The organism is Mesorhizobium sp. WSM4836 (assembly GCF_055811815.1).
In genome coordinates, this window is the sequence record NZ_JBVVQF010000032.1 from 1 (window position 1) to 57,282 (window position 57,282).

32 protein-coding genes and 11 pseudogenes are annotated in these 57,282 nt (G+C 57.4%); 27 read left to right on the forward strand and 16 right to left on the reverse strand.

The window, feature by feature from the left end:
- Window positions 1-102: 102 nt before the first annotated feature.
- The 3 genes and pseudogenes from AC0L2P_RS28340 to ectB all read right to left on the reverse strand — a co-directional run.
- A pseudogene (locus AC0L2P_RS28340) lies at window positions 103-333 on the reverse strand (IS5/IS1182 family transposase); the annotation flags it as partial.
- A gap of 245 nt (window positions 334-578) precedes the next feature.
- Entirely contained in the window at window positions 579-1,736 is a 1,158-nt protein-coding gene (locus AC0L2P_RS28345) for an amino acid kinase family protein (RefSeq protein WP_473506116.1), read from the reverse strand.
- Between the two features lie 150 nt (window positions 1,737-1,886).
- Window positions 1,887-3,203: a diaminobutyrate--2-oxoglutarate transaminase gene (gene ectB, locus AC0L2P_RS28350; protein ID WP_473506062.1), complete on the reverse strand. Its 1,317-nt coding sequence runs from the start codon at window positions 3,201-3,203 to the stop codon at window positions 1,887-1,889.
- A 613-nt stretch (window positions 3,204-3,816) separates the two neighbouring features.
- On the opposite strand from ectB, the pseudogene AC0L2P_RS28355 reads away from it, so the two are divergent.
- The 4 genes and pseudogenes from AC0L2P_RS28355 to AC0L2P_RS28370 all read left to right on the forward strand — a co-directional run.
- Window positions 3,817-3,918 (forward strand): annotated as a pseudogene (locus tag AC0L2P_RS28355) (IS630 family transposase); the annotation flags it as partial.
- Window positions 3,919-4,440: 522 nt separating this feature from the next.
- Entirely contained in the window at window positions 4,441-5,844 is a 1,404-nt protein-coding gene (locus AC0L2P_RS28360) for an aminotransferase (RefSeq protein ID WP_473506118.1), read from the forward strand.
- A 165-nt stretch (window positions 5,845-6,009) separates the two neighbouring features.
- A complete protein-coding gene (locus AC0L2P_RS28365) occupies window positions 6,010-7,419 on the forward strand; it encodes an aldehyde dehydrogenase family protein (RefSeq protein WP_473506064.1) in 1,410 nt (469 codons plus the stop codon).
- Between the two features lie 120 nt (window positions 7,420-7,539).
- On the forward strand, window positions 7,540-8,841 hold the full coding sequence (locus AC0L2P_RS28370) for an aspartate ammonia-lyase (RefSeq protein WP_473506066.1): 1,302 nt from the start codon (window positions 7,540-7,542) through the stop codon (window positions 8,839-8,841).
- A gap of 789 nt (window positions 8,842-9,630) precedes the next feature.
- Here AC0L2P_RS28370 and AC0L2P_RS28375 read toward each other — a convergent pair.
- The 3 genes and pseudogenes from AC0L2P_RS28375 to AC0L2P_RS28385 all read right to left on the reverse strand — a co-directional run.
- A pseudogene (locus tag AC0L2P_RS28375) lies at window positions 9,631-10,431 on the reverse strand (IS110 family RNA-guided transposase); the annotation flags it as partial.
- 172 nt (window positions 10,432-10,603) lie between these two features.
- Window positions 10,604-11,041, reverse strand: a complete 438-nt coding sequence (tnpB, locus tag AC0L2P_RS28380; RefSeq protein WP_473506120.1) for an IS66 family insertion sequence element accessory protein TnpB — start codon at window positions 11,039-11,041, stop codon at window positions 10,604-10,606.
- A 272-nt stretch (window positions 11,042-11,313) separates the two neighbouring features.
- Complete coding sequence (locus AC0L2P_RS28385; RefSeq protein ID WP_473506068.1) at window positions 11,314-11,583, reverse strand: transposase; 270 nt, start codon at window positions 11,581-11,583, stop codon at window positions 11,314-11,316.
- Between the two features lie 683 nt (window positions 11,584-12,266).
- On the opposite strand from AC0L2P_RS28385, the gene AC0L2P_RS28390 reads away from it, so the two are divergent.
- Together AC0L2P_RS28390 and AC0L2P_RS28395 are read left to right on the forward strand one after the other, a co-directional pair.
- Entirely contained in the window at window positions 12,267-13,295 is a 1,029-nt protein-coding gene (locus tag AC0L2P_RS28390) for a D-alanine--D-alanine ligase family protein (protein ID WP_473506070.1), read from the forward strand.
- A 346-nt stretch (window positions 13,296-13,641) separates the two neighbouring features.
- Window positions 13,642-13,827, forward strand: a pseudogene (locus AC0L2P_RS28395) (prephenate/arogenate dehydrogenase family protein); the annotation flags it as partial.
- A 41-nt stretch (window positions 13,828-13,868) separates the two neighbouring features.
- Here the strand turns inward: AC0L2P_RS28395 and AC0L2P_RS28400 are convergent.
- The 5 genes from AC0L2P_RS28400 to AC0L2P_RS28420 form a co-directional block, all read right to left on the reverse strand.
- On the reverse strand, window positions 13,869-14,165 hold the full coding sequence (locus AC0L2P_RS28400) for a hypothetical protein (protein WP_473506072.1): 297 nt from the start codon (window positions 14,163-14,165) through the stop codon (window positions 13,869-13,871).
- Window positions 14,165-15,786 (reverse strand): IS66 family transposase gene (gene tnpC, locus AC0L2P_RS28405; RefSeq protein WP_473506074.1). Its coding sequence is split into 2 segments (ribosomal slippage): window positions 14,165-14,373 and window positions 14,373-15,786, totalling 1,623 coding nucleotides; the frame shifts between segments, so codons are not numbered across the junction. Before tnpC ends, AC0L2P_RS28400 begins: the two co-directional genes overlap by 1 nt.
- 62 nt (window positions 15,787-15,848) lie before the next feature.
- Window positions 15,849-16,190 carry an IS66 family insertion sequence element accessory protein TnpB gene (gene tnpB, locus AC0L2P_RS28410; RefSeq protein WP_473506076.1) on the reverse strand — a complete coding sequence of 114 codons (342 nt, stop codon included), beginning with the start codon at window positions 16,188-16,190 and terminating at the stop codon, window positions 15,849-15,851.
- Window positions 16,187-16,558 carry a transposase gene (locus AC0L2P_RS28415; RefSeq protein WP_473506078.1) on the reverse strand — a complete coding sequence of 124 codons (372 nt, stop codon included), beginning with the start codon at window positions 16,556-16,558 and terminating at the stop codon, window positions 16,187-16,189. The genes tnpB (AC0L2P_RS28410) and AC0L2P_RS28415 overlap by 4 nt, the downstream gene beginning before the upstream one ends.
- A 609-nt stretch (window positions 16,559-17,167) precedes the next feature.
- Complete coding sequence (locus AC0L2P_RS28420) at window positions 17,168-18,553, reverse strand: M20/M25/M40 family metallo-hydrolase (RefSeq protein WP_473506080.1); 1,386 nt, start codon at window positions 18,551-18,553, stop codon at window positions 17,168-17,170.
- Between the two features lie 1,802 nt (window positions 18,554-20,355).
- Between AC0L2P_RS28420 and AC0L2P_RS28425 the strand changes: the two genes are divergently transcribed.
- Entirely contained in the window at window positions 20,356-21,498 is a 1,143-nt protein-coding gene (locus tag AC0L2P_RS28425; RefSeq protein ID WP_473506082.1) for a hypothetical protein, read from the forward strand.
- Window positions 21,499-21,998: 500 nt separating this feature from the next.
- Window positions 21,999-22,262 (forward strand): annotated as a pseudogene (locus AC0L2P_RS28430) (transposase); the annotation flags it as partial.
- A gap of 238 nt (window positions 22,263-22,500) precedes the next feature.
- Here the strand turns inward: AC0L2P_RS28430 and AC0L2P_RS28435 are convergent.
- Window positions 22,501-23,546, reverse strand: a pseudogene (locus AC0L2P_RS28435) (IS110 family RNA-guided transposase).
- Between the two features lie 64 nt (window positions 23,547-23,610).
- On the opposite strand from AC0L2P_RS28435, the pseudogene AC0L2P_RS28440 reads away from it, so the two are divergent.
- Window positions 23,611-24,156: pseudogene (locus AC0L2P_RS28440) on the forward strand (IS3 family transposase); the annotation flags it as partial.
- Between the two features lie 355 nt (window positions 24,157-24,511).
- Here AC0L2P_RS28440 and AC0L2P_RS28445 read toward each other — a convergent pair.
- Together AC0L2P_RS28445 and AC0L2P_RS28450 are read right to left on the reverse strand one after the other, a co-directional pair.
- Window positions 24,512-25,744, reverse strand: coding sequence for a hydantoinase/carbamoylase family amidase (locus AC0L2P_RS28445; RefSeq protein ID WP_473506084.1), 1,233 nt, complete (start codon window positions 25,742-25,744; stop codon window positions 24,512-24,514).
- A gap of 374 nt (window positions 25,745-26,118) precedes the next feature.
- Window positions 26,119-27,552, reverse strand: coding sequence for a CapA family protein (locus tag AC0L2P_RS28450; protein ID WP_473506086.1), 1,434 nt, complete (start codon window positions 27,550-27,552; stop codon window positions 26,119-26,121).
- 1,466 nt (window positions 27,553-29,018) lie between these two features.
- Between AC0L2P_RS28450 and AC0L2P_RS28455 the strand changes: the two genes are divergently transcribed.
- The 8 genes and pseudogenes from AC0L2P_RS28455 to AC0L2P_RS28490 all read left to right on the forward strand — a co-directional run bounded on the left by AC0L2P_RS28455 (window position 29,019) and on the right by AC0L2P_RS28490 (window position 37,988).
- Window positions 29,019-30,599 (forward strand): ABC transporter substrate-binding protein, encoded by a 1,581-nt coding sequence (locus AC0L2P_RS28455; protein ID WP_473506088.1) that lies wholly within the window; start codon window positions 29,019-29,021, stop codon window positions 30,597-30,599.
- Window positions 30,600-30,606: 7 nt separating this feature from the next.
- Window positions 30,607-31,551, forward strand: coding sequence for an ABC transporter permease (locus AC0L2P_RS28460; RefSeq protein ID WP_473506090.1), 945 nt, complete (start codon window positions 30,607-30,609; stop codon window positions 31,549-31,551).
- Window position 31,552: 1 nt separating this feature from the next.
- On the forward strand, window positions 31,553-32,446 hold the full coding sequence (locus AC0L2P_RS28465; RefSeq protein ID WP_473506092.1) for an ABC transporter permease: 894 nt from the start codon (window positions 31,553-31,555) through the stop codon (window positions 32,444-32,446).
- Window positions 32,443-33,441: an ABC transporter ATP-binding protein gene (locus tag AC0L2P_RS28470; RefSeq protein ID WP_473506094.1), complete on the forward strand. Its 999-nt coding sequence runs from the start codon at window positions 32,443-32,445 to the stop codon at window positions 33,439-33,441. The genes AC0L2P_RS28465 and AC0L2P_RS28470 overlap by 4 nt, the downstream gene beginning before the upstream one ends.
- Complete coding sequence (locus tag AC0L2P_RS28475) at window positions 33,438-34,514, forward strand: ABC transporter ATP-binding protein (protein ID WP_473506096.1); 1,077 nt, start codon at window positions 33,438-33,440, stop codon at window positions 34,512-34,514. Before AC0L2P_RS28470 ends, AC0L2P_RS28475 begins: the two co-directional genes overlap by 4 nt.
- 564 nt (window positions 34,515-35,078) lie before the next feature.
- The gene (locus AC0L2P_RS28480) at window positions 35,079-36,215 is read left to right on the forward strand and encodes a serine hydrolase domain-containing protein (protein ID WP_473506098.1); all 1,137 of its coding nucleotides are present in this window, start codon (window positions 35,079-35,081) and stop codon (window positions 36,213-36,215) included.
- 660 nt (window positions 36,216-36,875) lie between these two features.
- A pseudogene (locus tag AC0L2P_RS28485) lies at window positions 36,876-37,280 on the forward strand (hypothetical protein); the annotation flags it as partial.
- A pseudogene (locus AC0L2P_RS28490) lies at window positions 37,280-37,988 on the forward strand (ATP-binding protein). The pseudogenes AC0L2P_RS28485 and AC0L2P_RS28490, both read left to right, overlap by 1 nt.
- 250 nt (window positions 37,989-38,238) lie before the next feature.
- Here AC0L2P_RS28490 and AC0L2P_RS28495 read toward each other — a convergent pair.
- Window positions 38,239-38,576 (reverse strand): annotated as a pseudogene (locus AC0L2P_RS28495) (transposase family protein); the annotation flags it as partial.
- Window positions 38,577-38,934: 358 nt separating this feature from the next.
- Between AC0L2P_RS28495 and AC0L2P_RS28500 the strand changes: the two are divergent.
- The 3 genes from AC0L2P_RS28500 (at window position 38,935) to AC0L2P_RS28510 (ending at window position 48,467) form a co-directional block, all read left to right on the forward strand.
- Complete coding sequence (locus tag AC0L2P_RS28500; protein ID WP_473506100.1) at window positions 38,935-40,227, forward strand: ATP-grasp domain-containing protein; 1,293 nt, start codon at window positions 38,935-38,937, stop codon at window positions 40,225-40,227.
- 270 nt (window positions 40,228-40,497) lie between these two features.
- Window positions 40,498-47,769: an SDR family NAD(P)-dependent oxidoreductase gene (locus tag AC0L2P_RS28505; RefSeq protein ID WP_473506101.1), complete on the forward strand. Its 7,272-nt coding sequence runs from the start codon at window positions 40,498-40,500 to the stop codon at window positions 47,767-47,769.
- A 200-nt stretch (window positions 47,770-47,969) separates the two neighbouring features.
- Entirely contained in the window at window positions 47,970-48,467 is a 498-nt protein-coding gene (locus AC0L2P_RS28510; RefSeq protein ID WP_473506122.1) for a 4'-phosphopantetheinyl transferase superfamily protein, read from the forward strand.
- A 550-nt stretch (window positions 48,468-49,017) separates the two neighbouring features.
- Here AC0L2P_RS28510 and AC0L2P_RS28515 read toward each other — a convergent pair.
- Complete coding sequence (locus AC0L2P_RS28515; protein ID WP_473506103.1) at window positions 49,018-49,671, reverse strand: TetR/AcrR family transcriptional regulator; 654 nt, start codon at window positions 49,669-49,671, stop codon at window positions 49,018-49,020.
- A 1,059-nt stretch (window positions 49,672-50,730) separates the two neighbouring features.
- Here AC0L2P_RS28515 and AC0L2P_RS28520 point away from each other — a divergent pair.
- The 7 genes and pseudogenes from AC0L2P_RS28520 to AC0L2P_RS28550 all read left to right on the forward strand — a co-directional run bounded on the left by AC0L2P_RS28520 (window position 50,731) and on the right by AC0L2P_RS28550 (window position 56,925).
- The gene (locus AC0L2P_RS28520) at window positions 50,731-51,066 is read left to right on the forward strand and encodes a LysR family transcriptional regulator (RefSeq protein ID WP_473506105.1); all 336 of its coding nucleotides are present in this window, start codon (window positions 50,731-50,733) and stop codon (window positions 51,064-51,066) included.
- A 316-nt stretch (window positions 51,067-51,382) separates the two neighbouring features.
- Window positions 51,383-52,591: a hypothetical protein gene (locus AC0L2P_RS28525; protein ID WP_473506107.1), complete on the forward strand. Its 1,209-nt coding sequence runs from the start codon at window positions 51,383-51,385 to the stop codon at window positions 52,589-52,591.
- A gap of 476 nt (window positions 52,592-53,067) precedes the next feature.
- Window positions 53,068-53,555, forward strand: a pseudogene (locus tag AC0L2P_RS28530) (transposase); the annotation flags it as partial.
- Window positions 53,556-53,942: 387 nt separating this feature from the next.
- Window positions 53,943-54,653, forward strand: a complete 711-nt coding sequence (locus AC0L2P_RS28535; RefSeq protein WP_473506109.1) for a class I SAM-dependent DNA methyltransferase — start codon at window positions 53,943-53,945, stop codon at window positions 54,651-54,653.
- Window positions 54,650-54,913: a hypothetical protein gene (locus AC0L2P_RS28540; RefSeq protein WP_473506111.1), complete on the forward strand. Its 264-nt coding sequence runs from the start codon at window positions 54,650-54,652 to the stop codon at window positions 54,911-54,913. The genes AC0L2P_RS28535 and AC0L2P_RS28540 overlap by 4 nt, the downstream gene beginning before the upstream one ends.
- On the forward strand, window positions 54,904-55,917 hold the full coding sequence (locus tag AC0L2P_RS28545; protein ID WP_473506112.1) for a thiamine pyrophosphate-dependent dehydrogenase E1 component subunit alpha: 1,014 nt from the start codon (window positions 54,904-54,906) through the stop codon (window positions 55,915-55,917). Before AC0L2P_RS28540 ends, AC0L2P_RS28545 begins: the two co-directional genes overlap by 10 nt.
- 6 nt (window positions 55,918-55,923) lie before the next feature.
- Complete coding sequence (locus tag AC0L2P_RS28550) at window positions 55,924-56,925, forward strand: alpha-ketoacid dehydrogenase subunit beta (RefSeq protein ID WP_473506114.1); 1,002 nt, start codon at window positions 55,924-55,926, stop codon at window positions 56,923-56,925.
- Window positions 56,926-57,282 lie beyond the last annotated feature (357 nt).

The window sequence follows — 57,282 nt, forward strand, 5'->3', positions numbered from 1 at the left end:
CCTTCACACATCGCCATCATAGAGCCCGCCGCGCGCACGCGCGTGTGCCAATCATGCGGCCTTCGTCGTATGCGTACCCTTGCTCAGCGCTGGCGGATAGTCGAGGCCGTAGCCGGCAAACCAGAAGATTCCGTATCAGCCGGCCGTCATGCACAATTCCAAGCAGGAAACCGGCGAGCATCAGTCCGATCGCAAAGTTCGGATCAATGCACGGGGGGCATGGTCGGTACAGTCGAGGTTCGCCACCACGCAGCAAGGGGAAAGATCCAGCACACGATCGACCCGCGCGAGAACATCATCCTCAGGAGCGACCTGGGCAGGAGGAGACTTCAACGCCCCAGTTAGAGCGCTGCCATGTGGCGCCGAGCACCTGCTGACGCGGCCGTCAGGCCCTAGGCTTATCGGAGACGACGAGTTTGCCGCACAATCAACTTGTGCAAGAAATCTGTCCAAATCAGCTCGTGCTGGTCTTCTTGCCTGGCTTCGCTCACCGGCCGTCCGCGTTGACGCCGATCACAATGATTACGACAATCAGACGATGCGCCCGTAAAATCGGGCAGTGGAGTTGGCCCGAAAGGCTACCGCAGATTTCCCGGCCCTCTGTTTGCGGGAGCGAGTAACGAATTATAGGCGGGCTGTCCAGCCATTCTGGGCCGAAATGGTGCGCTAACGGCTGCAGGATACATTCGTTTGTGGATTTGGCGCGCTAGCGAAATGGCGCGGTCATAATCGCCCTCTAAGTGGACTCGCAACACTGAACAATCGAGCTCCGTCACCGCGGCTCGTGTTTCGATCGCCACAGGCCGATTGCCTGCCAGGGCGACAAGCTGCATCGCAAAATCAACGTCAGTCATAACACACATGGTCGCCGCGTCGCCCACAGAGATGGCGCTAATATCGTGCCGCTCAAAAAATGCGCGGAGGTTGTCACGTTCTGCGAAGTTGGCGCATGAGATCACTAGTGCGTCGCGAGCCACTGTAACGGAACGGGCGTCCCCAAAGCCAGTTACAATAGTGCCCGTTTCGACTCCATCGCCGGTGAGCGATTTGCAAACGATGGTGACCCCGTGCTTTTCGGCGTATTCAACTGCCCTATAGTGCAACACCTTTGCGCCATGTCGCGACATCCGAGCGATCGTTTTATGGGCAAGCTCTGGTATCAGTTCTGCTCCTGGGACAAGATAAGGGTCCGCCGTATAGACGCCAGGAACATCTGAGTAGATTTCGCAAGCGTGCCCTCCTAATGTGGACGCAATTACGATGGCTGTCAGGTCGGAGCTATTGTTGCCCAGAAACGTCAATCTGCCGGACTGATTAATTGCCTGGGCGCCTGCGGCAATGACAACGTCATGCTCCTCCAATGCTGCCTTCATTGGCTCAGCATCTACGCCTTCTATCGATGCGCGCCCGAAGTCTGAGTTCGTGCGTATTCCGAGCGAATAGCCGTTCAAAGACGATACGGAAATCCCCAGCCGGCTGGTGGCGGCCTCCAAAAGGCAGGCACTCAGCATCTCTCCCGTTGCAAGGGCCGCATCCAGGTTCGATGGTGATGCTCGCTTGTTGACGTCGAGCATCAGTGCTTTCAGGTTACCAGTCGTGCCCGACATCGCGCTGACCACTGCAACGATCTTGCTTTCGCCAGCCGCCAGTCGGTGAGCTATATGCCCAGCAACTCGCCGGTAGTCCTCAGGATTCAGAAAAGAAGAGCCCCCGAATTTCAGAACCGTCACATTCATGTTCCACCAATCACGCCTCTGCATGTGCAAACTGTCCGATGAGAGATGAGCTCAGTAACTGGGCCGGCCCCGAACTTTATCGGGAACGCCTCGAGAGACTCAGACGGTCGCCTCGCACCGTGATCCTGTAGCATCTCCTTGCGGCAGCCATTATCCTGATGACGGTGCCCATGCACCGCAGTCTCGATCTGCTTGCACGCTTGTGAGCACGGAACGCTCTAAAATGTCGAGACCGCGTTGAAGGGTCCGCCCGTCAATAGTCAAAGGAGGAAGAAGCTTAATGACCTCTTCATTGGCGCCGCATCGCTCTACCACCAGTCCATCTTCAAAGGCCCTGCGGACGATTTTCCCGGCTAGTTCGCCCGTTTTACAATCGAGCCCGAGCATCATGCCCCTTCCGCGAACGGAAAGATTATGATCTGCGCTGCTTTGCGCAACCTGCTGCAGGTACTCGCTCGCGATGCGCCCTGCTTCCGCAACGTCGTTGGATAGACGTTTATTTAACCAATACTTCCTCAATGCAGATGTGGCAGTTACAAACGCAAGGTTATTGCCTCTAAACGTGCCACTGTGCTCTCCTGGTTGCCAAACATCTAGTCCGGGCTTCATTAACAAAAGCGATAGCGGCAGTCCGCAGCCACTCAGGGACTTAGATAACAGGATGATGTCTGGCGATAGGTCAGCAAATTCAAAACTGAAAAAGTCGCCCGTTCGTCCGCAACCTGCCTGTATGTCATCAACAATCAGGAGGATGCCATGCTTTCTGCAAATCCGCTCAACCGATTGTAGCCATCGCTTGCTCGCCGGCCTGATCCCTCCCTCAGATTGAACGGTCTCTAGGATGATGGCTGCCGGCAGGTCGACACCACTACTACCATCCGCAAGCACCTGTTCCAGATACTCCGAGGTATCCCGATCGGCTCCCCAATACCCGTCATAAGGCATAAACACTGCACCCGCTGATGGCAGACCTGCTGCATCTCGATAGAATCGGTTCCCCGTTACCGCAAGTGCCCCCAAGCTCACCCCATGGTACCCGTTGGTAAATGAAATTATGTTGTGCCGACCTGTGACCTTGCGCGCGAGCTTCAAACCGGCTTCGACGGCGTTGGCGCCGGTGGGGCCGGGAAACTGAAATTTATATTTCAGGCCACGTCTGCGCAAAATAGTTTCATCAAAACACTGCATGAACTCTCTTTTTGCAGGAGTGGCCATGTCCAGTCCCTGGATGATGCCGCCTAGCTCCAGGTATTGCTTTGCATCATTTAGGAAATCGATATCGTTATGCCCATAGTTGAGTACGCTCGCTCCGGACAGGAAATCGATAAACTCTTTGCCACTCTCGTCCTCGAGAATGGCTCCCGCGGCCTTCCTGAACACAGCAGGAAACGTTCTGGAATACGACCGCACGTTCGATTCGAGGGTTTGAAAGACAAATAGGGAATTGCAGGTACTGTCTTGATCCATAATCTTTCCTTATCCAAACGATGGCGCCGAGGACGTCGAACTGGAGTTCTGACTTTGTCGCATGCTTAGGCCACAACCTCGGCCTCTGCGACTACCTGAGATGGTAGTATCGCAGCAGCTAGGACGAGAGGTATCGGGGTCGCGGGTATAAGTAACCGCGAGCTCGGGGCGACCTTTCAGAAATGCGAGCCCTCTGTGAGCATCCGATTCTGGCCGGAATGGGCGATCGGCTTATGCCCGAGCGCAAGCAGGGGCGTTTTGAGCTGATGAACGGCACAAGTCGACGCGTTGGTTGAAGGGTGACAGGCAGGACAGTCCCTCTTCGTGCTCCCAGTAACGAGAGGCCGGGGCCCATCCAACCCAAGTAGAAGGCCGCCCGCGACGCCACTGGATCGAGCTCGGATTCTACGGCATCGCCATGCGTGCCGGCCGGTGCCACCCAGCACCGAGAGCTCAGGTGGGATTAGCGACTGAATGTAGAGCGGTTCCGTGTTTGACAGAACCAGAAGGGCATTCCGCTTAAGGCGGTTTTGTGATTCAAGATGCTGGCTGAGATTGGAGGCCAGCATCCGAAGACAGCACCTGTTCCAATGAGCTTGGCCGTCGGCTGTGAGGTCGCGCGCGATCGGCGCGATCCAGGCAGACCGGCTTCGACTCGAGACGGTTAGTCTTCATCAACGAGACTTGGATCACGACCAATATGGCGCCGCAGCGGCAGGGGGCCGGCCAAACCCTGCGCGTATGCGAAAATTCGTCGAACGATTCACCAGCTCTATGTTTCGCAACCTTTTATCGCAGATTTGATCGGCTTGGTGCTCGATTGCCATCTGCGAACAACAGACTTAGGGGATCGATAAAGCCATACCGCATCTGCCGGCCGCAACCAGCGAAGGTCCCGCTAGATCATTTAGAACGCATTCCTGCGTGGGGTTATGAACTTTCGCAGGAAACATGCATCTATTGGCGCATTCGGCGGCAAACAAGCCGCTGGCCCAGGATATCCTCGTAGCCGGGCGGAGCTGCCAGCAAGACGAAGCCCCGCCGAGCCTGTCTATGTATGAGTGATCCGTTGAGCAGCCCGACGATCCCCTCTCAACCGAAGATCCTGGCGGTTGCTGAAGATGCGCTCTAGCGCAACAGCGGCCGACCGGCTCTGTAAACGGCTTTGACGATCTCGCCGCATCTTGGGCGAAGCCGTTTGGGGTCGGAAATGACCGCAAGCCTGAAAGGAAGAATGGTGATGATCAACATCCAGGACATTAGCGAAAAGGACCGCAATACGGTCCTGCATCCTTTCACACAGCTCAAGGACTTTGCTACTGGCAAGCTTGGAGATCCGACGATCGTCGAGACAGGAAAGGGCATTCGCATCCAGGATGCGCATGGCAACCAGTTGATCGACGGCTTTGCCGGCCTCTACTGCGTCAATGTCGGCTATGGCCGCACCGAAGTCGCTGAGGCGATTTCACGCCAAGCTAATCGCCTTGCCTACTATCACTCCTATGCGGCACACACGACGATCGAGCTTGCAATGCTGTCCGATCGTCTGGTGAAAATGTCGCCGGGCAAGATGAGCAAGGTATTCTACGGCACGTCCGGCTCGGACGCTAACGAGACCCATGCCAAGCTCGTCTGGTACTATAATAACCTGCGCGGTAAGCCGACCAAGAAGAAGATCATTTCGCGGGAACGCGGCTACCACGGCTGCAGCGTGGTCTCCGGCTCGATGACCGGCATGAGCTTCTACCACGAGCACATGGACCTGCCGCTGCCGCAGATCGTCCACACCGGCGTGCCGCACCATTACTGGGGCGCTAGCCCCGGCGAGACCGAGCGCGAATTCTCCGTCCGTCGTGCTGCCGAGCTCGATCTGCTGATCGAGCGCCTCGGGCCTGAAAATGTCGGCGCCTTCATCGCTGAGCCGGTGCTGGGTACCGGGGGCATCACGCCGCCGCCGGACGGGTATTGGGAGGCAATCCAGGTGGTGCTCAAGAAGCACGACGTACTGCTAATTGCCGACGAAGTGATTACCGGCTTCGGTCGCACGGGATCAATGTTTGGCTGCCAGCACTATGACATCGAACCTGATTTGATCACAGTCGCCAAGGGCCTGACCTCAGCTTACTTTCCGCTTTCAGCTTCGATCGTAGGTGAGAAGGTCTATCAAGTACTGGCGGATGGGGCCCAGAAAGTCGGTGCGTTCTCGCATGGCTATACCTATTCTGGCCACCCGATCGGCGCCGCCGCAGCGAACGCGGTTCTTGATATTGTCGAGAAGGAAGACCTCCCCGGAAATGCCCGTGATGTCGGCGCGTTTTTCCAAGCGCAGCTGAAGGACAAGTTCGCACAGCTGCCGATCGTCGGCGAGGTGCGTGGCGTCGGCCTTATGGGCGCAATCGAGTTCGTGGCCGATCGCAACAATAGAAAGCGTTTTGATCCGATGCTCAAAATTGGTGCGCGAGTTTCCAAAGCGGCTCGTGATCGTGGCCTGATCGCACGGGCTATGCCGCACGGCGACATTCTGGGGTTTGCCCCGGCACTCGTAACAACCAAGTCTGAAGTCGAAGAAATCCTTGCAATCGCGGAAAGCGCTGTGCGCTCCGTCATGGACGAACTCGTTCGTGATGGTCAGAAAATCTGAACGACGACGGCCGGAGAGGTCGGGGGCCATGGCAAAACAGTCAGGTACTAATTATCAGCTGCATGAAATGCGAGGAGAGGACGTGAATCCTAGCACGTTTGACCTGACCAACAAACTTAAGAGCCGCGAATGCCGGCGCTTTGTCTGGGAAGAGGAAGCTTGTCTATGACCGCTGCTCAACTCCACATCACAACCGGCTTGGCGCCTATATCTGTGCACAGCCCCTACAATGGGGCTCTCGTGGGATCGGTCGACGCGACACATGCAAGCGAAATCGGTGAAATTCTCGCGCGGGCTCGGCGTGGAACCGAGCTTTCGCGTAGTCTGCCAAGACATCGTCGTGCGAGTATTCTTGAAGGCGCCGCCCAAATTGTTGAGCGCCGTCGCGATGCTTTCGCCGAAACCATCGTTCGCGAGGCGGGGAAAACCATTGTTCAGGCACGAAAGGAAGTGCTTCGCTGCGTCAATACGCTGAAACTCTCGGCTGAGGAGGCAAAGCGCAACGCCGGTGAGATTATTGCCTTTGATGCCTACACGGGATCAGAACAGCGCCAAGGCTGGTTCACGCGCGAGCCGCTCGGCATCATCACCGCCATTACCCCCTATAACGACCCGCTAAACCTGGTGGCTCACAAACTCGGTCCAGCAATTGCGGGGGGTAACGCGGTTCTCCTGAAGCCCTCAAACTTAACGCCGTTTTCCGCGATTCATCTCATGGAAATATTGTTGGAAGCGGGCCTACCTCAGGAAGTCATCACCATCGTTCACGGTGGCAGGGAGCTGGTCACTGCTTTGATTTCTGCCCGGGATGTCCGCATGGTGTCGTTTACTGGCGGATTTGCGACTGGTGAGGCGATCAGCCGATCAGCAGGGCTCAAGAAGCTGGCGATGGAACTCGGCGGTAACGCCCCCGTCATCGTTATGAACGATTGCGAGTTCGACAAGGCCGTCGAAGGCTCCGTATCCGGGTCTTTCTGGGCTGCCGGACAGAATTGCATAGGCGCGCAGCGCATCCTGGTTCAAGCTGGGGTTTATGAGCGGTTTCGCGATGCCTTCGTCGCGGCAACCAGAAAGCTCAAAACGGGCGATCCGTCACACGAAGACACTGATGTCGGGCCAATGATCTCGCAACAGTCTGCCGAGCGGACCGAAGCAGCCGTCGATGGCGCCATCGCCGCTGGAGCAAAACTGCTGTGCGGGCACTACCGCGAGCGATCTCTTTATCATCCGACGGTGCTCGAAGGCACGCCCGCTAGCTGCCGGCTGTGGCAGGAGGAGGTGTTCGCCCCAGTGGTCATGCTCGCTCGCTTCGACACACTCGACGAAGCCATCAAGATGGCCAACGATCCTGAATATAGCCTGCATGCGGGTATCTTCACCAACAATCTGTCTGTCGCGCTCGAAGCAGCAGGCAGGATCGATGCTGGCGGGGTGATGATAAACGACTCATCAGACTACAGGATCGATGCCATGCCATTCGGCGGCTTCAAATACGGAAGCATGGGAAGGGAAGGGGTCAGGTTCGCCTACGAAGAGATGACCCAGCCCAAGGTGATCTGCATTAATCGCCGGTGAGTTAGCACTTCGAACCGGTGCCGCGCTGCTCTCGAACGACACCCGAAGGGTTCTCGTGTCGTCTACAAATCGTAACGTCCGGCGGATCTTTAGGCGAAGAAAAACCTGATCGAGGAAACGATGTCCATCTATAAACGCATTGAACACGATTTTTTGGGCTCGATGGACGTGCCGATGAATCGGTACTATGGCGCGCAAACCGCCAGAGCGATCGAAAATTTCCCACTCTCGGGCATCCCGATCAAATGTATGCCAGTCCTCATTCAAGCTTTGGCCCGCGTAAAAGTGGCAGCTGCTCAGGCAAACTGCGAGGAATCCTACCTTTCGGCCGAGAAACGGGACGCAATTGTGCAAGCTTGCCGGGAGGTTCTGGCCGGAAAACACGACGACGAATTCCTCGTCGACGTCTTTCAGGGAGGGGCGGGTACTTCGACCAACATGAACATGAACGAGGTACTCGCCAACCGCGCGAGTGAACTGATGGGCGGCGTACGCGGCCAAGGGCGTCTTGTCCATCCGAACGACGACGTCAATCGGTCCCAGTCTACCAACGATGCCTACGCCACCGCTGTTCGTCTATCAATCATTCCGGCAAGTCGCCGTTTGCGCGATGCGCTCGTGGTTGTTGCCTCAGCGCTCAATAACAAAGCGGAAGCATTCTCCGCTATCCGCAAGCTCGGTCGAACACAACTGCAGGACGCGGTTCCCATGACGCTGGGCCAAGAATTTGCGGCATTTGCAACGACAATCCTGGAAGATTGCGATCGGTTGGAAGAAACTGAGCGTCTCTTCCTCGAGGTTAATCTTGGCGGGACCGCAATTGGAACAGGGGTAGCAGCCACCCCTTCCTACAGGAAGCGGGCGCTTGAGCACCTGTCCCGCGAAACACAACTGCCGGTGGTCGGCTCTAAAGACCTGGTGGAGGCAAGCTGGGACATGGGCGCGTTCATGCTCCACATGGGTCTCCTAAAGAGAATTGCAGCCAAACTTTCGAAGATCGCAAACGACTTTCGATTGTTGTCAAGCGGTCCTCGCGGAGGAATCGGGGAGATTGTCCTTCCTGCATTACAGCCTGGCTCATCCCTTATGCCCGGAAAGGTGAATCCGGTTGCCGCCGAGGCTCTCAATCAGGTCTGCTTTTATGTTTACGGCATGGACACCACTGTCGGCATGGCGGCGGAGGCCGGGCAGCTTCAGCTTAACGCGATGGAGCCGGTGATAATCTTCAGCATTCATAATGCGATGGCGCTTCTCCGCAACGCGGTGCTGACGTTTACGAGGACCTGCGTTGAGGGTGTCCAAGCCAATATGGTCAAATGCGAAGCCAATCTGATGAACAGTACTGCATTTGCTACGGAACTAGTGACGACCGTGGGCTATGAGGCTGCGGCCGAAGTTGTGAAGGAGAGGCTAGCGAGTTGACCTGCCTCGCTGCTTTGGCGCGATTAGAGAGAAGAACATCAGTTATGGTGTTTAGCCAGCGTCCCTGCGCCACTTTGCGCAATGCAATTTTGGTCGAGGAGCGATGAAGTCGTGCGCAGAGGTTATGTTGATGTGTGGCTCCCTCCGCTTCGCTTCATCAGGGAGATCGCCGCGACTATGGGAGCCAAGCGAGATCGGCGCGTTGATGAAGCCTCTTCTTCAAGACGGCGACCGCGCCAACTACCTGAGCTTTCAAACAGATTGTCTGTCCGATCCTCCGAGAATCGCTGAAGCTTCGACAACCTCAGTCTTCTCGGCCCGGATCGGATGGACAACGCATTGAAAGCTCCCCACCAGTTTCCTTTAAGTTGGCGGAGTCCAAAACAGCGCAGCGGTATGCCTCTCAAGATGTTCTCACCTTTTCCTCGCAGCTGCTGACGCGCGCCGGTCTGCCTCAAGTGCGCGCTCACGTAGATGTTTGATCCCAGGCTCACATGACGATGCTGGGGTCAAGAGGGGCGTTAGAGCGGCATCGTGTTCCTCCAATTGGTCGCGGAATCCAGAGCTGGGCCCGATTGCGTGACACGGCTCGGTCAATCGAGCCTGGTCAAACTCACATACGGTCGCCGCTTGAGACGGCTGCACCAATATCCCGCTTGCGGCGGCAAGGGCCCAGAAGGCGAGACCCGTCTTTGATACGGCATTCCAGCCAGCTGGGATCTCGGTTCGCCTCCTGGATCCGCCGAGGCTGATCAGGCCTCGAGGGATGAGTGTGTCGGTGTGGTCTCGTCAGACAGCCTTCATGACGGCACCTTCGATGACGACGCCCGCGGTCACGTATTTCCACAGCGCCACGAGCAGCTTCCTTGCAAGGGCGACGATGGTTGTCTTTTTGAGGCGTCCCTGATTGCGCATCACGCGTTCGTGGAACCAGCGGGTAAGCGCTGAACTCGGTTGATTGCGCAGCCATAGCCAGGCCAACTCGATCATCGTCGTTCGCAGCCGGGGGTTGCCGGCCTTCGAGACGCCTTGCTCGTGCTGGACCAATCCGCTCTGCCAACGCGTCGGCGCGAGCCCGGCATAGGCGGCGACCTGCCGGCGATTATCGAAGTGCCGGAACAGGCCTTCCGAGTAGAGGATGGCGGCACACTCGGGGCCGATACCCTTGAGATCGAGCAATGTCGCTGCTGGAGTTCGGCGACTTCGATTGCCAGCAGAGCGTCGCGCTCGGCCTGCACCTGTTTGATTTGGGCTATCACCAGTTCGAGTCGGTCGAGCTCGCGACGGATTTGCCCCTTCAGATGTTCTGGCAGTGCGCGGCCGTCGCCGGTCTGCAGTTCCTCAAGCCGCTGTCGCCGGTCACGTCCCAGCGGCTCGTAGCCGGTGATGCCCTGAGCAAACAGCAGGCCCTTGCTCCGGTTGACATGGCAGGTCCGCTCACCAACCAGAGCCTTGCCGATGGTCCTCCTCCTCGACGCTCGGTACCCTAACCATCGCGCACACGCGCGGCTCGCCTCGTTTGTAGGCGAGCAGCGCACGCACCAACGCCTCACCATCGATCTTGTCGGTCTTGGCACGACGCCGCCGGCGCGGTGGCTCGGCCGTGCCGCTAATCAAGGAGGCAATGGCAAACGGCGAGCTGTTTCGGGCGCACGCCTTCGAATACACCTGCGCCAGCAACGACATCGACCACCGCACGACCAGGGTCAGGCACCCATGGACCACTGATGTGATCGACAAGAGCCTTTTTGATAAATCGGCGCTATTCTCCTGTCCCACATGGACGACCGCGTGGCGAAGAGCAGGGCCCGAGGTGAGAGCCCTGCCGCGCAGCTTCTATCGTCGCACCTCGTTTGTTGCATCCGTGCGCGCCTTTCTCGGGCCTCGCGGGTTCCAACCGGCGACGAAGCATGCATAGGCGCCCTCGGCCTGCTCCAACCCAGCAGCGCTCTTCTTCCCGGTGGCTCTTGATGTTGTAGGCGTGCGCGGCTCCCTTTTGGCCGCGCACAGCCTTGCTCCCGGCCTTGAGTTCCACATCGCGCAGCTTCTTGGCGTGCAGGGAGGGTCGAGCCCACGCGTAACTCTCCAGCCGCTTGGCGAACAAGCATACGCCCGTGCCGTCGAAGTAGACGAGCTTGATGCGGTCGGCCCGCTTGGCCCGGAACACGTAGGCCGCGCCCGAGAACGGATCGGCGCCCATCGCCTCGCGCACGGAGCGCTGCCAGACCTTCCGCTCCCTTGCGGAAGTCGACTGGCTTCGTCGCCACCATGACCTTGACCGCTCCCATTGGCCCGATCACGAGGTTGCCCTCAGCGCACGGATCACCGCTGCAACTGTCTTCGAATCCGCCCCACGACCCACCCGCATTGCGATGCCGTCGATCTCGAGCTCGATCACACCAGCGTCTCGAGCCGGCTCCCGCTTCCTTGGCTGTGGCCGATGCTTCGCCGCAGGCTTCGGAGGCGCTACCGTCACCACCGCCGGCACGAACATGGATTCCGATATCGCTGCCTCCCCCATCGGCCGGCGAGCAGCCCGACGCCAGGTGAACAATTGCTGCGGGGAAACCCATACCGGCGTGCTACAGCACAAACCGTCTCGCCCGCCTCATAGCTCTCCGCCACTATGCGGGCCTTTTCCTCCGGCGGCCACTCACGCCGCCGACCCGAACCAGTGAAGATCTCCAGCCGACGGACCGGCTCCTCGTCCCTGGACTTAAGCGTAAACTCTGAAATCGTCATATGTCGAAGCCCTCAAAGGCCTCGAACATCGTCCCTTACATCCACGCGCGAAAGGTGCCGCCGGGACAGCGCTTACGACCGATGAACCAGGCCCGGTGCGAGAATGGTCCGCATACGCGAACTCCAGATACAGCTCACTTGTAACCTTTCGGAGAACCCAACAGTATCCGTACCCCGGTCGGAACAAGATGAGTGTACACACCACATGGATCGGCGGGTTTGCAATCCGGCGTCGGTGAAGGCTGAGATCGCTTCGGCGATGCGCCAATACTCATAGGATTCTTCAGTTGGCCGCGGATTTCGTGCAAGCTCGTGCCCCTGCAAACACGAGTTGGGCGTCGAAGGAAGAAGGACGCGGCGGTGACACCTGGTGATCATCCTAGGGTCGAGTCGCCCGCTCGGTCTCGTTGGACCCCGGGCGTCATCTTCGAGTTGGTTTGCTGTAGCACGCTCGTGTTCGGCTGTGCCCAGTTGAAGACATTTTGGAGGGAACCCAACACCGAGGCGAAGGTATTCCGCCGGCGCAGGGCAAACACTTGTTCGCTTGTTCACCCAATTTCTTCGTGGCACGCCCGTTGCGGGACTCCGTATGAGCCTGCGGGCGGCAGGACGTGCAAATCGTCGTTGGGAACTGAGCCGAGGGAAATGATCCTATAGGCTGGCAAACATCAAAGGAGTAGCCCATGCGGGTAGCCATCGTGAGGAACTTTGATTTCACGGGCGTGATTAACCGCTTCGGCCAGCCTTATCCCCAGCCGCCACAGGCTTGGCCCCACGGCGGCGCGACAGCCCGAAGTGTGGCGGGAGCACTGCAAGAGGGCGGCCATGAGACCCTGCTATGTGAAGGGGACAAAGGATTGCTTGCTACCCTCGAGCGCTTCATACCATCCGATCAGCAAGGCCGACCTTCGGGGTTCGTCTTCAATTTGGCGGAAGGAATTCAGGGCGAGTACCGTTTCACTCACGTTCCGGCCATGCTCGAAATGGCAGGCGTTCCCTACACCGGATCGAGTCCGCTCGGGCATGGCCTGATGGACGATAAGGTCATCAGCAAGACGCTTATTCAGAATAGCGGCGTGCCAACGCCGAACTTTCGCGTCATGCGCCGCGGCACCGAAAATACCGGCGACCTGCGATTCCCAGTGGTAGTGAAGCCACGTCACGAAGACAACAGCTTCGGTCTGCAACTCGTACATGAGCCCGCTCAGCTGAGGCAGGCGGTGGAAGTGATCGTTACGCAGTATGGGCAGGACGCGCTCGTCGAAGAATACATCGAGGGGCGAGAAGTCTGCGTCGCGCTGCTTGGAAACGAAGAACTCGAGGTATTTCCGCCGGTTGAGATTGACCTAGGCGAAACGGGTCTGTTGACTTGGGAGGCGAAGTACCTGGAGGCCGCAATGCGGCCGCAGATTTGCCCGGCTCCAATCGGCAGCAGCGTTGGGTCTTTGCTGCAGGAGATTTCGGTTGCGTCCTTCCGTGCCTGCCAGTGCCGTGACTATGCGCGCGTCGACATCCGGATTGATCGCTCCGGCCAGCCGTTCGTCCTAGAGATCAACTCGATGCCGGGGCTCAGTATGCACTCCCCGTATATCACAGCCGCGTTGGCTGCCGGACACAGCTACCCGAGCTTGGTCCAGCGTATCCTCGACGTCGCGCACACGCGGTCCTTCGGAGTCGGCAGCTCGAAGACCGCAGGGGTTTCGACGGTTTGATATTGTTCTTAAGAACGCTGATCTGGTTAGCGCTCAATGGGCGGATGCAGGCCTTAATCGGGGGCAAATTAATGCGGACAAAAGGTATGGATCGCCTGCCGACGGCTGGTCCTTTGTTTCAAAGGATGAAAACCAGAGTGACCGCTCGGTTTTATTTTGGGCCGTCGCTATCGGCCAAGGCGCAGCGGCTGATTTGTCTACAACCTAGAAGGCGGGTGGGTGCTTGCTCTGACTTGGAACTGCCGATAACCCGTGACCTGTCCCAATGCGCCGCGTATGGCGGCCGGAACTCGAAGAAGCCAATCGCCGCGTATCTCCATGCGCTATGAAGTCCTGAAAAGTACTCATGCCTAAGTCCCTGTTCGAAAAGATTCCTTTGATTGGGATCGGCCTGAACGGCTCTTCCTTGGCCCGTGTTAGCCGCGAGGGGCTGGCCGGCAATATCGCAATTACAGCTCGTAGCGCCGAGATCCTGAAGCGCACCGAGGAGCCGAAGCTCGGTCCTCGCTGCAGCGGGCGATCCGCTGGGGCGACGGCGAAAAGCTGTTCGACTTGTTCGTGACCGGCCGGTTGTTACCGCGGCGATTTCGCTTTGATGCGAGCGATGAGTTCTTGGCCATCGACGAAGGCTTCGAGGAAGTCATTCCATTCGTCAGCGGTGCGGCGCGCATGGGCAAGCATTTGCTCCAGCTCTTCCATTCCGTCGCGGGTAAGCGAAGTTATTGCCTCGTCCTGTCCGGTGTAGACGCTGATGATGCGGCCGTAGCTCAGGTTGTCATCGTTGCTGACGATCGCCTGAAGGAGTTCGGCATCTTCATCGAGCAATTTGGCGACGTAGTCGATGCTGAACACATGGGTCACCGTTGCCATCAGGCAGCCTCGGCGGAGATGGCGGTGACAGGTGACCAATTCCAGGGAAGCAGCTCGTCGAGGCGATTGATCTTGTGATCGTGGATGCGGTCGAGCACGTCTGCGAGATATGCCTGCGGATCGATGCCGTTCATCTTGGCCGTCTCGATGATTGTCATGGCGCGAGCCAGGGTCTCCGCGCCGGTGTCGGCGCCGGCAAATAGCCAGTTTTTCTTCCGATTCCAATCGGGCGCAGGCCTCGCTCGGCGGCATTGTTGTCCATGGCGACGCGGCCGTCTTCGAGGAACAGGCAGAATGATGGCCAGCGGCTCAGGCCATAACGGAAGGCTTTTGCCAAATCGCTCTTGCCCGGAATGCGGGTCAGTTGCGTTTCGATCCAGACACGGAATGCTCCGATCTTTGGTTTGCTATGCTTCTGACGTGCGGCAAGGCGCGCATCGGCCGGCTGACCCGCAATGCCGTGCTCGATATCATAAAGCGCACCGATACGGTCGAGAGCCTCGCGTGCGATCTCGGATTTGTTCGAGGTCCAGATATCATGGAAGTCGCGTCGCCAATGCGCCCAGTATGCCGCTTCTCGGAAGCGGGATGTTCCATCGGCCCCAGGCTCATAAAGCTTGCCATAGCCTTTGTAGCCGTCAGCTTGGAGGATGCCGCTTGTCTGCCTGAGGTGGCGGAGGACGTGGTCTTCCTTCCAGTCCGGAGCAAAGTAGTAGACCGCGCCAAGCGGAGCGCCGCCCGCCCATGGGCGTTGATCGGGGACATATGTCCAGATCCTGCCTTTCTTTACGCCTTTCCCCAGCCCTTTGTCCTGCATGGAGCGATCCAGCACCCGGATCGGGGTATCGTCGGCATGGAGAAGGTCGCTGGCCATGATCACGGTTCCGATCCGCTCGATCAGGGGCTGAAGCACCTGCATTGTGCGACCGCACCAATCGACCAGCGTACTGTCGGGGATGTCGGCACCCATGCGGGCGAAGATTTCGTTCAGGCGATATAATGGCAGGTGATCGTCGAACTTCGAGACCAGGATGTAAGCCAGAAGGCCGGCGCCAGCCATGCTGCCTGGTATCGGACGGCTGGGCGCGGGCAACTGCACCATCTTTTCGCAGCAGCGACAGGATTTCTTGAACCGGGCGATCTCGATGACCTTCATCTGGGCGGCAATCAGGTCGAGGATTTCGCTTGTGTCTTCGCCCACAAGACGCAGTTCACCGCCACAGGCGGGGCAGCAGGCGCCGGGATTGAGCTCCCTGCGCTCGCGAACTGCCTTGTGCGATACGCGCGGACGACGGCGCGTGATCCTTTCGGGCGCGTTCGTCATGGGCGCGACAGACGCTGCCTCGTCGGCCTCATTGATTGGCCTTGCATTGCTCTCCGCCGCGGCGATCAAAAGATCCTCCAGGGCCAGTTCCAGCTGCTGGATTTCCCGCTCGATCTTTTCCGAAGACTTGCCGAAGACCTGCTTCTTCAGCCGGGCAATGCGCAGCCGCAAGGCCTGGATCAACTGGTCATGCGCCTGCAACGTCGCCGCCATCTTCGCATTTTCCGCCTGCAAGGCGGCGATCATCGCCTTCAGAAAGGCAGGATCGTCTGGAAGATTTTCGGCGACGTTCGACATGCACCTGACTACCATAAGTCAGGGCAATTAGCCATAAAAACCATTAGATTCAGAGAGATAAATCATCCGACACGCGCCGGGGGCGCACCCCAATTGGGGCGTCGCCAGTCAATTCCTTCCCATAACATCGGCGCTGAGGTCAGCCTGGCCGTCCCGTCGGCCGCCGACGGCCACGGAAAGCGACCCTTCTGCAAGACCTTGTAATAAAGACAGAACCCCTGGCCATCAAAATAAAGAAGCTTCAAACGGTCGCCACGCCTTCCCCGAAAGGCGAAGACCGCGCCTCCCGTCGGCTTCTGGCGCAACACATCCTGCATCAGTGCAGCCAAACCCTCGATCCCTTTGCGCATGTCCGTGAACAGACAGGCAAGGTACACCCGAACCCCAGTTCCCGGTCCGATCATGCTGCCTCAACCGCCTGGATAAGCCGGGTCAGAGTGGCGGTATCGATCTCTCTGTCAAAGCGCAGGTTCCGCCCACAGCATAGTTGCAACTCAACCAGCGCTGACAATCTGTCAGTGCCTTTGCCCATACGGATTCGCACTGCGCCACGGGCATGTCCACGGGAAGGAACATGGGACCCGCCGACGGCAACAGGACCCCCTTCCTCCAGCTCTCGCCGCCAGGTGTAAATCTGCTGCCGCGTCACATCATGCCGTTCGGCAACCTCAGTCACGGTCGCCCCCTCAATTCCAACCGACATGACGATGTCGAGCTTCTTCTTATCACCCCATCGACGACGCCGTTCAGCACCAAGAATCTCGACACGCATCGCAAACCTCGCACAAGACACGTCGCAAACGATGTCGTTAAACACGTGTCAGAGGCCATCACGGCGATGTCAGGCAGGCGGTGACAATCGGGCGGTTACACTTGTTCACCCGCACCCGCGCCATCCCGGCATGCAATTATCGTGGCGGGGCAGGATGTGGATGTGCCTCATTTGGGCAGCAAAGGTTGCGCCGCCTGCGGTAACCCAAGATAAGTTTATGCCACGGCTCGGTACAACAGGGAAAACATCTGCCGCAAATTGCTTTGGAGCAGAGACTATGAAACGAAGTGTAGGTGGAGGCGGTGCCTCAATTTTCAAGGGATGAACAGCCAGAGCGCCCGACCAGTTTATTCGATCTGTGCATTTCCGGCTCGTATGATCGCTAGCCTGACGCGAATTGCCCTCGTGGCACAGACGAAACAATCTAATGATTGCAGTTTTCTAAAGCGCGAAGCTCGGATAAGCCCGATCCGGGTCTAGGCCAGTCGGCCAAATGAACAGTAGGATGAGCATGCACGGTCGCATTCTACGGTCTACCGAGACGTGACCTGACGACCGCAGCGACCTTCTCGACATCACCGCGAACTGACCTGCATATGGCTATGTCGATTAATGACATATTGGAGATTGCCGGAGGCGACCAAGCTCGTATAACAACGCTGCGCCTGTGCGTATCCCGCTGTAAAAGCAGTTGAGTGACAGGTTTTCATTCGGCGCATGGTTCGCCTCATCAGGATTCGCGTATGGCGTTTGGAAAGCAGGTATGCCGAGTATCTTGGTGAACACATAGCAAGGCAGGCTGCCGAAGCCCGCGGGGATCAGCAAAGGTTCCTCCCCTTGCGCAGCGACGAAAGCACGGCGCAGCGGCGCGGTGAAAGAGGAGGAAATGGGTGTCTTCGAAGGCCACATAGTTCCCTGCGCAACCAACTCCACATTGGGCCCGTATTTTGCCACATGGGCAGCTATCTTGCGAACGATGTCTTGAGGATCCTGGGCTTCCACGAGCCGGATATCGCATTTCACGAAAGCTTCGCTGGGCAAGATTGACTTAGTACCTGGCCCGCCATAGCCGCCATGAAAGCCGTTGATTGTTAGGGTCGGGCGGAAGCAAAGACGGTCGTAAAATGGCCTTTCCTTTGGCGCATCAAGTCGCGCAAGGTCGAGACTCCGCATCACCGCCTCGATATCGAGTGGCAAGCGCTCGACCGCAGCCACTTCCTCTTCCGTCGGCGGCTCAATATCATCGTGGAATCCGTCAATAGTGATTTCACCTTCAGCATTCTTCATAGTGCCAAGCAGGTGCACTAACGTCCAGATCGGGTTCGGTACCACGCCCCCAAAGTTTCCGGAATGCAAGTCGCCGTTAGCATGGCGACAATGTAGCTCGAAGGACACTTCGCCACGCGAGCCGAACTTGATCACAGGCACGCCGCTTGCATGACGCGGGCCATCGGCAGTGACGGCCAGATCAGCTTTCAGGATATCCTTGTTGGCATGCACGAAATCGGCAATGTGCGGGCTGCCAATCTCCTCTTCGCCTTCGAGCAACAAGATGATGTTGCACGGCAATGCGCCATGTGTCTCTAAGTAAGACTCAATTGCCAATATCTGTGCAAAATGCTGGCCCTTGTTATCGCCAACACCACGGGCAAAAAGCCGACCATCGCGCAGTGTAGGTTCAAAGGGTGGCGACAGCCATTTCTCGACCGGATCAGGCGGCTGTACGTCGTAGTGTCCGTAGAGCAATACCGTGATCTTGTCCGGGGCTTTTTCCCAGCGCGCTACAACCATCGGATGCCCCGCTGTCGGGATCAAACTGGTTTCAAGCCCAACGTCCGTTAGCATCTTCGTGAGAAGGGCGCCCACTTCATCGATACCTATGTTCTCTGCACTGATGCTTGGGTGGCGGAGATATTCCATCAGGCGTTCAAGAAATCCGGTGCGATTATTATTGATATGTTCGAAAACAGTGTTCAACAAGTCAGAAGAAGTCATTTCTTTGCCTGCTAAAAAAGGAGAAGCCAGAAGTACACAGAGTTGGAGCTTTACCTAACGTCTCGCCGGCAGGATCCGCCGCGCGAGACAGCAGTGTGAACGGTGGAGAAACGAGCCGCGCCGGGTTGGGATCGAGCATTTGTCTCGTCTCTCCAATGCCTTCAGCCTCCAGTCAAGCGTACGGCTTGTGGCTCGGCTGACGGTGTTGAATCCGATCGCCTGCAAATCAGGTGCGACCTCGGTTTGTCTGACGTTGAAACGCACCGCTATACTCTGCATCCATATTCTGGGGGAAGCGACGAGGAACGCGGGGGATGGCGCCGACCCCGTCGACGATGCGGAATGGTGTCCCGTTATCGCCGATTTGTCAAGTTTTTGCTGAGAGTGGCTCACGAGCGTTCGATTAGTTTAGTGAAATGTTTTGGAAGACAGCGGCTGCGCAGGTTCATCATTGGTCGGTCACCGATGGTCGCCTTCAATCAGGTTTGTGTCAGCAACCCGACCTTACCGGCGAACTGTCGATGAGCACCGCAAAGTCGCTCGCTCGCTATGCACCGTTGAGGGCCGTTCGCGAGAGGCTTCGCTACCCGAGTACACCACCTGTGAGACTGCGCCATTGGGATCTCTGATCCCAAAATTCGATGTCGCACTTTCTCGCTAGAGGTGCCTAACTCCAATCGGGAGATCCAGGTTCAGTGCCCGGCGGGCAGTACCGGATGGCTAAGTCTGGGTAGTACTTTCGCGAGTCCGTAAGCCGTCAGGGAACCCGCCCCGAGCTTCGAGCTGAAGCTCCTGCAGCGCCGTTCAGCCTCGATCCTGGATAAAAGTGCCAGCATCGTGGCTGCCGACGCCGAACCTGGGATGAACGGCGGCCGGATTTTTGCAAGCAGGTATGCCATTCAGTTCGTAAGCCTCCTAGCGATCGCAAGTCTGGGAGAGTAAGATGTTCCCGCGCAGGATATGAGGGATCAGCACTCTCAGCTTCTCGATGGATTATCGATCCTCGCCTAGCAGTAGCTAGCGTTAATATACCAGAACCGCACTTGTCCCCGAATTCACGCCTTCCGAGCAATCCCACGTGGACTGAACCAAAATGCGTTGGCGAATGCCAGGTTTTTCGACTTCAAGATTGCGGCCGAGAGATTAGGTGTGTTTCGTCTCTGAGTCGAGCTTCTGCGCGCATGGTGCCTGGGTAACTTCCGCATGTTGGGGGGACTTACGGGGTTCTACATCGGCAAAGAGAGCCCGATCTTTCTCGACGTCTCCCTCGAGAATTGCAGTAGCGTAGTCCGCAGCGAGTTGGCGAGCGGTCCGATGCGGTGGTGTCGTTGCAGCGTCAAGCCACCAGATTCGGCCGTTCCTGGAAAGCCTCAACACTCTTATATTCGACCAATGCGGCCCGGCGACGAGACGCTCCACGAAAGATGAGATTTGCTGCGCTCAGGCGGCCTGCTGACTGCCTGACCAGATCAATCCCTGAGTTAGACTCGCTGTCCTAGGAATCTGTCCGGGCGCGCAAGCTCCAACCCAGTAAGGCTACTACTTAGGAGCTGCCCATGAAAACTCAGAACGGATTGGGACCCACGGAGATTGCCATCAGTAAGGCGGACGAACTAGTTGAACGCCGACTCTGCGAACTCGCGAATAGCAATTCAGCCTCGATCTGGGAAGGTCAAGACGAACTGTCTAGCGCGATTGCAGAGGCGGGTATGCACTTTGAGGGAAGGGCGTACCCCGTATGTCTTCGGCCCCTCGTAATAGACTGCGATCTGTCAGATCACCTAAGAGTTGTGGCTGAGGGCTTGGTCAAACTTCTTGATGTCGCCGCTGAGCTGTATTGCTGCAATGAAGAGGTACAAGACCTGTTTCCAGCCTATAAACATTTGCGGCATTGGACAACTTGTCTTCCAAAACACCGACCGATAGTAAGAATATGTCGACTGGATGGTCTGCTCGGCAGCGATGGATATTACAAGATACTCGAAACGAATTGCGAAGGGCCCGGCGGCGTTATTCAGAACGGCCTCGCCGCAAAAGTCTGGAGCCGTATACCCAACCTACTGGCAAACGGTCTGTCACTTGACGTGAATAAGCAGCCCTTCGTGAAAGATCCGAACTGCTTCGTCCAGGAGCTGGTATCCGCCTATCGCGCTGCAACTGGCTGCGAACTCAGAACCGCCGCCGTAGTCAACTTTCGGGGTCGTTTTACAAACGAAGTAGATTTGATTGTGAACTGTCTAATAGACTCAGGCGTCAAAGCAGCGTTGCTGGACCTTAGAGAAATTAAACGGACGCATCGTGGAATAGTCGGACCGGACGGCGAATTAATCGAACTTGTGTACAATAAGCTAGATGTCAGAGACACCATTGAAGACACTGAGTCTAGATACTACTTTGACGCCTGTTCGGCTCAGGAGGTTGTTTCGATAAATCCATGGATATCCCAGTGGATATTGTCTGACAAGGCAATCCTTGCTGTACTCAGCGATGACCGATTCAGCTCGAGCTTTACGGTCGAGCAGATCGAGCTTATTGCACGCCACATTCCATGGACACGTCTTGTTAGAGCAGGAGTGACAACCAACGCCGAACGGCGTCGGATCGAACTCATCGGTTACATCCGGGAGAACAAGGCCAATCTTGTTCTGAAGCCCTCTAATGCGACGCGTGGCGAACATGTCTTGGTTGGGCGCCTTACATCCCCGGAAGTGTGGGAGGAACACATTGAACGAGCTAGCCGAAACCCATACGTTGTTCAAGAGTACGTCAGGCCCGAAGAGGTGACCGCTCTGCACCCGCCGAGCCGCTCGATCAAGAAAATGGCGTATGGGATTGACTGTTATGTATTCGGTGGCCGCTTGGCAGGTTTTCAGTCGCGCGCAAGCTTCGATGCTGTGATGAATGTTGGGCGAAGCGGAATTCTGCTACCGGTTGCCGTCGGCTGAACTTATACTTCTTCGTGCAATTCCGTAAATGGTTTTAGTGGCGACGTTGAGGTACGAATCTACGCGGGTGAGGCACCCACCTGTGATGTTTCTTTTTACTAATAATGGCCGATCTCAAAGAGGGTCGGTGTCTCTACCACCGTTCTGGGTAGTGGCGTCTGGATCATGGCATTTTGACTGCTGCCTGTAGACATTGACTTTGGGTGAGCAGCAAGGCGCGTTTTTTCTTAGGGCAGGCACTGGTCGTCTGGAGACGGAGGCGGTGGTGCCGGCCAGAACATGGCGAATCCCAACGTCGAGTGGCGTATGGTCGGTGCGATCGGGCGACAGCATGGAGCGGGTGGACTGTCTCTGAGCGAGCCTAACTTTTCCCGCGCATATCGGCCGGCGGGGTGTCCGGGTTGTCCCCGCATCCTTCCCATGGCTCGTGTTCACCTAACCTTGCCCTTCTGATCTAATCCGGTTTGAAGTTCGTTCTGGCCCATCGAGAGGGCCAGGACATGAAACCTAGCCGCTTCGCTGAAGAGCAGATCATCGGAATTTGAAGGAACATGAGGCCGGGGCGTCGGTTGCCGATCTGCGTCGCGAGCACGGGGTCAGCGACGCCTCGATCTACAAGTGGAAGACCCGCTTCGGCGCGATGGATGTCTCCGAGGCTCGGCGAATGAAGGCTCAGGAGGGACGAGAACACGCGGCTGAAGCGGCTTCTGGCCGACGCCATGCTCGACAATGCCGCGTTGAAGGATCTTGTGGGAAAGAATGTATGGTCCGCCCCGTCCGTGCAAGGGTTCGCGACATCGCCGATGACGATTCCAGTTGCATAAATGTATCCGGCCTCTCGCGAGTGGACTGCTGTTGCAGCCAGGCCATGATGAGATCCGCGCACGCCGTTCCCAATAAATGGTTCGGGCACAAAGCCCGCTTTTTTGCACAGGGCTTACGGCATGCTGATCCACTGTTTCGTCATCACTATTCCCGAGCCTTGCAATCGAGCCGGAAGCGTCAAGCGAATGCAGGATCCCTGCGTTCGTAGAGCGCTCCCGGCTTGGTCAGGACAACCCAGACGATGCGCGCCATCTTGGCGGCGAGTGCGACAACGGCCTTGTTCGGGTGCATTCGGCTCTGCAGCCTATCGAGCCAGCTTCCAAGGCGATCCCGGGTTCGATACAGATGTCGGAAGCAGGATCGCGCGCCATGAACGAGGAGCTTGCGGACGTAACGGTTCCCACGCTTGCTGATGCCGAGGAGCTTCTGCTTGCCCCCGGTCGAGTGTTCCCGCGGAACAAGGCCCAGCATGCAGCCAGATCGCGGGCCTTCTGGCGTCCGTTGCCGACGGCCGCAAGAAGAGCGGTGGCGCCCAGTGCTCCGATCCCGGGGATCGTCAAGAGCCCTCGGGCAACATCTTCTCGATCTGCAATCGCAGCGATCTCCCTCGTCACGTCGTCGATGCGCAGCTCCAGCCGGCGCAGGTCGGCGAACAAATCCGTGAGCAATTTGCGCATCGCCGGCGAGAGGTCGTTCGACGCTTCGTCGAGAACCAACGGCAATTCGAGCTTGAACAGGCCCGCTCCCTGTCTCAACGCAATACCGTATTCCAGGCAGAATGCCCGCATCTGGTTGATCAGGCGCGTTCGCGTGCCGATCATCTGATCGCGAACCCGATGCAAAGCCTGGAGGTCAGCCTGTTCTTCACTCTTGATCGCAGCGAACCGCATTGTCGGTCGCGTGGCCGCTTCTGCGATGGCCTCCGCATCAATGATGTCGCTCTTGTTCGACTTCACGTAGGGCTTCACAAACTGAGCTGGGATCAGGCGAACCTTGTGCCCCAGCGCCTGCATGCTCCTGGCGATCCATGGGGATCCTGCGCACGATTCCATCCCGACGATCGCCGGCGCTGCTCGTTCAAAGAATTGCAGCAGCGTGTCGCGTCGGAAGCGAACTCGCTGGACGGGCTCGCCGCCGCTATCCACGCCGATGACGTGGAAGATGTTCTTGCTGATATCTACTCCATAGACTGCCGCAGAGCGCGGCGCATTGCGTGGGGACATTGCAACCTCCTTTGGTGTGACTCTCAGATGATGCTGCGGGAGGACGGGGCGGACCATCCCATTAATGGTGACGCCCGCGGCCAAGCGGAAAGCTGTCGCTCGCCTGAAGGAAGGTCTCGGGATGAGCGAACGGCGGGCGTGTAAAGCCATCGGCTGTTGTCGCATGACGGTTCGGTACGAGACCAGCAGGCCGGACGACCGCGAGGTTCGCGAGCGGATGAAGGCGATCGCGCAGGAGCGACGCCGGTTCGGCTACCGGCGTCTTCTCGTGATGCTGAGGCGGGAGGGCCTGGTCGTGAACCACAAGAAGCTGTTCCGGCTCTATCGGGAGGAGAAGCTCGCCGTTCGCCGCCGTGGCGGCCGCAAGCGGGCGATCGGGACCAGGGCGCCGATGCTGGTGCCGCTGATGAGGCCCGACGAGCGCTGGTCGCTCGACTTCGTATCGGACCAGCTCACCGACGGGCGCCGCTTCCGCATCCTGGCCGTCGTCGACGACTGCACGAGAGAGTGCCTAGCACCGATCGTTGATACGTCTCTCTCGGGCATGCGGGTTGCCCGCGAATTGGACCGGCTCATCACCGACCGCGGCCGGCCGAGAATGATCGATAGTTCCACGACGAGATCGAACCACCGATGGGGTCCATGTTAAGGACCGCAGGGGCAACACTGGAGGGCTTCACGTGGGCGACTAAGGAGCCCGAGAATGTATCCGCCCAAAGCTCGTCCCCTCTACGCTGAGGCAGGCCATGTTGGCAGATCCGGTGGGCTTTGGATCCCCGATCAGACCGGCGATCGGCCATATGTCGGTACTGACCGTGGCATCGCCGGAGCAGTTCTTCTGTTACTTGACCAGGATCTTTCTAACACTACGCAACCGTAGTCACAAGCTTTGTCGCGCCACAGTCGGAAACCGGTCCCAAGCTTGCCCGTCGGGACTCTGCCGAGCGCTGCGCAGTTGCCAATCGTCACCGTGGTTCGGCACCTAGGATCGTCTCCGCGGCATCAGCCAGCACTTGGCAGCCGAGCACTAGGTCGGCATCGTCTGTATTTTCAGTCCAATGGTGACTGATACCGCCTATGCTTGGCACGAAAAGCATAGCAGCCCTTAGTTTACGGCCCACGACCTGGGCGTCGTGACTCGCGCCGCTTGGCATCCTCACATAGTCGCCAGGGGCATGGCGGGCGGCCGCATTCTCAATCGCTTGCTGGAAGGCCGGATCCATGTCCGACGGTTTGCCAGTCTCCGTCCTCTCGATCTCGGCTTCGCAACCGACTTTGAACGCGGCCTCTCCAACCAACTTCCTCAGCAGCGCATCGAGGCGCTCGAGCACCGGTATCTCTGAATCCCGGAACTGGAACAGCATTACAGCCTTACCTGGAATAATATTTGGAGCGCCGGGCTCCAATGTGATGCGACCCGTGGTCCAAACGGTTCGAGGCCCAGCCGCTTTGGGAAAGCATTGGGCAATGGTCGTGGCCAGCATCGCTGCTGCGAGGCCGGCATCTTTTCTGATAGCCATGCGCGTCGTGCCGGCGTGATTCTGGATGCCGTAAAAGACGATTGAGTACTGCCAGGTACCAACGATGCTCGTAACGACTCCGATCCGCTTGCTCGAAGCTTCCAGCGAGTCGCCTTGCTCTATGTGTGCTTCGAGGCAGCCAACATACCGCTCAGGGTGCACCAACGATCGGGAAGCATCGGCTAGGCCGGCCGCACGGAGCGCGTCCCTGAGCGGCAGCCCGTGATCGACATTCACCGCGCGATCGATCTCTGCCTCGTCGATGTCAGCAATGAACGAACGACTTCCGAGCATTGAGACATAGTGACCTTCTTCATCCGCCCACGCCACTGGTGCGATTGGAAGGCCTGCGCAGCCTGGTGTTTCCGCAAAGGTCCGGGCAATCTCGAGGCCGTAGATCACCCCAAGCGCCCCGTCGAGCCATCCAGCATTATTCTGAGACTCTGCGTGCGATCCGATCAACATCGACCGCCGGTCCGACCGAGGCGAGCCGAACACGTTGCCTACCCCGTCAATATGCGCCTGAAGCCCTATGGTTTCGTACTGCTGCGCAAGCCAGCGGCGGCTGTCCATGTCCGCTTTCGAATAGGTTGGGCGATGGACACCGGTTCGGTATGCGCCGAACTGGGCGAAACATCTGAGATCTGAGAGCAATCGCTCGGCTTGTATCTTTGGCACCTGCTACCCTGAGAGTTGGCACGGACGCAGCCGATGCAACGGACCGTGAGGATGAATGTTTCGGCTCCTCGGACGAGCAAGTAGCTCCCGTGCGAAATGGTTGCCATGGCCGCCAGCACCGGTTCGTTTGCAGTCGTTCACGGGCCGATAGAGTGTGCGTTGTGTGGTATATTTATGAAGATATCGTCACCCACATTGGCGATGACATCTTCATTAAGCTGCTGGATTTGGCGCGCGTGGACGCGGATTGAAGTAGGCTTCCGGTGGATGGCCACAACCATACACAGTGCCAGAGGCTGGCACGAGGGCGACCCCTGGCCCGAATGCAGTCTGCTTAAACATTTGACCCCAGCCGTCAAGTAAGGCATCCCTCCTCAGAGCGGCCTGGACCGCAGGCTGATGACGCCGACATCGTTCTCAATGGCGATCTCGGTCCCAAATGGCTTCGAGAGCTTCTGGAGACGCTCCAGGATGCCTCTTGCTTGCGTCCCGGGGGCGAGCCGCGGTATGCCCCGATTGGCAAACCTCTTCGTGTGACCGAGTTCGATCGGATACAGCCGCAACTCGGCAAGCTTGTTCAGCTCAAATCGGCTGACTGTGACAACGCTTTCATAGAAGACCCTATCTGAGAAGCCTCTTGCCATCTCGGCGACCGTCACCTCAGCGTCCGTGTCGCTTCGTGGATCTTTGCCATGAGCAGCGAACATGTCAGCGCCCACAGGTGTCCGAAGATCATCCATGATGAAGTTCCCGAGGCTATAAAAGATCGGTCGGCCCTTGTAGATCTCGATGCCTCGCAACTGATGCGGTCCATGTACGATGTACGCGTCCGCCCCCGCGTCAATGAGCATATGGGCAAGCGATTGTTCGTAGTCGGGCGCCTCTGGGCTCCAATTTCCCGGCTCATGACCGTGGTTTGTGACGATACAGAAGTCAGCGAACTGCTTGCCCCTTCGTACGTTTCGTAGAATCCCGGCGACATCACGACCGTGCGCTTCATAGCTGTAGCCAACTTTGTCGCCCGTATTGTATGTCACGCCAGCGACTACGAGCTGGCTTGAGTTCTCGCCATCATCGAACTGTGCAGGCCGCTCCTCTGCCGTCCCTGAAACCGCAGCCGGAGCCCATCGACTGCCAGGTTTGGAGTTGGGAAGCGCGTCGCGGATTTGCCGCAAGCTCTCGAGCATTTCTGGCAAGACCACGACACTTTGCGCCAAACGAAGGCAGTTGAGTCCTGGTCTGCCTGGCGCCTCGCCGGCGGGATCGCACGCACGAGAGAACGGGGTGAAGGATGAAGCAAAGGACACCAATCCCACTCGACCGAGTGCGGTCTCCAGAAAGCGAGCGGCGCCGGCTTGTGCGAGGTTCTCGCCTACACCTGCATAAACAATCCCATTCTGATCAAGCACCCGGCACGTCGCCCGCATGCCTTCAACGCCCCAGTCAAGCGAATGGTTGTTCGCGTAACTAAGCAGGTTGAAACCCATCTCCTTTAGATCAGGCCCGAGCTCTGGCAGGCTGACGTGATACGCTCCGCCGTACTCAGCTTGAGGACTTCCGGTAAAAGATCGGATGTCGAAAATGTTGGTTTCCATGTTTCCGAATGTGACATCAGCTTCACGGAGGATCTTGATGACGGCGCCGAAGTCAGGGTCCTGTGCTTTGGTCAGCGGTCGCGTCACGATAAGATCGCCAACTGCGACCATCGTGAAGCCGTCCGCAATGTTCGTTGCGATCGAACCGGCTGCATCATAGCTGCTGCCCGGCATGGCCCGACCAGAACCGCCCGCGTGTGCGTTATTCTCCATCTATTTCTCCATAGGTCAGACGCTTTACGTGTGAATGAGGTAAACAACTGAATTAAGTTATCCTCCAGACGCGCCACTAGCCTGCTCAAGCAGCAGCGAGCGGCTGTCCACCGAAGTACGTTGCGCCATCTTGGGAAAGGAGCCTTCGCGATCGAACCGCGCTTTCCGCATCCCGTTTAATCCTCCATGTTAGCTCAGCTGGCGTTTGCAACGTAAGATCCAACTCCCAAAGCGTAGGTCATTTGACCACGAGCAGGGGGCTGGTTGGTAATCCGCGTCCCTTAATACGCAGCAATTATCTTGCCAGTAGGGTATAACGACGGCCCAGCCGATTAGCTGCGCAGGGGGGGCAGAGCCCGCCCAAGTTGTGCATTTTTTCCGGGGATATGCAGGATCCCAAGCTCCGGCGGCGATGTGACCACGTCTGTTCCGTTCGCGCTGAAAAATGGCGACACTACTCGCTCAGGTCGGCAATAGAGAACGAAACACAGACGAAGACTATGTCCGAGGTTGCCGTGTGAGAGCTATTTGTCGGTCAGGATGTCCTACTGTGGCGGCAGCGAAGGCTAGACGGATGCGCGAGATGGCTTAACGTGAGTGCCACGTGAAAGGCCCTCGAACTCGGCGTCGCCGAGATGATGCATCGTAGCGCCGCCTCGCGCACAGTAAGTCAGCGAGTATGCGGCAGAGTGCAGAAATGAGCGCCCCTGATTGGCAATGGCGGTCCGGCAGCACGGTGGCTGGGCAAGGCGCTCAGGCTATTCCGGCGGGCTTCGGCAGTACAATGTTTCATCAGGATATCGGTACACTTAGTGTCGACACACCTTACGCTAAAGCAATTCGCTGAACGAAAGTCTTTAGCCCAATTTTTACGACGGCTGAATTCGGATGGGGCGATGCGTTGTTACGAAGGCGCGTGACGCAAACTCATGTGCGCTGAGCAAGCATGTGCTGCGGCGCATCGTATCTGGTAGCGCGTCGCGGGGACATGGGCCGCAAGGCCATGATCCGTCGGACCGGCCTCGAATGCCTTCGGTCGAAATTAGCGAGATCATTTCGATGACCCGAACACATGCTCGTCGGCGAGGCATCGTCCGCGCGATAAATAGCGAAGCTCGCCTCCCGCCACCTTCCGCAGTTGCAATGCATTCGCTTCCGGGACCTTGCAACACGGAGTCCGACGACGGGTTCTTTAACCTTCGCCGCGACCCAGCTGTGATGGGGATGGATTCGGCACGTTCGAGCGAGCGACCCTCAGACGCGCAATGGAGGTCGGACCACCTCGCCCGCATAGGCTGATCCTGCGGCGGACAGGCGAAACTCCGAAAGTGAGCCGCCTATCGCAGTCGAACCAAAAATAGTTATGCGGATGATGAGTTTTTTTACGGCTGCAAGGAGGCAGTCTCGCCGGTATTGTCCGCGAAACAAGTGCAACTGCGCTTGGCAGGACGACTGGGGAGGGAATTATGGAAGACATGCGATGCGCCGTGAGCCGCCGAGGCTTTCTCAAAGGGGGGGCCGCTCTCGGCGGGGGTATTGTTGCCGCCGGCATGCCACTCTCGCAAGCTATCTGGGCAGCTGAGGGCAAGGTGCTGAAGGCGCGCTGGACGGTTAACCCGACGACGTTTGACCCTGGGTTTTACGTTCTAAACCACGAAGTAGATGTCATGAGTTGCATCTATTCGAAGCTCACGCGCTACAAGCCGGGTTCTCAATGGGAGTGGGAACTGGAAGCGGCAGAAAATATCGAAAAGGTCGATCCCACCCATGTCCGCTTCCGTCTTAAGAAGGGCATCCACTTCACCGGAGGCTACGGAGAGTTGACTGCTAGGGACGTCAAATTCTCGTTTGAGCGCGTGATCAAGCACAATTCGCCAGTGAAGGTCGATTGGGGTCCGCTTGATCATGTCGAAATCGAAAACGACTATACAGGCGTGATCGTGCTGAAGGCACCATTTGTGCCGCTCTGGATGAATACGCTTCCCTTTGCGGTTGGGCATATCGTTTCCGAGGATGCAGTGATAAACGCAACCAAGAACGGCGGTACTTTTGGCACGAAACCGCCTGCTTTCTCCGGCCCATATGTGCTCGCAGATTGGGAGCCGAACCAGTATGCAGTCTTGACGCGCAATCCGGAGTGGTCCGGCCCGAAGCCGGGCTTTGACGAAATCCGCCTACTGTCGATCGTTGATGTCAAGGCGGCCGAACGGGCGTACCAGGCGGGCGACACCGATTTCTCTGTTGTCAGTCTGGATTCCCCTTTCAAGAACAATCCGCCCGCCGATACGAAGTTCGTGGAGTACCAATCGCTCGATTTCAGCTGGATCGGCATGAACATAGATCACCCGAAGCTTAAGGACATCAATGTACGCAAGGCGATCCAATGGGCCATTAATGTGCCGCAGATCCTGGACGCCGCATATTCGGGTCAAGCAGCCCCGTCGACGGGGATCATTCCTCCCGGTGTTGTGGGGCACCGCGACAAGGGGCTTGTGTCACCGGAAGGCGATGTTCAGAAGGCCAAGGAATTTCTGGAGAAAGCTGGCGTGGCCGATTTGGCCCTTACAATGGTCAGTTTGAGCGATAGCACGAATTCGGCAATAGCCCAAGCAGTTCAGGCGCAATTGTCGCAGATCGGCATCTCCCTTGAGATCACTTTTCATGATTCCGGCTCGTTCTGGACACTCGGCGTGGAATCGGAAGGGGAGCGCTGGAAAGATCTGCAGCTAATTTTAACCTACTACGCCTCGTTGCCAGACCCGTATTATGCGACGTCCTGGTTCGTGGGAGCTCAAGTCGGTACAGCTTCGAATTGGGAGCGCTTCCGCAGCGATCGCTACGATCAGTTGGCCGCAAAGGCGGTCACGATGGACGACCCGAATGCGCGGGCGAAGCTGTACCAGGAGATGCAGGACCTTATGGAGGAGTCCGGCGCCTATCGGTTCCTGACCCACGGGGGAACGCCGATCGTGTATCGCACCACACGGATGCAGACCGCCACACGTCCGGACGGTTACCCACTGTATCTCGACTTCAAGGCTGTTTAGAGAGGCCGTGAGCGTGGGGCTCTACATTTTCAAAAGGATTGCTCTCGCGATCGCAATAATTGCGATCGCGGTGACGCTTCTGTTCCTGATGATCAGAGCAGTTCCTGGTGATCCTGCGGCGGTTCTGCTCGGACCGCGGGCGACTCCGGAAATGAAGGCGCAACTCCATCAGCAGATGCAGCTGGGCAGGCCAATCATCGTCCAGATAGCTACCTTCTTCGCCGGGCTGCTCCATGGCAATCTCGGTTATGATGTTTTCAGCCAGAGGCCAGTTGCCGACATTGTGTTCGAGCAATTGCCTTATACTATAGAGCTGATTTTGATTTCGATCCTGTGGGCGGTCGTGATAGCCGTGCCGCTCGGCTGCTACTCGGCGATGCGGCGCAACTCTTGGATCGACCATGTGGCCGGCGTCGTGACGGTCGCCGCGATTTCGATACCTTCCTTTGTCATGGCGGTCTACGGGCTGTTGATTTTTGCGGCAACTCTGCGCTGGTTGCCAGCCATCGGAGCCGGCCATGGCTTCTGGGATGGACTTGTTCATCTCATTCTTCCAGGCTTCGCCATAGGGGTTGGCTGGGTCGGCTACATTTCCCGGCTGGTACGAGCATCCATGCTTGAGACCCTAGGAGAAAACCACGTGCGCACGGTCCGGTCGTTCGGAATCTCGGAATGGCGTATCATTACGCGCTACGCGCTGCCGCTCGCGATTCTACCGACCGTAACCATACTCGGGGTAGGAATCGCGTGGCTTCTTTCGTCCGCTGTCTTTGTCGAGGTAGTCTTCGCGCGGCCCGGCATCGGCGCTTTGATCGTGAATGCGGTTAATTCGCGCAACTATCCAATAGTAATGGGCACTGTGCTCGTCACCACCTTCCTTATCGTCGCCGCCACGACGCTCTCCGATCTACTTAATGCATTCCTCGATCCACGAACTCGGGAAAAGCTTTAACATGGTGAGCGAGGAAGCCATTCGTCCTGAGCCGAATGATGCTATAAATAGTGGCGCCGTTCGCGCCTTCCTGCGAGAATTTCGCAAGAAACGTCTCGGCATCCTCGGAGCGGCGCTGGTCGTAGCGATTGCAGTAACCGCGATCTTCGGTCCGCTGATGGTCACGCATGATCCGACAAAGATCATGGTCGGTCAACGCTTGGCGGCTCCTTCACCGGAGTTTCTGCTCGGCACGGATCAGCTCGGTCGAGACACATTCTCTCGCATCGTGATGGGCGGTCGCATCCCGCTTCTTGTCGCTTTCGCATCCCTAGGTAGTGCATTGGCGGTCGGTGCCGTGCTTGGTCTAATCGCAGGCTTCGGGCCGCGTTGGCTGGACAATGTGCTCCTGCTCATCTTCGATACTATTCGATCTTTTCCGGGCATTATTTTCGCGCTGGCCATTATCGCACTTCTGGGGCCAAGTCTGGCGAGTGTTATTTTTGTCATCGCAATAACATCGGTGCCGATCTATGCGCGCGTCGTGCGCACTCAGGCCGAGGTGCTGAGAAGCAGCGAGTACATAGCCGCAGAGCGCAGCATGGGCGCAGGCACGACGCGCATCCTTTGCGTGCATGTTCTGCCCAATGTCCTCGGACCCCTTCTCATTCTCGTGAGCATGGACGTGCCGAGCGTCATTGCCTGGGAAGCCGGTCTCAGCTTTCTCGGAATGGGCGTGCGGCCTCCGACGCCCGACTGGGGAGCTATCCTCAACGATGGCTATAGCTACATCGACCAGACGCCCTGGCTCGTCATCGCCGGCGGTATTCCCATCGTCCTCGCAACGCTTGGCTTCACATTCTTGGGTGAGACGTTGCGCGACATGTTCGATCCCAAGCTGCGGAAAGACTTATGAGACGCGACGATCTGCGCCAGCTTCTAGAGATCCGTGATCTGAATCTGGATTTCGGTTCGCCGCGTGGGCGAGTTCATGCCCTGCGTAACGTTTCTCTCGATGTCCCAGCCGCGCAGGTGATTGGGATAGTCGGAGAAAGCGGATCCGGGAAGTCCACGCTCGCGTATACAGTGATGGGCCTACTACCAGAAAATGCAGATGTTACGGCCGGCAGTATCCTGTTCGAAGGTAAAGACCTACTCAAAATGCCCGCTCGGGCACGTCGCAGCCTGCTCGGCGATCGTCTCTCCATGATTTTTCAGGATCCTATGACGACACTCAATCCCGTGCGAAACATCGGGAGTCAGATGATCGATATCCAGCACCACAAACGAATGAGCCGGAGCGACAAGCGCAGTCGTGCTATCAACATGCTTCACCGGGTCGGAATTCCCGACCCAGAAAATCGCCTGGGTGCCTATCCGCATCAGTTTTCCGGCGGTATGCGCCAGCGCATCTGCATCGCCATGGCGCTACTTGTAAAACCAGCTCTACTTATAGCCGACGAGCCAACAACCGCGCTTGATGCAACGCTGGAGGTGCAGATCATTCGTCTGCTCAAAGATCTGCAGAAGGAGATCGGCTGTTCAATCCTCTTTGTTTCTCACCATCTCGGCGCTGTGGCTGAGTTGTGCGACCGAGTCGCCGTCATGTATGCGGGCGAAGTGGTAGAGGAGGGAGCGGTCAGGGACATCTTCCACAAGCCTGCTCACCCCTACACGCGCGCGCTGCTAGAGTGCGATCCAGGGCGGATAAAAAAAAGCACGCGCAGTTTGCCAACCATTCCGGGCGAGGTGCCCAGTCTCATCGGCAGCAATAAAGGATGTATCTTCCGCGCCCGGTGTCCCGAGGCATTCAATCGCTGTCTTGAAGAGAGCCCGGACGAGCACCGCATCGGCGTAGACCAAGTCGCCCGGTGTCATCTGCTCATTAAACAGCGGTTGGTTTCGGCATGAGCGCGCTGCTTCGGGTTGAGGACCTGCGCGTCCGCTTCCGCACCATGGGTCCGCTGAAGGCCCTCGTAACCGGGACAAAAGCTCCTTTCATCGATGCAGTATGCGGTGTGTCCTTTGAAATCGGCAAGGGCCAGACACTCGGTCTTGTCGGCGAAAGTGGCTCAGGCAAATCCACCGTCGGGCGCACGATAATCGGCTTACAGCGAGCAGTGAGCGGCAGCATCAGCTTCGACGGACAGGAAATTGAGGACCTCGGCTGGGCCGAACGCAAACTCTATTTGCGGCGCATGGCTATGATGTTCCAGGATCCAATCGGCTCGCTTTCGCCGAGGCTGACGGTGCGATCACTCGTGACGGAGCCTTTCCGGATCCACGGGCTGAAGGAGCGCGATGTCGGAGCCGAGGCGCAGCGCCTGCTTCGCATGGTTGGCTTGCCGGCGGACTTGGCTCCCCGCTATCCTCATCAGCTTTCCGGAGGTCAGGCCAGGCGCGTAGGTATCGCGCGCGCTCTTGCGCTGAATCCGGATTTGATTATTGCCGACGAGCCTACCGCAGGCCTTGACGTCTCAGTTCAGGGCGAGGTGCTTAATCTTCTCGCGGGGCTTCAGGACGAACTTGGTATGGCGATCCTCATCATCACGCACAATCTGAACGTTGTACGCCACATGACCGATCGCATGGCGATAATGTATCTCGGTCGCTTTATTGAGGTCGGCTCGACCGACCGTATCTTTGAGCACCCACGTCATCCCTACACTGAGGCGTTACTTGCGGCCAATCCCGAGCCAGATCCGGACGCGGTGCGCAATAGGATCGAGCTCAACGGTGAAGTGCCTAGCCTGATGAAGCGGCCGTCTGGCTGTGAGTTCCACACCCGTTGTCGTTACGCGCAGGATATCTGCAGCCGCGTCTTCCCCGAACCTACAGCAAGCCGAGAGGACGCGACTCACAGCTTCAAATGCCATTTCCCGCTCGAACGCGATAACGAAGGGCCATTGGATCAGAAACGGCAGGTTTTATCTGTATTTACTTCAAATTTCGTTCGGACTAAAGAGAGAAGATGGGGGCGATGAAATGAAATTGTGGGAATGCGAAATACTAATATACTGACAGCCAAGCCGTTACTGTATAAACCAATAGGTCACGCTGGAGCCATTTGCCCGTGCTCGAGCAGGAGGACGGTGTGTTGCTTCGTTGCACGTGGCACTCCTCGCATTCCGAAGAGCTTACTGGATACTTCGCGATTTACAGGCGAGTTGCACGCCGTTTGAGGCAAGGTGGTTGCGATCGGCACCTATATGACCAGGCGAATATTGTGGATCTACCCAAACCAGCTGCCCCGTTGCAGGTAAGCGACCTCATATTCGCCTACCGGGTCGATTTGGCAGAAGAAAGTTGTTCGCTGCCCTACAGACAATCAATCCTAACCGGCCGCTTCTTTGACGGCACTGCTTCAGGACGAGAGTTCAACAGGCGGGTTTGTTCTCAGCAAGAAAACAATAGCTTGGCCGATCTAAAACATCACGCGGACGAAGCCCATCCTTCGTCGAGAGGCACGCCTGAAGCTTTAAGCAGGCGGAAGAACAACTGCTCCCCACATCAATTCTACAAATGACCAACGCGCAAAGGTCCAACAGATGACACCGTCTTCGATCGCCAATCCCGACCTCGCTACCGTGTTCGACAACAAGCCGCGCTGGAACCTACCCGATCACCGCCGCGCCGGCTTCCACAATCTCCACACCACGACACGTTATGCCTTTTCCGTCCGCGCACCGCGCGTCCTGCTACTCCGAAAGGAGATCGACTGGAAGATCGGCGGGCAGCCCGAGGTCGCACGCTATCTCGCCATGCCACATTTCTCCGCCTTCGTGGTGGTGCGCGACGATCGAATACTCTACGAAGCCTATGCTCCAGACTTCGGGTCCGATAGGCCACATGCCATAATGTCTATCACGAAGACGACGCTGAACCTGATGCTCGGTCGTGCCGTGGCTGACGGTCTAGTCAACCTCGATGCGCAAGTAAGCACCTATCTGCCGGAGATCGGTACTGGCTATGCCACGGCGACCGTGAGGGCGGTCGCCGACATGGACGTCGCAAACGACTTCACCGAGGATTACAGCGACCCCAATGCGGCAATTTACGACGGGGAGCCCGCCTGGGGCTATCGCCTGCCAATGGATGGCCAAAAGGAAGGGACAACCCGCTCCTTCATATGCAGCATCACCGGCGGGGACCTGGCAAATCGCACCGGAGAAGCGCTGTATAAGTCGACCAACACCGATGTGCTCGGCTGGATTATTGAGCGTGCCACCGGTCGAGGCTTGCGAGACTGGCTGATTGAGATCGTCGAGGCAGCAGGCATTGAAGGATGCTTTCATATCACATGTGACCGCGAGGGCGTGCCGCTGGTGTGCGGAGGTGCCTGCCTCACCGCCCGCGATCTCGCGCGCTACGGGCTGCTGTTTGCGCGCAAGGGCGAGGGTGTCGATGGCCGCCAGGTCGGTGATGCCGCCTTCATCGAAGAGACACGGCGCAATCCCGGGCTTCGGCTGGGGAAACCGCGTGAGTGGATGCGCTATAGCCGGCACACCAATACCGATGGGGCGTTTCTCGGTCACGGCGGGTACGGTGGTCAGTACATGCTCGCAAGTCCCGATACCCGCACCGTCGTTGTCTACTTCGGTGTGCTAGAGAACAACAGTGCCTCCGACGTTGATTTCAACGCTCCACTCGTGAAGATGATGGCCAACCTCGCCGCACAACTATGAACCGTTGTTGGAAGCTACTAAGTCCTCGCTACAATCTCGACGACGACGCTCATGCAGTCGGATATAGTTTCGTTCGCGCGCGGCCCGAGCACTGGCCGGCGTGATAGTGGTTGTCTCTCGAGCGCTTGCCGTTTTCACTTTCGCGTTAACTCACAGCAAGCGCTTTCTTCAGCGCCTGGCAACTGGTTAGGCGCGTCCGGCCGACCGCCTCACCGACCTTCGGCCCACGAGAAAATGGTGGCTGCCGCGATTCCTGGAGACGCTTGGATAGCAGACCCTCGAGCGCAAAGGTCTTCATCAGCCCCGGAAGCCCGAGTCCGTGCCTTCCTCCTCGACAATCAATCGCTCGTGGATCCTGCCTTCGCCACGATCAGTCGAGCGGCGGTGCCCAGCGGCGCCGGGCCCGATCCAGTAGCTCGACCGCGTTAGCCGCGCTTTCGTGTAGGTGTGGCCTCACGCAAAATTGCATGATCACGCGCCCACTGGCGTCATAACCTCATAACCGACATCGTTCGTGTTCGTTTTCGAGATGTCTGCCGCGATGCGGTGCTGTGGTTTGGCTTATCTTGCCGTGCCCTATCCTGTCATCCGGGCCGCTGCCAGATCAGGCCCTCCCGAAAAGTGAATGTCCGCTCTGCCGGCGAGGTGGCTCGCCCTACACTGCGCGAGCGCTTCTTCACGCACAGGCTGCGCTTCAAGACCTATGTCGAGCTGAACGCCTGCTGCAGGACAAGTGGGTCGCCTATGCCAAAGGCGGACCCTCACATCGAGCAACTGGAACCAACGATCTGGATGTGTTCGTGGAAGAGCGCGGCAACTGGTCCAGTATCGCGGCCCCGACGGATTCCACACGGTGCCAGCCTCGGTGTCAAAGACCTGCACGGTTCGCTTCGATGCCAACGGATACTCGGTCGTGTCTGCTCATCCGCCGTCATCATTAACATCCTAGCGCGGCGGCGCGACCCGGCGCCGGCCGTCACCATCCTCACCCCGGACGCTCTTCGCCTGCAACACGAGCCGCTCGCCGACTGCGTCCGTTACGACAGCCTCAGGATTGCAAGCTGATGGAACGCACCCAGGTTCTGGATCTGATGGGAACCCTGAAGCTTAAGGGGTGCGGCGCCTATGACAAGGTCATGGCGACAGGCATCAAGCGCCAGCACGAGCCGCCGCCGAGGGTCGTCGGCGATCTGCTGTCGGCCGAGATCGCCGAGAAGCAGGCCCGCTCCATCAAATACCAGCTCACTGTCGCCAAGCTGCCGATCGCCAAGGACATCGATGAGTACGCCGGTCAACGAAGTGCTGGTCCGGGACGTTCCCAACCGCACCTTCGTCGCCGACCAGCGCAACGCCGTGCTCATCGGCGACACGGGAACCGGCAAGTCGCATCTGGCAATCGCCATTGCCCGCGCCCTGATCCGCAACGGCTCACGTGGCCGCTTCTTCAACGTCGTCTCGTCAACGGCTCGAGACCGAGCACCGCGGTGGCAAGCAGGGCCGTATCGCCGACTACCTCACCCGGCTCGACGCCGTCGTGCTTGATGAACTCGGCCATCTCCCGCGCGCAGGCCGGCGGGCAATTGCTCTTCCACCTGATCAGCAGGCTCTATGAACGGACCTCGATCATCGGCACCACGAACTAGGCGTTCGGCGATTGGCCCGCCGTCTTCGGCGGGCGCCAACATGACGACAGCGCTGCTCGACCGTCTCACCCATCCTTGCGAGATCATCGAGCCCGGAAACGAATCCTGGCGCTTCAAGAACCGCGCCTGATCAAGCTGCCAAAGCGCCATCCGCGCTCGCGCGGGCTGCGCAACTGACCTGCTCCGCCCGGGCGAACGCTGACCGGCGCGCATTACATAAGCGGGGTAGAATTGGACGCCGGTCGGCGGTCAGTTTTGGAAGCCGTTTCACTCTTAGGACCTTGTCGGTGAGCACGGTGTGGATCTCGTAGGGAACGGCCGCGATCAGGCGCAGCAGGAAGTCTCTTGAGACGGCGGTGGTGGCCTCTCGTGCAGTTCCACGGCAGGCGGCTGATGCCGTGGCGCTGCAGGCAGCGATGCAGTGACGAACGCGTCAGGTGCGGGATCCTCGGTTGTAGGGCATAGAGGCAGTCATCGAGCGGTAACAGAGTGTGGCGCCGGGAGGCGACGATGATGGCGTCCTCCTCAAGAGAGAGCACCGTCGATCCAGGTTCTCTGACCGGTCGGCAGATCGGCGACCGAGGTCAGTTTCCGCCATTTGGCAACCGTCTTCTGGTTGCACCCCGTCGCATTTCGCCATCGCTCTCAGGCTCTATGCTGTATCGCTCGACGGACCGCCCTCTGTCGTCGTGGCGCTCCCATGAAGAACCTGGCCCATAGCGCATCCCTTGATTCGGAGGACAAGGACGCCCCATCAAAATCCGGGCTCAAACTCTAGCCCGCGCAAATACGCCGCCCAGAGATCGAGCCGTCGCAACCGTTGCGAAGCACTCGAGTGTCACCTCGCGGAAACGGCCGCCGGCGAACTATTCATTGAAGACATCAAGGCCCGACGCTTTCGACCAGGATTGGCCTCGTCGCATACTGGTTCAGCAGCTGCAACAAAAGCTCCAAAATATTTTGCAAAACTTTGGCAAGTGAAATTCGCTGACGGTGCTATATTCCGAAGTCAGAGGTCAGATCCTGATGAAGATATTTCGGCTTCCGGCTAACTGAATAATGTTGGAGTAATACAAGTGGCCACAAGAGCTCTTCTGTTAATTGAAGGTGCAAGTAATACAGTGCGTTACGTTAGGGCGGCAAAGCATATGGACCTTAAGACGATTGTCATGTCTTCTGATCCATCCCGATACGAATACGTTTCCGCAGAGAACATTGAGGCAGTTCGTGTCGATACAAACAGTCTCGATGCGCTGATCCGCGAATGTTCTGGGCTGCGGGCCACCTATGACATTGCTGGAATTACGTCGGCTACGGAGTTGACCTATGCGACAGTTGGCAAGCTTTGCAGGCATTTCGATCTGCCGGGGCCGAACCCTACGTCTATTCAACGATGCTGCAACAAGTTCATTCAACGTCAGCTCCTCGCGGAGGCGGGCGTTGCAATACCAGCTTATCGCTTGGCAGCTAACGCCACGGACGTAGAACGCTCCGCCGCGGAGATCGGTCTTCCGGTTGTTGTCAAGCCTGCCGTGGGGATTGGCAGCATCGGTGTTCGATTGTGCCGCAACGCCGGTGAATTGCACGACCATACGAGCTATCTGTTGGGCGGGAAGCACATATGGCGGTCTTCACCAAGCATACTGGTCGAAGAATTTGCGCAAGGCCCCCATTATTGGGCCGAGACAATGGGACATGAGGTCCTTGGAATCGGCACCGCCGAGTTCGGCCCCCCACCATATTTCGTCTATCACCAGTGGACCTTTCCGGCGCCGCTGTCGGATGCTGAGCATCAGCATATCTCTGATGTTTCGCTGAGTTGTTTGCGGGCTCTCGGCCTTGGTTGGGGGCCGACGAACATTGAATTTAGATGGACGAAGCGCGGCCCAGTCGTCATTGAAGTTAACCCGCGTCTTGGCGGCGCGCCTGGACCTGAGGTGGTTCAGGCGGCTTGCGGTGTCGATCTCGTCACAGAGCACATCAAGCTTGTCATTGGCGACGAATGGAACTTGTGCAGAAGTCATTCGCAGACTGGGGCCGCGCGGTTCCTCGTTGCGGACCGCGATGGCGTCCTTGATTGCATCGATGGTATCGGCCGGGCAGCTACGATACCGGGTGTCGTCGAAGTCAAGTTGAATGTTGAACCAAAAACACCCATCGTTAGAAAAGGCGATTGTCGGGACTGGATTGGATATATCGTCGCCGTTTCAGCCAATTGCGCCGCAACCGAAGCGATACTTCAGCGTGCTGTCGATCTAATCAGTTGGTCGATCGCATCATTTCCGGCGGGTGGCGAACATGAACAAATTTCTGCCTCTCCACCTACCGCACCGCCGCAGGCTGGCCGGAAAGAACGAGACCGACCATGATTCGCTATTTTGGTGTGGAATGTCTTGAGGGACGAAGAATTCCCCCTCAACCCGGAGCTTCAAGAAAAAAGTCGATTGGAGCAGTTCTGCCCCGCGTGATGTTGCATCGGAGTGTCGTCAGCAGGTCGAGGCCCTCCCCGGAGCGAGCACCGGCTGCGGGAATGAGCGTTTGCTCGCCTCGTTTAGCGAATTCCTTGTAAATAGTTGTCTGGAAATAACGTTAAGCTTGAGGCGTTCATTTCAAGTGGAATCGAAGCGGAGTATTTTTAGATGGAACAAGTAACGACAGATGCAGCATTGCTGAGTGCTGTAAAAATTTCTCTTGAGCCCTCTTATCGGATAATTTGCTTCCCTCACGGGGGGGGGAGCACCCAGTCGTTCCGTAGTTGGTCCGAATATCTACCCCACGACGTTGATCTTATTTGCCTGGATCTTCCGGGGCGCGGCAAACGATCAGCGGAGACGTCCATCCGCAGGATGGACGTACTCGTACCAATGATCATTGAGGCGCTTCGCGAGTATAGCGACAGGCCTTTTGTTTTCTTTGGTCACAGCGTAGGAGCTCTCGTGGCCTACGAGATCGCCCGCTCGCTGGAGAAGGCCGACCTGCCATCTCCCTTCCATGTTGTCGTGTCTGCTCACCCGTCGGCGGATGTGCCGGCCGATGAGCCGCCCATGTATATATACACGGACGACAAATTAACCGAGGTGGTCCGGAGCCTCGGTTTAGTCCCCACGGAAGCGCTGGCAAATGAGGAACTCCTACAAAACTTCATCTTGCCGCCAATGCGGGCCGACTTCGAACTTGCGGAGACCTACGACCGAAACTTGCCAACGCCTCTCGTGGCGGCAATCACCGCTATGGGGGGCGTTCAAGACGAAACGGTCAGTGCCAATGACGTAGAAGAATGGCGTCGGCTTACGACGTCGCGCTTTACCCGGATTATGTTTGAAGGCGATCACTTTTACACCCATTCCGCGACGGCGGAAGTAGTGTCTGCCCTCCTGCGTGAAGTTGAAGAAGTAAAGGCACAACTCCCACCCTCCATTCAAATTGGCGAGGCCCTACCTTATCCCGAACTACCACTACATGACCAATTCCGCAAACAAGCGTCCCTCCATCCGAATGCCCCGGCCGTGGTCTGGGAGACTCGGACGTTGACGTACCGTGAGCTCGACGACCTGAGCGAGATTGTATCTAAACACCTCCTCGGACATGGTCAGAGCCGAGGTTCGCGTGTCGGTATCCTAATGGATACTTCACCTGAATACGCCGTCGCGCTGTTCGGCATTCTTAAGACGGGGGCGGCCTACGTCGTTCTTGACAAAGCTCAGCCTGTTGCCGCGCTGGAGCGGATGCTTGAGAAGGCATCTGTTGAAATCGTCGTCACGAACAACCGTTTCGCAGCTAGCCTTCCGCCTGACTGGTCTGGCCTCACGCTGTCGCTCGATGACGGTTGGGAAGCAAAACTCGACAACGCCAGTCCGGCCAACCCCCAATCAGTGGAGATCGATGCGCCGGCCCAGGTTGTATTTTCGTCCGGAACGACTGGCGAACCGAAGGGGATCGTCTGCCCCCATCGAACCAATGTATGCTCTTACCAGTGGTACTATCACGCGCTGCCATACGCGCCTGATGAGCGCGAGGCGGTCAATCTCTTCTTGGTCTGGGAGATAATGCGGCCCATCCTCGCCGGGATGCCAGCCTATTTAATCCCGGACGACGTTATCTACGATCCACAACGGTTGGTCGAATACCTTGAACGAAATCGAATTTCAAGAGCATTATTTACCCCTTCTCTGCTCGATGTGCTTCTCAGCAGCGGCTTCCTCGACGCTTCCTCCGACCTTCCTGATCTCCGATTGATCTACCTGTCAGGCGAGATAGTAACAGCAGCATTGCTTGCGCGCGTGAAGCACGCGCTGCCAAATGTCAAAATTATCAATAGTTACGGCATAGCAGAGACGCATGAAGTCGCGCATACTGAATTGAGTGAGATCGATCTCGCGACAGTACAAAAAATAGTACCGGTCGGCCCACCTCAGTACAATGTCAGCGTGTATGTCCTCGGGGAGCGGCGCGACCCCGTACCGCTGGGCTTCCTAGGTGAGATCTTCGTCGGCGGCGATGGGGTCGGTCATGGCTATCTCAACAGCCCCGAGTTGACACGGGAAAGGTTCCTTCCCGACCCGTTCCGGGCTGACGGCACAATGTTCCGCACTGGCGATCTTGGCCGCATGCTGCCCGGCGGCCAGTTGGAGATTGTTGGGCGCTGCGCTTTCATGGTGAAGATCCGGGGTTACAGCATCGTCCCCGGATCTGTGGAAGCTGCTTTGCTTGGGTACTCCGGGGTCCGGTCCGCCGCCGTGTTGCCGGAACTCGATCCGACGACCGGCCAGCCTGATCGATTGATAGCCTATGTAGTCTTGCGGAACGGGTGCAAGGGCTGGGAGGCTCCCTTGCGCGCGCATTTGAGATCGGAGCTGCCGCACTACGCGATCCCATCAGAGTTCGTACCTGTGACGGAATTGCCTATTGCTCCAAACGGAAAACTTGACCGATCGCGGCTACCCGACCTCGCGAGAGAGGCGTCCGCTCCAGTGACCGGTGCCGACGAGGTCGAATCGGCCCTTCGCGCAGCTTGGCATGACCTTCTCAAGGCTGAAGTTGCTGATCCAGGCGACAACTTTTTTGAGTGCGGCGGACACTCCCTTCTGGCTGCCCGTCTCAGCACGCAGCTTCGTGGGAGCCTGAAGGTGGATCTCCGCGTAGTGGAGATCTTCCTCAATCCGACCTTTGAAGAGCTCGCCGACCTTCTTCGCCAACGCCGCGGCGAGCAGGAACGTCCCCAAATCCCGAAGCTGCCCAAATTACCGCCAGTCTCACGGGGCAGGGAGCATACTAGTGCGTTCGACGGCCGACGCGGCCCCGGGATGGACATTGCCGTAATTGGTATGGCAGCGCGTTTCCCCGGCGCGGAGACTGTTGATGCGCTCTGGGAAAACCTTTGCCAAGGGATCTGCTCGATCACCCAGCTCTCCGCGCAGGAACTCAAGGTCCGGGGTATACCGGAGTTTGTCCTAAAGCGTACCGATTACGTGCGTGTGGGTGCACATCTGAACGATGTGGACCTTTTCGATCCGGATTTCTGGAACCTCTCAAGGCGTGAGGCAACGCTGATGGACCCGCAGCATCGGCTGTTTCTTGAATGCTGCTGGAAGGCACTCGAGTCGGCCGGGTATGCGCCCACCCAGCATGAGGGGCGGACGGGGGTGTTTGCAGGTTCGTCCTTCCCGTTTTATTTACTACACCATTTGAAAGGAGGCGGCCTCATCGATCCCACTAACGCTCCGCTCGCTTTCCTGACCGATCTCGGCAACGACAAGGATTATCTTGCCACGCGGGTGTCTTACATGCTGAACCTCAACGGTCCAAGTATGGCGGTGCAAACCTCATGCTCAACTGGATTAGTGACGATAGCGGTCGCCGCTCAGTCGCTCGCGGCCGGCTATTGCGACATGGCACTAGCAGGCGGGGCGAGCATCACGTTCCCTCAAGCGGGGTATCAGTACGTCAAGGATTTCATTAACTCTTCGGATGGTGTGTGCCGAGCCTTTGATGCCGATGCGAGTGGCACGGTGCTCGGAGATGGGGTAGGGGTCGTCGTCCTCAAGCGGCTCGAAGATGCGCTTGCCGCGAACGACCCGATCCACGCAGTGATTAAAGGATGTGCCATTAACAACGATGGCCGCCGCGCCAAATCGTCCTTCTCGGCGCCAAGCGCGCGAGGCCAGGCAGATGTTGTTCGCCAAGCACTTGCCTCCGCGGCACTCGGCGCCGAAGACGTGGAATACATCGAAACTCATGGCACCGGCACCAAGGTCGGCGACCCGATCGAGGTCCGAGCTTTAGCAGAGGCTTTCGCGGGGCAACAGGAAACGGGCAACGTCTGTGCAATCGGGTCAATCAAACCGAACATCGGCCATGCCAACTTCGCTGCTGGGGTCGCGAGCTTTATCAAGACAGTTCTCACCGTTCAGCATGGCGTAATCCCTGCGACCATAAACATCAACCGGCTGAACGAAGATCTGGGTCTGGAAGACACGCACTTCTTCGTCAATGAGCAGCTCAGACCTTGGCCCCGTCCGCATGGACGCCTTCGAACTGCCGGAGTCACTGCCCTCGGTATCGGCGGAACCAACTGCCATGTCGTCTTGCAGGAATGGAACAGCGATAACGCAAGGGCTTGGCCCGGATCGGTCGAGAGCGGATCTCACGCTCTTTGCCTATCTGCAAAGACCCACACGGCCCTAAGCCGGGCCTGCCGGAATCTAGCCGCGTTCCTGCGGCGCAACCGCCATATCGACCTCGGTGACGTCGCCCACACGCTACGCGTGGCGAGATGCCACTTCGATTATCGAACCGTCGTTGTGGCGCGCAACTTGGATATGGCCATCGCGAACTTGGAAGAAGAGTCGGATCGTGCTGCTGATCGGACCCTTTCCTCGCCGTCAATTGGATTCATGCTGCCGGGTTGCGGAGTGCAGCACCAGGGAATGTTCAAGGACCTTTTTGATCATGTGCCGGACTTTCGCAAGGCTTTCCTGGCTTGTGCCGCCGCTAGTCGCACGGTTCTCGATCGTGACCTGGAGACAGTCCTGTTTGGGGAAGATGACGCATACGCGACCGCTTCCTTCGAAGAAATCGGCGTCATGAATTTCTCCGTGCAATACGCCATGGCCCGTTTGCTGGAGCTCTGTGGAGTGCGTCCCGATTATCTTGTCGAACATAGTATGAGCGACTATATCGTGGCCACTCTGGCGGGCATTCTGAAAATGGAAGATGCTATCGGGCTGACAGTCGTTCGTAGCCGCGCGATGGCGAATCTTGGTGTTGACGGTGCTATGCTTGCAGCCAAGTGCGGCCCGGATGAGGCTGCGCTTATCCTCACCGAGGACGCTTGGCGTAGTCGAGCTGCAGCTGGCGAAATCAGCATCGGCGTCGTGAATTCAAAAACCGGCGTGGTGTTCACCGGCAAGCGGGAACTTCTGGAAAATCTTCAGGAGGGGCTCAAAAAATCCGAGATTCCCAACCGAGTCCTTAATTCAGCTGGCGTTCCCGGCCATTCTCCGCTGATGAAACCAGCGGCTGATATCATTGACGTGCAAGTTCGCATCCTTGAAAACCGGCTACCGGATCTGGCCATCGCACTGAATTCAGGAGCTCTTCATGGCGCCAAAGTGCCCATCCCGGACACCAACTGGAGCAGGCAAGCAACTGAGATTGTCCGATTCGATCTCGCTCTCGAAGCCGTCGTAGCGGCCGGTGTAACTGCTGTCATTGACCTTGGCCCTTCGCGCAATCTGGCACGTTTCGCGCTCGGAACGATCAACCGGGGGGATGGTAAGGCCAGAATGCCAGCGATATTCCCAGCCGCTCGCGACGGCAACGACCAAGAGTCCACTGACCGCCATGTCCTTCTCGAGTGCCTTGGGTCTCTCTGGGCCGCAGGTGTTGCGGTGGATTGGAAGCGAGCCAGTGATCAATTGGAACCGTTAGGTATCCGCCGGCGCCTTCCCCTTCCCACATACTCATTTGACGGTCACCGTTGCTGGCCGGACGATCAGGCTGCGAGCCCGACTGTTCCGCGGCAGCCCAGGGGGCGAGACCGGCACAGGGGGGAAGTGTTCACCTATGCGCAGACTTGGACAGAGAAAATGCTTCCCCGCGCGGTTGCTGGTCTCCGAACTACAAAGGCGCTACGTTGGCTGGTGTTCGCCGATCGGCCGTCTGGTGAGGCGCACCGAATAGGAGACGAGCTTGCAAACAGCATCACACGGCAGTTGGAGGATGCGGGCCATGAAGTTGTCCGTGTTTGCCGACGGGCCAAACCCTCCAATTCATTCTTGAAAATCAAGGGATCTACAATCTTTATTGATCCCACTCGAGAAGGCCTGAAGGCGCTCTTCGATGCCGAGCTCACTTCGGAGCGCCCCGCTGAGCGCATTCTCTGCCTCTGGCCCCTGACCGGCACAGCGGACGCGTGCGCCGATCCAGGCACGCTGCAGACCCATCTTTTACGCGGCTACGAGGCCATACTTGATTTGGCACGAGTTCTTTCCACACTGGCGCTCCAGACTCCAGTTGATCTGTCTATCATTGGCGACCGGATGGTTCAGGTTGGCGAGGAACCTGTAGATCCAGAAAAAGCGTGCATCTTCGGTCCCGCCATCGTGCTACCTCAGGAAAACCCGATGATCGACTGCCGGGTTGTTGATCTGAACATCGACGACCCGAATAGCGGCTATCAGCTTGGTGCTGAAGTTGGGCGCGATGTGCCTGGTCCCGATGCCATCGTGGCGCTCCGAGGAAACCGACGGTGGGTGCCGCATTTTCCCGAGATGGCCCTCGAACCACAGGTTTCCGTATCGGAAATCCTGCGGCCAGAAGGCATCTATCTGGTCACAGGAGCTCTTGGGCGGATCGGCCTGTCTTTGACGGAACATCTCGTCAGCCTTGGGGCGACGGTCGTCGCAATAACCCGACTTGCCGTACCCGACCATTTGAGTTCAGGGCGCGTGGATCTCGATGACGAGGGCTGGACGCGCCGACTGGCCGCACTTGACAGCGCAAAAGGTCGAGTGATGCTTCGCGAGGCCGACGTATCGGACTTCGACAGCCTGTCGGCCGCACTCGACACAACCGTTCGGGAATTCGGGCGGGTGGACGGCATCTTTCACGCCGCCGGACTGGCCGATCTGAAGTTACTTTCAGAGATGAAGGATACGACCTCTGCCAGTGAGTTCGCTTCCAAAATTGTGGCGACACGCAACCTTTACGGTGCGATTCGGCGGATGCAGATCACCCACTTGCAGTCACCGGAGTTCGTATTCTTTTTCTCGTCCGTTGCGTCAATCCTCGGCGGACCAGCGATGGCCGCTCCTGCGGCGGCCAACAGGTTCATGGACGCCTTTGCACGCCAAGTGCAGGGCAAACTCGGTGTCCGGTGGATCAATTCCAACTGGGATGACAAAGATTACTCCTACTATGAGCAAGTGATTGGCTCCGACCGGACACGTCGGGCGAACGATTTGGCGCTCCGTTCAGACGAGGGGATCGATGTTATCAAAAGCATACTGGCAACCGTTGACAACGGTCAGGTTATTGTTGCGGCGCGGCCCTTCCTTCGACCCCTAAGCCAGATCGACCGGGTTCGGACAATCACACCAGACGAGCGAACGGACGAACAGAAAATATCTCCGCCTGAAGAAGGCGAAACGAGCAAGGACAAGTTGTTGGACAGGGGCGATCCGAGAACCATATTCCTGAATGAGGTCAGCACTCTTTTCGGTGACACCGAAATAGGGCTGGACGACAACTTTTTCGATGTTGGCGGAGACAGCCTTCTGGCCGCAGAACTTCAAGCTCATTTAGGGAAAAGCGACCGCTGGAGGTCGCCGAAATTGGATGAGATAATTGAGACAGCAACGTTCGGTCAGCTGTATGAGCAAATATGCAGCCGTAACCACACGCCGGAATAATCGCAGCAGAAGAGCGGGAGCATAATACGCTTCCCAACCTAGCCGGCCCGGGCGGGTCTGCAACGGACGCCACATCACTGGCGATTTCCAGCGGTCGCAGAAAGGGTCCCGGCGATCAAATCTCGCAATGCTAGGGAGCAGCGTACGAGAAATCGTGAAGACGTAAACGCCCAGTCGTGACCTCGGCGGGCGCGGATGATGTGTGGGCCAAGCTTTGGAGCCAAAGCGGTGCGGCAAGGATTATCGCCCGAACACTCCGAGGTAAACTAGGATTTCCGCCGATGCCTATCGTAAAGAGGCAATCTGGTGCTCCGACCTGGCCAGACGGAATTGTTGGCTCTTTGGCCCATCACAGTACAGTAGTCGCCGCCGCTAGTGCAGAGAATAAATCCATCACGGCGCTGGGTATCGACATTGAGCCTGACGAACCTCTTCCAGACGGTTTGGTTGACTTGATCTCAACGTCCAGAGAGAAAGATATCTACGACTTATGTCTGCTCCGACGGCGAGACCTGTTCGTTCTTAAGGAGGCCGTCTATAAGCCCTGTTGCCCACTACGCAAGGAAATACTCGAATTTCAGGATGTAAAAAACATCGCCGCCAAGACGGCAGACGTCAAAAAGGTCGATTGTACTTTTGCCATTGACCTCTACAATTCTGAAGACATTGTCGGTTTGGCCTATAAGAAAAGTATCTGACCAAAGATCCGTTTGGATGACAGTTCAGTGACGGTCAATTAGACCAGGATGGAGCCACCGTGCCTACCGCTCGGCGCCATGACCGTTGAGGCCTTCTTTCGTGCTATAGTCGGTTGATGCAGTTGGTACCGGATGCCTCGCCCTCGCCCTCGCCCTCGCCCTCCGGCCAAAACGGCGGGGCGAAGCGCGACTCAACCGCCGCGGTGAAAAAGGCACTTGGCATACGTCGACCGTCGGCATATAACTTGCGTATGCCGAGCGCGGGATGGGTCGTCGTGATGAGCGTTGTCATAGCGGCGATCGGAACCGGCGATGCGTCATGGCTTTCGTCGCGTCTGAGGCTCTGAGCGACCGCTCGGTGGCGTGTGGTGAAGCAGCTCCCGGCGTCGTCAGGAAAGCCGGTGAAGTGGTTCCAGCGCCTGAGCGCGTAGCCGATAGGCTGCCGACGAACACCGAGCGCGACAAGCGTGAACGTCGGCGGTTTCCATCTTACGTTCCTGCCAAACGGTTTCAGCCTTGACGGTCGATTTCGAACAGCGCATCCATTAAATCAAGCATTATCTAAATCATTACCGCGAACGATAAGTTGTTGTCGTGCCCAATTGCGTACCATGTGCAAGTGTAGCTCTAATTGTGAGCGCAGAACGGAAGCTGTCCAGACGGACCGATTTGTTACGCCGCCTGCGTTCAGCCCAAAGAGGAATGTAACAACCCACCGCAGTGCAGTCTCGAACACCTCCGGTGGCCACTCTTCACTCTCTGGCCAAGCCACCCGGATGACTCGGTCATACATTTCCTTTCTCTCGCGATGCAGCGCGCTATCGAGCTTACGGTATTCGGGATCGGATGCTATCACTCCCCAAAAATTCACCCATATTACACTATCCTCGGATCGAGATTTAGACGCTGGTATGGCCGCGTCAAGCAGGACGACAAGATCGGTTTCTCCTTTTTCCAGCAGATGTGCGATTTTGCGTTCCATGTTAAGAAAAGGGCTGCGCAAGGCAGCTGCGATGATGTCCGCCTTGCCTTCGAAGTAATGGGTAATCATTCCCGTCGTTACCCCGGCCGCGTTGGCGATATCAACCATCGTAACAGCGGAAATGCCCTTCCCCGCTATGGCCTTACCCGCTGCCCTAGCGATGCGTAGTCGGGTCAGCTCGACATCAATAATTTTTGGCATAGCGTTCCAGCTGGTTTCCAATCGGAGCTGCAAATTTCAATCTAGACCGGTACGAAACGTAAGTCGTCCGGCTTGTCCTCTCGCGCTTCGGCATCGGCCGAACGCCATGAAGCTGGATGACGTACTTTGAGCTATTCATTGCCAATCCCGAACAATTTGATCTACGGACGGTCTCCTTTGCTTGATATCTGCAACGACATCATTCTGGCGCAGCATCCCGCGCGGGGAACGCAGAAATTACTAGATGTTGTCCCCTGGAACTCAGGAAATTAGGATAGCATTACCACCACCACCAACTTTCGATCGCAAAGAGTCTATGAATTTTATTGAAGGATATGTTGCAACGCTCGTCCGAGACGCCACGTGATCGCCCACGGGGATAGCGTGCTGCTTGGCCGGGAGGATCCGAGGGCTTAGTCGGCTGACAGTACCGCGTGAGCGGGCGGCGCCAAGCGGCTTGTTTTGGCTGGTCTGCGATCGCCTTGACGTGCAGTTGGCGGCGCCATCAACAAATTGCTCGAAGCGGGGGACCTTATTCGTTTTCTCCGACGATTCGAAGCGCGACACCGTGCTGCAGGTCGGCGACATGCTTGCGAAAAGTGTCGCCACGCCGAGGATGAAGTCGACATCCTTGGCGGGTACCAGTCGATGAGGTGGACCGCATAATGGCGGCCGGCCTTACGCGGAGAGCCGTCGCCCATCTGGGCTTCTCGGTCCCTTCCACCCGCTGCTTCTGCGGGGGGGGCGGCATTACAGCTGCCGGTCGAAATCAGCGGGCTTTAAGAGGTCCCTAACCCATGTTCATTTCCCGCGACCGTCACGGCGCACCGTCAGTCAAGCGTTTATGCTGCGCCTTTCCTAATGCCTGTGGCCACACAGACCACGCTTAATAATCAGCTCGAAGAGCACCACCTCAAAAACAGTTCGTTCAACGCGTGGGGCAAAGCCGAATACCCCACCTAACCATCTAACTGGCACGCGACTTGCACAGGACATGGTAGACGAGCGGGAGCGATTTTGTGCCAGGAACAAGGGACCGGTGATGTTGGCTCGCGACCCCTGATCTGATTGGAGCACTCGATGGTCGTTCCCTGCTGTGATCTCCCCTCCCTTACCATCCTTAGTGCCCTGGAAGCATTCGAGGCATCGGCACGCCATCTTTCGATCGAGCTTGCGGCTTCCGAGCTGAATATGCCATCGGGGGACATCACTCGGCAGATCAAAGTCATTGAGGACGAGCTTGGCGTTCCGCTGTTTGTAAGGTCAAAAACCGGCGTGGTGTTTACTAGCGTTGGACATGATCTCTATACCGCGCTGGCAAGCATTTTTTCCAAGACGTCCAACGTCCTGACGATCATCAAATGCGGCGGTCGTTCCCGCACGTCACAATTGCCTCCGCCGTTGCGTTCGCGTTGATGGCAGACTCGGCGAATATGGCGTTCTTAGCCTAATACGTTGGTCGGAGGAAGTCCTATGCACCCGCATTGGCCAAGGGGCGGCTTCGCAAGCCAGGCTGATCAGAAAGTTGTCAGGGCTGACACTGACTGGTGGGATTCCGCGAAGGTAAGCCTGTGAGGGTCAAGGACAAAGCTGACACTTTTTGCAACACATTCGACATTCCCCGAGAAGTTAGATTGCTGTAGATGGAACTAGAGTTGCCTGTGTTAACGCCTGTAGAGTAGTCGGTGGATTAACGAGATTTCAGATATAGGAGTGTTGTGCGACGGAAATCATGTCGAATTACGATTTTAAACCACTAAAAACAAAAACGTTCTACAATAACAATATCGTACATAGGAGATCTTCTATGCAAAGTTGCATCAATATCCTTATTATTGGCCATGGCGTGCTTGGCGGGGCCGTGCTCGATCTTCTCAGCCAGGTCGACAGACCCTACGATTTGCACGTCGGAGCGAAAAATGTGCAGCAAGCCTCTCTAAGGGCCAATCTGGCTAGGCAAACGGCCTTAAACCTCGGCCACCATCCCACCATTGAGGTGGTGTCCATGGATCTCATGAATATAGAGGCTACGGCTGAAAAACTAGCGGCTCTCCGGCCTGACATCATTTTTAATGCGACGACCTTGCATTCATGGTGGCTCATAACGCAACTGCCGCCCGATGCTTATCGGCAGATCGATCGAGCACGCGGCGGCGTGTGGACGCCAATGCATCTTGTTCTCGTACGGCGGCTGATGAAAGCTGTGCGAGAAGCTGGACTCAAGAGCGCGGTCATAAATGCATCTTACCCCGATGTAACAAATGCCGCCCTTGCCGCCGAGGGTCTCTCGCCGACGATTGGCATCGGTAACGTCGCGAATGCCGTACCGGCCATACGGTTAGCGGCTGCACATTGTCTGCGTTGCGAACTGAAAGCAATCGACGTGCGATTCTTTGCCCAACACTACGTCAGTTATCGTATGCCGAGGACCGGTTCCACGGACGGCGCGCCCTATCATTTAGCCATATATCGGGAGGGCCAGATAGTCAGGCCTGAGGAATTGCACCACGATGCGATCTTCGCGAACGTTGCCGGACGTTTTCGGCGGGTTGGAGGCCTTGAGGGGGAATCGGTGACCGCGTCCTCGGCGACAGTTGTTCTTCGTGCGTTTGCTGATCGCGAAGAACGTGTCGTGCATGCGCCCGGCCCATTGGGTTTAGTGGGCGGCTATCCCGTCAGGGTGGCTCCAACAGGCATTTCGATCGACCTACCTGAAGAGCTTTCACTGCAGGATGCGGTGGAGATCAACAGGGAATGCCAGAAATATGATGGTATCGAATCCGTGGAAGACGACGGCACGGTGCGCTTCACGGCAGAGACCGCAGAAGTAATGCGCCAGCTGCTCGCCTACGACTGCCACGCAATAACGCCGGACGAGTGCGAATACCGCGCGGCGGAACTAGCAGCAAAATATGCTGAATATCGTCGTCGCTTCTATTAACTGATACCCTGAGCACGGCTTTCCAACAGCGACGCGTCGGCGCGGAACGGCGCAGGTGACGATGGCAAGGCACGCGGGCAGGATGGAAAAGGTCGTGAGATGATCCGATGCGCGAACTCATCCTGTCAGCCATGTCGGGCGACCGCCAAGATGTTGGCGGCCGGATCCGCACTCCCGCAACGATCCGAGCCTTCTCCGCTGGCGTTCCGATGCGCCGCTTGCGTCGGCCGGTGATCACCTCGATCCGGGGGTGGTGACCCTCTTCACGCCTCGCCCTGACGAGTGTCTTGATGTCTGCGATCAGGGTCCTCCCACTCCATGCGCCGCGAAGCTCGCAAATCAGGCGGTAAATCTTGCCAACAGCACTCAGGTAAAAAAGGGTGCTCGTGACGCTCACAACGCATGTCCCGAAGCGCACACGGTGGCGGTATTTTCGGACATCGTTTCCAGTTTGCCTCAGAGCTCGAAAGGGGCACCTCTTGTGGGCGCTGCGTTCGGGTGCGCCGTGGCGCGGCCTTCCTCGCGCTACGCCCCGCGCATGACGTCCTACACTTCGTGCGATGGCGAAAAGCAGGTGTGTCGGGCCGGGTGATGGTCGCCATGACGGCAGCATCCCAATGCTCGACGGCAACTCCGTTCGCGCCCACCAGCAGGCTCCGACCCCAAAAAGGGTGGTGCAGATCACTATCTCGGCCGATCACGCAGCAGTTCACGACCAAGATACACGTCGTGGCCGACGCAGGGCCTCACCATCTGGTTCGGCCTGACGGCAGGCCAAGCATGACGGGCAGATCGCTCGGTCGCTCCTCGATCCCCTCGGTCCTCACCATCGTGCTGGCCCACAAGGCCCATAAAGCTGATCCCACTAACGATCTGATCCAAGATCAGGGCATTGCTCCTAATATCCCTCCCAAGAGCAATCGGGGCTAAGCCCTGCTTCACCAAGCGGCTCTCTCGCGAGCAGCTTCCGCCAACAGAGCATTGTTAAAGAGTAGTTCCAAAAAATAGCCGAATTTCAAGAATATTTCTTACAATTATCGTTTGAATTCAAAAATGCAACATTCTGTCATGTCAAAATATTAAAAATCAGCTTCAAGTATCCTCATCGCGCTGGTATGGTCCTTTCGAGAACGACGGAATTTCTGCTGCTCTCGCGGTGTCGGTGGTTTAAGTAGAAAGCGTAGATGCAGGTCGAAACCAAGTCAGGAATCGCTGACCAATCCGGCCGTGGCGGCCGAGAGGATGGACGTATGTTTCCGCTAGAGCACGGCTGCGTAGTCCTTCAGCCGCGGCCATTGTGGAACCATGAAGGCAGCGCCCGACCATTTGCCCTTAGACGGAGGAACTATTTATGAACAGCCTGGACCAGGAGGAGACAGCACCGGAGCACGGAGCACGAGAGCGCATGAAGGAATCCCATGCGTTCGATGGCAACGCCGCTCGCTTGGCCCACTTATATGACGGATGGGCGAGTGCCTTTGATCTGGATCAAGCCCGCATCGGGTACCGCGGACCGGTGATCGTGGCCGAACTGACAGGCGCCGTGCAGACGGCCTATCTGGACGGGCAGCGAAATGGTATTACAATTCTGGACGCTGGCTGCGGAACTGGGCTCGTCGGCGTGGAACTGGAACGCCTCGGCTTCCGGTCAATCGATGGGTTCGATCTATCCGAAGAAATGGCCGAGAAGGCCCGGCAAACTGGTGTTTACCGCCATGCCCAAGGTGATGTTGACCTAAACAGGCGGCTCGTTGACTACGCCACCGCGAGCTATGACCTAACCGTCTGCTGCGGTGTCCTCACCCTCGGACACGTGCGACCGGATGCGTTGCGCGAGCTGGCTCGCGTCACCCGCCCGAACGGCTTTGTTATTGCAAGCACCCGCAAGAGCTATGTGGAGACGACATCCTTTCAGGAAAAAGTGCGGCGTCTGGAGGATGAGGGCGTCCTGATACCCGCACAATGTTTTAGGGATGGCAAATACGTCGCTGAGGAGGACGCCCACTATTGGGTCTTCCAGGTGCCCGAGAAGACCAGCGCACCAGAGGAACGGAGGCTATGACCGCTGCACAAATCTTACCAATGGCAGCCAAAAAGCGACAAGTTTCTCGCGGACTGCCCGGGCGAGTTCAGGCGCCGGCAAGGCTGGCCTATGTCTCTCATCCTGCAAAACATCCTTCAACGCCGGCTATCCGCACGATCTTGTTCAATTATCAGACAACCAGAAAAGTCATCGATAATCGCGGGATCATCACACCTAATATGCCATCCCAGGCGGCATCTTTACTTGGACATTGGAGGAATGTTGGTTCATGCAGTTGAACGGCGATCAGAGGTTAGAGGCATATCGTAGGATGCTTCGCATCCGTCGCTTCGAAGAAGAGGGTATGCGCCAGTCGAAAAGTGGCAATGTACCTGGTTGGTTCCATTCGAGCGTGGGGCAGGAAGCAGCTATCGTCGGGGCATGCCTCGCCCTCCGGGACGATGACGCCATGACTGGAACGCATCGCTCGCATGGCCATCCGATCGGGAAGGGAGCGCATCTGGATGGGCTCATGGCCGAGCTGATGGGGAAGGAGGGGGGCATTTGCAGGGGCCGCGGCGGTTCGATGCACTTTGCAGACAATTCGGTCGGCATTATCAGCGAATCTGGTATCGTCGGAGGGGGTATTCCTCTTGCCACGGGATGTGCATTCAGTGCCAAAGTGCGGGACATCGATCAGGTTACGATTTGCTTCTTCGGCGATGGAGCCGTAAATCAAGGCAGCTTCCACGAAAGTCTCAACATGGCGTCGCTATGGAAGCTTCCGGTCATTTATAATTGCGAAAACAACGGCTATGCACAAACCACGTCGGTGGCGCAAAGCCACGGGCAGCCGGACATAGCGCTGCGGGCAGCGGGCTATGGCATGCCAGGGGTGAGGGTTGACGGCCAGAGTGTGGACGCCGTCTATCAAGTTGCGGCACAGGCTGTCAGGCGAGCGCGCGCGGGCGAGGGTCCTACTCTGATAGTAGCCAACACATATCGGTTCGATGAGCACGATTTCGGCTTGGTGGTCCCGGAGCCCTATCGACCGGTTGAAGAAGTCGAGGCTCATAGACGCGACCGGGATCCGATTTTATTATTTCGCACTATGCTCCTCGATGAAGGCACAAAAGAAAAGAGTCTGAGGGGAATTGAGAATGAGGTCTTACAGGCCGTGAACCGCGCTGTACAATTCGCTCTGGCCAGCCCCATGCCTGATCCAGACACCCTAGCCGATTACATGTTCAACTCATCCCTTGAAGCCGATCACGCCTTCGTTGCTGGGCTGGAGAGGAATTAATTCCAGATGGAAACTGATGCCAAGAAACTTCCTGCGTCGTCCAGCACTCATATTCAGATGACTTATTTTGAAGCGATCGTGCAGGCGCAGATGGAGGAGATGGATCGCGATGAGCGAGTCGTCCTGATAGGAGAAGAGCTCTCGGTTCACGGCTGCGCCGGACTTATTGAGCGGTTTGGCAAAAACCGGATCTGGAACACCCCGATTTCAGAAGGCGGTTTCGCTGGGCTCGGTATCGGAGCTGCCATCAACGGTTTGCGGCCGATCGTAGACCTCTCAGGTGCCAGCTTCGTCTATCTCGCCTCAGATCAAATCATCAATCAGGCATCGAAATTACGGTATATGACTGGAGGCCAGATCGACATCCCGATCGTATTTCGTTGCTGTATGTCCTCGCTGGGGTCCTACGCGGCACAGCATGCCGACCGGCCTTACCCGCTCTTTATGAATGTGCCTGGCCTCAAGATCATTAGTGCGACTAACGCCGCCGACATCAAGGGGCTGATGAAATCGGCCATTCGTGACGGCGATCCGGTAATGATCTTCGAAGACACCAGCCTGTGGCCGATCAAAGGCGACGTGCTCACAGATCCTGACCATCTTATCCCGATTGGCAAAGCAGATGTGAAGCGCGAAGGAGAAGACGTAACTCTTGTTGCTATTGCCGGTGCTATCCGGCCAGCGATGCAAGCTGTCAGCGCTCTCGCAAACGACGGCATTTCGGTCGAAGTCATCGACCCACGGACGTTGAAGCCACTTGATCATGAGACGATCAAAACGTCGGTCGCTAAGACCGGGCGACTTGTGATCGTCGAGAACGCGCATCGCGTCTGCAATGTCGGAAGTGAAATCGCCGCAGTAATAGCGGAGGACGCATTCGATCAGTTGAAGCGCCCGATCCTGCGGGTCAGCGCTCCAGATATTCACGTACCCTTCAGTCCGGCCCTCGAAAAAGATTTCTTCCCGACGAAGGATCACATCGCCGCCGCCGTATGGCAGCTGCTCTGACTCAAAGAATCCGAACCGCCGTCGTTGCCGCAAGATATTCGCTGCTTCGTCGTTTCGACGCATAGGCCTTGCCCGCGATCGGGCTATGGGACTGACTTCCTGTTCCACGCAGGGGCCGCTGGCACGTTGCTTTGGCGGGGCGCGCACCATACTTGTGTAACGTGTCCTGCGCCGCTGCCTCGGCTAGGTGGATTGTCAAATAGGCGCATCATGCTGCAATGATCACGCTATGATGCGGAAAGGCGATCCAAGTTGTGATCGAGCTGACCCGCAAAGTAATGAAGGAACGCGTTATGCCGGTTATCCATGTCGAGACATTCAAAGCAGACGACGATAAGAAAGCTGAAATTGCGGCCG

What these genes read in the sequence shown, in the direction of transcription:
- AC0L2P_RS28415 (WP_473506078.1), bottom strand. Translation starts at nt 16,558, where the DNA reads ATGCGTGTCGAGATTCTTGGTGCTGAACGGCGTCGTCGATGGGGTGAT.
- AC0L2P_RS28345 (WP_473506116.1), bottom strand. Translation starts at nt 1,736, where the DNA reads ATGAATGTGACGGTTCTGAAATTCGGGGGCTCTTCTTTTCTGAATCCT.
- AC0L2P_RS28420 (WP_473506080.1), bottom strand. Translation starts at nt 18,553, where the DNA reads ATGACTTCTTCTGACTTGTTGAACACTGTTTTCGAACATATCAATAAT.
- AC0L2P_RS28480 (WP_473506098.1), top strand. Translation starts at nt 35,079, where the DNA reads ATGACACCGTCTTCGATCGCCAATCCCGACCTCGCTACCGTGTTCGAC.
- AC0L2P_RS28540 (WP_473506111.1), top strand. Translation starts at nt 54,650, where the DNA reads ATGACCGCTGCACAAATCTTACCAATGGCAGCCAAAAAGCGACAAGTT.
- AC0L2P_RS28390 (WP_473506070.1), top strand. Translation starts at nt 12,267, where the DNA reads ATGCGGGTAGCCATCGTGAGGAACTTTGATTTCACGGGCGTGATTAAC.
- AC0L2P_RS28385 (WP_473506068.1), bottom strand. Translation starts at nt 11,583, where the DNA reads ATGACGATTTCAGAGTTTACGCTTAAGTCCAGGGACGAGGAGCCGGTC.
- AC0L2P_RS28535 (WP_473506109.1), top strand. Translation starts at nt 53,943, where the DNA reads ATGAACAGCCTGGACCAGGAGGAGACAGCACCGGAGCACGGAGCACGA.
- AC0L2P_RS28400 (WP_473506072.1), bottom strand. Translation starts at nt 14,165, where the DNA reads ATGGCAACGGTGACCCATGTGTTCAGCATCGACTACGTCGCCAAATTG.
- AC0L2P_RS28475 (WP_473506096.1), top strand. Translation starts at nt 33,438, where the DNA reads ATGAGCGCGCTGCTTCGGGTTGAGGACCTGCGCGTCCGCTTCCGCACC.
- AC0L2P_RS28470 (WP_473506094.1), top strand. Translation starts at nt 32,443, where the DNA reads ATGAGACGCGACGATCTGCGCCAGCTTCTAGAGATCCGTGATCTGAAT.
- AC0L2P_RS28370 (WP_473506066.1), top strand. Translation starts at nt 7,540, where the DNA reads ATGTCCATCTATAAACGCATTGAACACGATTTTTTGGGCTCGATGGAC.
- AC0L2P_RS28505 (WP_473506101.1), top strand. Translation starts at nt 40,498, where the DNA reads ATGGAACAAGTAACGACAGATGCAGCATTGCTGAGTGCTGTAAAAATT.
- AC0L2P_RS28545 (WP_473506112.1), top strand. Translation starts at nt 54,904, where the DNA reads ATGCAGTTGAACGGCGATCAGAGGTTAGAGGCATATCGTAGGATGCTT.
- AC0L2P_RS28365 (WP_473506064.1), top strand. Translation starts at nt 6,010, where the DNA reads ATGACCGCTGCTCAACTCCACATCACAACCGGCTTGGCGCCTATATCT.
- AC0L2P_RS28455 (WP_473506088.1), top strand. Translation starts at nt 29,019, where the DNA reads ATGGAAGACATGCGATGCGCCGTGAGCCGCCGAGGCTTTCTCAAAGGG.
- tnpB (WP_473506076.1), bottom strand. Translation starts at nt 16,190, where the DNA reads ATGATCGGACCGGGAACTGGGGTTCGGGTGTACCTTGCCTGTCTGTTC.
- AC0L2P_RS28525 (WP_473506107.1), top strand. Translation starts at nt 51,383, where the DNA reads ATGTCGAATTACGATTTTAAACCACTAAAAACAAAAACGTTCTACAAT.
- ectB (WP_473506062.1), bottom strand. Translation starts at nt 3,203, where the DNA reads ATGGATCAAGACAGTACCTGCAATTCCCTATTTGTCTTTCAAACCCTC.
- AC0L2P_RS28450 (WP_473506086.1), bottom strand. Translation starts at nt 27,552, where the DNA reads ATGGAGAATAACGCACACGCGGGCGGTTCTGGTCGGGCCATGCCGGGC.
- tnpB (WP_473506120.1), bottom strand. Translation starts at nt 11,041, where the DNA reads ATGGGCGCCGATCCGTTCTCGGGCGCGGCCTACGTGTTCCGGGCCAAG.
- AC0L2P_RS28520 (WP_473506105.1), top strand. Translation starts at nt 50,731, where the DNA reads ATGGTCGTTCCCTGCTGTGATCTCCCCTCCCTTACCATCCTTAGTGCC.
- AC0L2P_RS28550 (WP_473506114.1), top strand. Translation starts at nt 55,924, where the DNA reads ATGGAAACTGATGCCAAGAAACTTCCTGCGTCGTCCAGCACTCATATT.
- AC0L2P_RS28465 (WP_473506092.1), top strand. Translation starts at nt 31,553, where the DNA reads ATGGTGAGCGAGGAAGCCATTCGTCCTGAGCCGAATGATGCTATAAAT.